51 protein-coding genes and 1 pseudogene (1 of these 52 only partly in view) are annotated in these 57,348 nt (G+C 71.6%); 24 read left to right on the top strand and 28 right to left on the bottom strand.

All coding sequences use genetic code 11. From position 1 onward, the window contains the following. On the top strand, positions 1–654 hold the 3' portion of the coding sequence (gene serC / locus LADH09A_RS14025; protein ID WP_238645489.1) for a phosphoserine transaminase. The gene continues 474 nt to the left of window position 1, outside the view; only the last 654 of its 1,128 coding nucleotides appear in the window; the start codon falls outside the window, past its left edge; it ends in the stop codon at positions 652–654. A gap of 185 nt (positions 655–839) precedes the next feature. Then, complete coding sequence (gene sepH, locus LADH09A_RS14020) at positions 840–1,919, top strand: septation protein SepH (protein ID WP_238645488.1); 1,080 nt, start codon at positions 840–842, stop codon at positions 1,917–1,919. Positions 1,920–1,973: 54 nt separating this feature from the next. On the opposite strand, the gene LADH09A_RS14015 is transcribed toward sepH, so the two are convergent. Beyond that, a complete protein-coding gene (locus LADH09A_RS14015) occupies positions 1,974–2,798 on the bottom strand; it encodes an alpha/beta fold hydrolase (protein WP_238645486.1) in 825 nt (274 codons plus the stop codon). Positions 2,799–2,874: 76 nt separating this feature from the next. Continuing rightward, the gene (locus tag LADH09A_RS14010; protein ID WP_238645484.1) at positions 2,875–3,540 is read right to left on the bottom strand and encodes a DUF4097 family beta strand repeat-containing protein; all 666 of its coding nucleotides are present in this window, start codon (positions 3,538–3,540) and stop codon (positions 2,875–2,877) included. A 237-nt stretch (positions 3,541–3,777) separates the two neighbouring features. On the opposite strand from LADH09A_RS14010, the pseudogene LADH09A_RS14005 reads away from it, so the two are divergent. Further along, positions 3,778–4,494 (top strand): annotated as a pseudogene (locus LADH09A_RS14005) (helix-turn-helix domain-containing protein); the annotation flags it as partial. A 59-nt stretch (positions 4,495–4,553) separates the two neighbouring features. Here LADH09A_RS14005 and thpR read toward each other — a convergent pair. The 5 genes from thpR to LADH09A_RS13980 all read right to left on the bottom strand — a co-directional run bounded on the left by thpR (position 4,554) and on the right by LADH09A_RS13980 (position 9,211). Next, positions 4,554–5,135 (bottom strand): RNA 2',3'-cyclic phosphodiesterase, encoded by a 582-nt coding sequence (thpR, locus tag LADH09A_RS14000; RefSeq protein WP_238645479.1) that lies wholly within the window; start codon positions 5,133–5,135, stop codon positions 4,554–4,556. A gap of 7 nt (positions 5,136–5,142) precedes the next feature. After that, on the bottom strand, positions 5,143–5,652 hold the full coding sequence (locus LADH09A_RS13995; protein ID WP_238645477.1) for a hypothetical protein: 510 nt from the start codon (positions 5,650–5,652) through the stop codon (positions 5,143–5,145). Between the two features lie 158 nt (positions 5,653–5,810). Continuing rightward, a complete protein-coding gene (locus tag LADH09A_RS13990) occupies positions 5,811–7,094 on the bottom strand; it encodes an MFS transporter (protein ID WP_238645475.1) in 1,284 nt (427 codons plus the stop codon). Positions 7,095–7,167: 73 nt separating this feature from the next. Beyond that, a complete protein-coding gene (locus LADH09A_RS13985) occupies positions 7,168–7,617 on the bottom strand; it encodes a MarR family winged helix-turn-helix transcriptional regulator (RefSeq protein ID WP_238645473.1) in 450 nt (149 codons plus the stop codon). A 115-nt stretch (positions 7,618–7,732) separates the two neighbouring features. Beyond that, positions 7,733–9,211, bottom strand: coding sequence for an NCS2 family permease (locus LADH09A_RS13980; protein WP_238645615.1), 1,479 nt, complete (start codon positions 9,209–9,211; stop codon positions 7,733–7,735). 88 nt (positions 9,212–9,299) lie between these two features. On the opposite strand from LADH09A_RS13980, the gene LADH09A_RS13975 reads away from it, so the two are divergent. Next, positions 9,300–9,545: a DUF2530 domain-containing protein gene (locus LADH09A_RS13975; RefSeq protein ID WP_179781856.1), complete on the top strand. Its 246-nt coding sequence runs from the start codon at positions 9,300–9,302 to the stop codon at positions 9,543–9,545. Positions 9,546–9,581: 36 nt separating this feature from the next. Here LADH09A_RS13975 and LADH09A_RS13970 read toward each other — a convergent pair whose 3' ends face one another. Beyond that, a complete protein-coding gene (locus tag LADH09A_RS13970; protein WP_238645471.1) occupies positions 9,582–10,511 on the bottom strand; it encodes a DUF3027 domain-containing protein in 930 nt (309 codons plus the stop codon). Between LADH09A_RS13970 and LADH09A_RS13965 the strand changes: the two genes are divergently transcribed. Next, entirely contained in the window at positions 10,510–12,111 is a 1,602-nt protein-coding gene (locus LADH09A_RS13965) for an MFS transporter (RefSeq protein ID WP_238645470.1), read from the top strand. The genes LADH09A_RS13970 and LADH09A_RS13965 overlap by 2 nt on opposite strands. After that, positions 12,108–12,758 (top strand): futalosine hydrolase, encoded by a 651-nt coding sequence (locus LADH09A_RS13960; RefSeq protein ID WP_238645469.1) that lies wholly within the window; start codon positions 12,108–12,110, stop codon positions 12,756–12,758. Before LADH09A_RS13965 ends, LADH09A_RS13960 begins: the two co-directional genes overlap by 4 nt. A gap of 1 nt (position 12,759) precedes the next feature. Here LADH09A_RS13960 and LADH09A_RS13955 read toward each other — a convergent pair whose 3' ends face one another. Continuing rightward, entirely contained in the window at positions 12,760–13,548 is a 789-nt protein-coding gene (locus LADH09A_RS13955) for a helix-turn-helix domain-containing protein (RefSeq protein ID WP_238645468.1), read from the bottom strand. Between the two features lie 869 nt (positions 13,549–14,417). Here LADH09A_RS13955 and LADH09A_RS13950 point away from each other — a divergent pair. Continuing rightward, on the top strand, positions 14,418–15,266 hold the full coding sequence (locus LADH09A_RS13950) for a 1,4-dihydroxy-6-naphtoate synthase (RefSeq protein ID WP_179781851.1): 849 nt from the start codon (positions 14,418–14,420) through the stop codon (positions 15,264–15,266). Here LADH09A_RS13950 and LADH09A_RS13945 read toward each other — a convergent pair. Continuing rightward, positions 15,227–15,613 (bottom strand): cold-shock protein, encoded by a 387-nt coding sequence (locus tag LADH09A_RS13945; protein WP_088951221.1) that lies wholly within the window; start codon positions 15,611–15,613, stop codon positions 15,227–15,229. The two genes, LADH09A_RS13950 and LADH09A_RS13945, sit on opposite strands and share 40 nt — an antisense overlap. A gap of 27 nt (positions 15,614–15,640) precedes the next feature. Next, complete coding sequence (locus tag LADH09A_RS13940; RefSeq protein WP_238645467.1) at positions 15,641–16,264, bottom strand: HAD family hydrolase; 624 nt, start codon at positions 16,262–16,264, stop codon at positions 15,641–15,643. Between the two features lie 84 nt (positions 16,265–16,348). Here LADH09A_RS13940 and LADH09A_RS13935 point away from each other — a divergent pair, with 84 nt between their 5' ends. Further along, positions 16,349–18,835, top strand: coding sequence for a helicase-associated domain-containing protein (locus LADH09A_RS13935; RefSeq protein ID WP_238645466.1), 2,487 nt, complete (start codon positions 16,349–16,351; stop codon positions 18,833–18,835). A 76-nt stretch (positions 18,836–18,911) separates the two neighbouring features. On the opposite strand, the gene LADH09A_RS13930 is transcribed toward LADH09A_RS13935, so the two are convergent. Further along, the gene (locus LADH09A_RS13930) at positions 18,912–19,148 is read right to left on the bottom strand and encodes a hypothetical protein (RefSeq protein WP_238645464.1); all 237 of its coding nucleotides are present in this window, start codon (positions 19,146–19,148) and stop codon (positions 18,912–18,914) included. A gap of 97 nt (positions 19,149–19,245) precedes the next feature. After that, positions 19,246–20,133: a L,D-transpeptidase family protein gene (locus tag LADH09A_RS13925; RefSeq protein WP_238645463.1), complete on the bottom strand. Its 888-nt coding sequence runs from the start codon at positions 20,131–20,133 to the stop codon at positions 19,246–19,248. 173 nt (positions 20,134–20,306) lie between these two features. On the opposite strand from LADH09A_RS13925, the gene LADH09A_RS13920 reads away from it, so the two are divergent. Further along, positions 20,307–21,986, top strand: coding sequence for a DNA repair helicase XPB (locus LADH09A_RS13920; protein WP_238645462.1), 1,680 nt, complete (start codon positions 20,307–20,309; stop codon positions 21,984–21,986). A gap of 139 nt (positions 21,987–22,125) precedes the next feature. Here LADH09A_RS13920 and LADH09A_RS13915 read toward each other — a convergent pair whose 3' ends face one another. The 3 genes from LADH09A_RS13915 to LADH09A_RS13905 all read right to left on the bottom strand — a co-directional run bounded on the left by LADH09A_RS13915 (position 22,126) and on the right by LADH09A_RS13905 (position 29,177). Next, complete coding sequence (locus tag LADH09A_RS13915; RefSeq protein WP_238645461.1) at positions 22,126–22,851, bottom strand: hypothetical protein; 726 nt, start codon at positions 22,849–22,851, stop codon at positions 22,126–22,128. A 343-nt stretch (positions 22,852–23,194) separates the two neighbouring features. Further along, positions 23,195–28,180, bottom strand: coding sequence for a carbohydrate-binding protein (locus tag LADH09A_RS13910; protein ID WP_238645623.1), 4,986 nt, complete (start codon positions 28,178–28,180; stop codon positions 23,195–23,197). Between the two features lie 244 nt (positions 28,181–28,424). Continuing rightward, on the bottom strand, positions 28,425–29,177 hold the full coding sequence (locus tag LADH09A_RS13905) for a TIGR03089 family protein (protein ID WP_238645458.1): 753 nt from the start codon (positions 29,175–29,177) through the stop codon (positions 28,425–28,427). Positions 29,178–29,317: 140 nt separating this feature from the next. Here LADH09A_RS13905 and LADH09A_RS13900 point away from each other — a divergent pair, with 140 nt between their 5' ends. Both LADH09A_RS13900 and LADH09A_RS13895 read left to right on the top strand, forming a co-directional pair. Next, positions 29,318–30,418, top strand: a complete 1,101-nt coding sequence (locus LADH09A_RS13900; RefSeq protein WP_238645456.1) for a hypothetical protein — start codon at positions 29,318–29,320, stop codon at positions 30,416–30,418. A 54-nt stretch (positions 30,419–30,472) separates the two neighbouring features. After that, positions 30,473–32,779, top strand: coding sequence for an esterase-like activity of phytase family protein (locus tag LADH09A_RS13895; protein ID WP_238645455.1), 2,307 nt, complete (start codon positions 30,473–30,475; stop codon positions 32,777–32,779). 318 nt (positions 32,780–33,097) lie between these two features. On the opposite strand, the gene ligD (LADH09A_RS13890) is transcribed toward LADH09A_RS13895, so the two are convergent. Together ligD (LADH09A_RS13890) and ligD (LADH09A_RS13885) are read right to left on the bottom strand one after the other, a co-directional pair. After that, entirely contained in the window at positions 33,098–34,009 is a 912-nt protein-coding gene (gene ligD / locus LADH09A_RS13890; protein WP_238645454.1) for a non-homologous end-joining DNA ligase, read from the bottom strand. Then, on the bottom strand, positions 33,999–34,940 hold the full coding sequence (gene ligD, locus LADH09A_RS13885) for a non-homologous end-joining DNA ligase (RefSeq protein ID WP_238645453.1): 942 nt from the start codon (positions 34,938–34,940) through the stop codon (positions 33,999–34,001). Before ligD (LADH09A_RS13885) ends, ligD (LADH09A_RS13890) begins: the two co-directional genes overlap by 11 nt. A gap of 85 nt (positions 34,941–35,025) precedes the next feature. Here ligD (LADH09A_RS13885) and ku point away from each other — a divergent pair, with 85 nt between their 5' ends. The 6 genes from ku to LADH09A_RS13855 all read left to right on the top strand — a co-directional run bounded on the left by ku (position 35,026) and on the right by LADH09A_RS13855 (position 40,380). Next, positions 35,026–36,054: a non-homologous end joining protein Ku gene (ku, locus tag LADH09A_RS13880; protein WP_238645452.1), complete on the top strand. Its 1,029-nt coding sequence runs from the start codon at positions 35,026–35,028 to the stop codon at positions 36,052–36,054. A 73-nt stretch (positions 36,055–36,127) separates the two neighbouring features. Then, complete coding sequence (locus LADH09A_RS13875) at positions 36,128–36,766, top strand: DUF4241 domain-containing protein (RefSeq protein ID WP_238645451.1); 639 nt, start codon at positions 36,128–36,130, stop codon at positions 36,764–36,766. Between the two features lie 111 nt (positions 36,767–36,877). After that, the gene (locus LADH09A_RS13870; protein ID WP_238645449.1) at positions 36,878–37,600 is read left to right on the top strand and encodes an FKBP-type peptidyl-prolyl cis-trans isomerase; all 723 of its coding nucleotides are present in this window, start codon (positions 36,878–36,880) and stop codon (positions 37,598–37,600) included. 185 nt (positions 37,601–37,785) lie between these two features. Then, positions 37,786–38,613, top strand: a complete 828-nt coding sequence (locus tag LADH09A_RS13865) for an SCO6745 family protein (protein WP_238645614.1) — start codon at positions 37,786–37,788, stop codon at positions 38,611–38,613. A gap of 32 nt (positions 38,614–38,645) precedes the next feature. Next, entirely contained in the window at positions 38,646–39,299 is a 654-nt protein-coding gene (locus tag LADH09A_RS13860) for an HAD family hydrolase (protein ID WP_238645447.1), read from the top strand. Positions 39,300–39,369: 70 nt separating this feature from the next. Next, positions 39,370–40,380 carry an NADPH:quinone reductase gene (locus LADH09A_RS13855; protein ID WP_238645446.1) on the top strand — a complete coding sequence of 337 codons (1,011 nt, stop codon included), beginning with the start codon at positions 39,370–39,372 and terminating at the stop codon, positions 40,378–40,380. 188 nt (positions 40,381–40,568) lie between these two features. On the opposite strand, the gene LADH09A_RS13850 is transcribed toward LADH09A_RS13855, so the two are convergent. Next, a complete protein-coding gene (locus tag LADH09A_RS13850) occupies positions 40,569–42,218 on the bottom strand; it encodes a fatty acid--CoA ligase (protein ID WP_238645444.1) in 1,650 nt (549 codons plus the stop codon). Between the two features lie 56 nt (positions 42,219–42,274). Between LADH09A_RS13850 and LADH09A_RS13845 the strand changes: the two genes are divergently transcribed. Further along, the gene (locus tag LADH09A_RS13845; protein ID WP_238645443.1) at positions 42,275–42,766 is read left to right on the top strand and encodes an NUDIX domain-containing protein; all 492 of its coding nucleotides are present in this window, start codon (positions 42,275–42,277) and stop codon (positions 42,764–42,766) included. Between the two features lie 34 nt (positions 42,767–42,800). Here LADH09A_RS13845 and LADH09A_RS13840 read toward each other — a convergent pair whose 3' ends face one another. Further along, complete coding sequence (locus LADH09A_RS13840; protein ID WP_238645442.1) at positions 42,801–43,835, bottom strand: aldo/keto reductase; 1,035 nt, start codon at positions 43,833–43,835, stop codon at positions 42,801–42,803. Positions 43,836–43,962: 127 nt separating this feature from the next. On the opposite strand from LADH09A_RS13840, the gene LADH09A_RS13835 reads away from it, so the two are divergent. Then, the gene (locus tag LADH09A_RS13835) at positions 43,963–44,595 is read left to right on the top strand and encodes a TetR/AcrR family transcriptional regulator (RefSeq protein WP_238645441.1); all 633 of its coding nucleotides are present in this window, start codon (positions 43,963–43,965) and stop codon (positions 44,593–44,595) included. 42 nt (positions 44,596–44,637) lie between these two features. Here the strand turns inward: LADH09A_RS13835 and LADH09A_RS13830 are convergent, their stop codons facing one another. Together LADH09A_RS13830 and LADH09A_RS13825 are read right to left on the bottom strand one after the other, a co-directional pair. After that, positions 44,638–46,314, bottom strand: coding sequence for an MDR family MFS transporter (locus tag LADH09A_RS13830; protein WP_238645440.1), 1,677 nt, complete (start codon positions 46,312–46,314; stop codon positions 44,638–44,640). A 173-nt stretch (positions 46,315–46,487) separates the two neighbouring features. After that, on the bottom strand, positions 46,488–47,030 hold the full coding sequence (locus tag LADH09A_RS13825; RefSeq protein WP_238645439.1) for a type 1 glutamine amidotransferase domain-containing protein: 543 nt from the start codon (positions 47,028–47,030) through the stop codon (positions 46,488–46,490). A 155-nt stretch (positions 47,031–47,185) separates the two neighbouring features. Here LADH09A_RS13825 and rfaE2 point away from each other — a divergent pair, with 155 nt between their 5' ends. After that, entirely contained in the window at positions 47,186–49,075 is a 1,890-nt protein-coding gene (gene rfaE2 / locus LADH09A_RS13820) for a D-glycero-beta-D-manno-heptose 1-phosphate adenylyltransferase (RefSeq protein ID WP_238645436.1), read from the top strand. Beyond that, on the top strand, positions 49,072–49,950 hold the full coding sequence (locus LADH09A_RS13815) for a glycosyltransferase family 2 protein (RefSeq protein WP_238645435.1): 879 nt from the start codon (positions 49,072–49,074) through the stop codon (positions 49,948–49,950). The genes rfaE2 and LADH09A_RS13815 overlap by 4 nt, the downstream gene beginning before the upstream one ends. A 1-nt stretch (position 49,951) precedes the next feature. Here LADH09A_RS13815 and LADH09A_RS13810 read toward each other — a convergent pair whose 3' ends face one another. Genes LADH09A_RS13810 through LADH09A_RS13800 form a run of 3 tightly spaced genes read right to left on the bottom strand, consistent with a single transcriptional unit; the run spans position 49,952 to position 52,121 of the window. Further along, positions 49,952–51,058, bottom strand: coding sequence for a glycosyltransferase family 9 protein (locus LADH09A_RS13810; RefSeq protein WP_238645434.1), 1,107 nt, complete (start codon positions 51,056–51,058; stop codon positions 49,952–49,954). An 8-nt stretch (positions 51,059–51,066) separates the two neighbouring features. Next, positions 51,067–51,618, bottom strand: a complete 552-nt coding sequence (locus LADH09A_RS13805; RefSeq protein ID WP_238645433.1) for an Hsp20/alpha crystallin family protein — start codon at positions 51,616–51,618, stop codon at positions 51,067–51,069. Then, positions 51,618–52,121: a DUF2231 domain-containing protein gene (locus LADH09A_RS13800; protein ID WP_238645430.1), complete on the bottom strand. Its 504-nt coding sequence runs from the start codon at positions 52,119–52,121 to the stop codon at positions 51,618–51,620. The genes LADH09A_RS13805 and LADH09A_RS13800 overlap by 1 nt, the downstream gene beginning before the upstream one ends. A 166-nt stretch (positions 52,122–52,287) precedes the next feature. Here LADH09A_RS13800 and LADH09A_RS13795 point away from each other — a divergent pair, with 166 nt between their 5' ends. Beyond that, positions 52,288–52,905 carry a pyridoxamine 5'-phosphate oxidase family protein gene (locus LADH09A_RS13795; RefSeq protein ID WP_238645428.1) on the top strand — a complete coding sequence of 206 codons (618 nt, stop codon included), beginning with the start codon at positions 52,288–52,290 and terminating at the stop codon, positions 52,903–52,905. A gap of 32 nt (positions 52,906–52,937) precedes the next feature. Here the strand turns inward: LADH09A_RS13795 and LADH09A_RS13790 are convergent, their stop codons facing one another. Both LADH09A_RS13790 and LADH09A_RS13785 read right to left on the bottom strand, forming a co-directional pair. Continuing rightward, entirely contained in the window at positions 52,938–53,492 is a 555-nt protein-coding gene (locus LADH09A_RS13790; protein WP_238645426.1) for a DUF4240 domain-containing protein, read from the bottom strand. A gap of 51 nt (positions 53,493–53,543) precedes the next feature. After that, complete coding sequence (locus LADH09A_RS13785; protein ID WP_238645424.1) at positions 53,544–53,948, bottom strand: VOC family protein; 405 nt, start codon at positions 53,946–53,948, stop codon at positions 53,544–53,546. Between the two features lie 70 nt (positions 53,949–54,018). On the opposite strand from LADH09A_RS13785, the gene LADH09A_RS13780 reads away from it, so the two are divergent. Together LADH09A_RS13780 and LADH09A_RS13775 are read left to right on the top strand one after the other, a co-directional pair. Further along, positions 54,019–54,684, top strand: coding sequence for a class I SAM-dependent DNA methyltransferase (locus LADH09A_RS13780; protein ID WP_238645423.1), 666 nt, complete (start codon positions 54,019–54,021; stop codon positions 54,682–54,684). A gap of 49 nt (positions 54,685–54,733) precedes the next feature. Beyond that, positions 54,734–55,591 (top strand): patatin-like phospholipase family protein, encoded by an 858-nt coding sequence (locus LADH09A_RS13775; RefSeq protein WP_238645417.1) that lies wholly within the window; start codon positions 54,734–54,736, stop codon positions 55,589–55,591. 465 nt (positions 55,592–56,056) lie between these two features. Here LADH09A_RS13775 and LADH09A_RS13770 read toward each other — a convergent pair. Continuing rightward, positions 56,057–57,348: hypothetical protein (locus LADH09A_RS13770; protein WP_372492266.1), on the bottom strand; the 1,292-nt coding region annotated here is incomplete at its 5' end.

The raw sequence follows: 57,348 nt of genomic DNA, 5'->3' as shown, positions 1-57,348 counted from the left end.
CCGATCAGCCGGGTGGCCGGCGCGGACGAGGGCGCGTTGCTGCTGGTCGACGCGACCTCCGGCGCGGGTGGCCTGGAGGTCAACGTCGGCGAGACCGACGTCTACTACTTCGCCCCGCAGAAGTGCTTCGGCTCCGACGGCGGCCTCTGGCTGGCCCTGATGTCACCGGCCGCACTGGACCGGGCCGCCGAGATCAAGGCGTCCGGGCGCTACATCCCCGCCTTCCTCGACCTGGTCACCGCGATCGACAACTCGCGGCTGGAGCAGACCTACAACACTCCGGCGCTGGCCACCATCTTCCTGGCCGCCGAGCAGACCGACTGGATGAACGCGCAGGGTGGCCTGGCCTGGGCGGCCAAGCGCACCGCCGAGAGCGCCGCCACGGTGTACGGCTGGGCGGAGCGTTCCAGCGTGGCCTCCCCGTTCGTCGGCGACCCGGCACTGCGCTCCAACGTGGTCGCCACGATCGACTTTGCCGACGAGGTGGACGCGACCGCGATCGCGAAGGCGCTGCGCGCCAACGGCATCGTGGACACCGAGCCGTACCGCAAGCTCGGCCGCAACCAGCTCCGGGTGGCGCTGTTCCCGGCCGTCGAGCCGTCCGACGTCGAGGCGCTGACCGCGTCCATCGACTACGTGGTCGAGCGACTCTGACCTTCGTCACGGTCGGTGTCGGTGGAGGCCTCCACCGACACCGACCGTGATCATTGCCGCAGCTCAGTCACGACATGCGGGGTGTCGCTTCCCCCACCCCGAGACAGATGCGCGTACGGTGGTCCGAGACGCCTGGGTGGCCGACTCGTGGCGTGCGGCCAGCGAAGCGGGACGGAGGCAACGCTATGCGCCCAGTACGCTTCGTCGCCCTCTCCGAGGACGGCCATGCTCTGGTTCTCGCCGACGAGGTCGGGCGGTTGCTCGCCCTGCCGATCGACGAACGGATCTCCGGCGCCCTGCACGCGGAGCCCAGTTCGCCGCCGCTCGCGGCGGCGCCGACCGCAGCCGACCCGATTCCGTCACTGTCCCCTCGGGACATCCAGGCCCGCATCCGCTCCGGTGAGTCCGCCGAGGATGTCGCCCGGATCGCCGGCGTGCCGGTCGACCGGGTGTTGCGCTATGCCGGCCCGGTCCTCCAGGAGCGGGCGATGCTCGCGCAGCACGCCCGCCGCACCCGTCTCAAGGGAGCGGAGAAGCCCACCCCGCTCGCCGAGGTGGTCAACGGTCGACTGAGCCAGCACGGCATCGACACCGAGAAGATCTCCTGGGACGCGTACCGGCGTGACGACGGCACCTGGCGGATCATCGCCACCTGGCCGTCCGGCAAGGCCACCGCGCAGGCCATCTGGGATCTCGACAAGACCCGGCAGTCGGTCGCACCGCACGACGACATGGCGCAGTACCTGTGCGCCGAGCGGCCCACGCCGATCCTCGGTCAGGAGCCCGCACCGGAGCGGGGCGGGCATGGCCTGCCCGGTCCGTCGCGCGGTGAGCCGAGCCGCGGTGGGCACGGGTTGCCGGCGGCGTCCGAGCACCCGCGCCCCGGCCGGGATCCGATCCGCGCCGGCCGGGATGCGCTGCTCGCCTCACTGGACCGCCCGCTCGGCGCCTCGTCGGGTCGTGGTCTGGAGCCGCGTACCCCGGCTGCTCTCGCCGGCTCGGACGCGCCCCGGCAGCGGCCGGTCGGCGGCGGTGCCGCCGCGTTGCTCGGCGGCGGCCAGGGGTCGGCCTTCGACGACGACTCGGACGCGCCCAAGGAGGTGCCGGCCGTGCCGTCGCTGGCGGTGCTGCGGCCTCGCCGGACGGGCGCTGCGGCGGCCGCCGGCGGCGAGTCGACCGATGCGAACGGCAAGCCGCGCAAGCGGCTGCCGAGCTGGGACGACGTGCTCTTCGGCAGCGGCCCGGCCGCACGCGAGTCCTCCTGACGCTTCGCGTTGGCGGGTGGCGGTTCGCCACCCGTCAACGCGAGCGCTCGGACCTCACCGAATGTCTCCAGCGCCTCCGTGATGAGAGGCGGCAACCTCCCGTACGGCCTCGGCGACGGTGCGGAAGTCCTTCTTGAGGATGGCACCGTGGTTGCTGGTGACCTTCGCGGCGATCTGGATGTGTGGGTTTCGGGCGGTCACCGCGTCGAGGCTGGCGCGGATCTTCTCCTGCTCGTCACCACGGCTGCCGAGCGACGTCCCCGAGGCGACCACGTACCGCACCGGCACCGTGATGGTGTCCAGCACGGGGCCCAGCTCGCGCTCGCGGGAGAGTCTGCCGAGCTCGATGTTGCTGTCCGCCATCTGTTCGGCGTTCATCCGAGGGGTCAGGCCCGTCGGGCGCAGCAGCGGCATGAAGAGGTTCATCCGTCGGAACATCGTGCGGATCCGTTGCGCCATGGCCTCGTCGAGCCAGTCGTGCGGGAACGCGCCGTCGACCAGGACCGCGCCCAGGGCACGCTTCGGGTTACGGCTGGCCCAGTGTGCCCCGACAACCGCTCCGTACGACCAGCCGACCACGAGCGCGCGGTCCACGCCCCGGGCGGCGAGGACGGCATCGACATCGCGGACGGCCGCCTCGAAGGAGTAGTCCGCTGACCGCTTCGACTTCCTGCCGCGAGCCCGCTCGTCGTAGGTGATGTGCCGCCACCCGGTGCCGAGTTCGGCGATGACCCGCCGCCAGTACCCCTGGGTGGCGAACTGGCCGTTGAGGTAGACGACGGGGACACCGGGACCGCCGGTGTCGGTGACGGCCAGGGCCGTGTCGTCGACCGGCACCATGCCGGTCCACGACGAGGTGGTCGGGGAAGTGCTGTTCATCGTCATCTCTTCACTCCTGGTCGCGTCGGGTTTCGGTCGTGTCCACGGCCGGCTGGTCGAGGCCGGCACCTACGGCTCAGAGGCTGCGGGCGGTGATGTCGCCGTGGGAGGTGGTGGCGCGGATGTCGAGTGCGGCCGTGCCGTCGTTCCTGAGGGCGTTGCTGACCCGGCCGTGGCCGGTGCCGGCGTCCAGCGCGGCCGACACGCCGGCGGCGGCACCGACCGAGATGTCGCCGGACTGAGTCGTCAGCACGACGGTGCCGCGCACGGCTTCGGCGATCCGGATGTCGCCCCTCGCGGTGCTGATCTCCGCGGGGCCGGTGAGCCGGCCGACCTCCACGTCGCCGTCGATCGCGGTGAGGCGCACGCTCGCCGCCTCGTCGATCTTGATCTGGCGGTACGCGCCGTCGAAGGTGACGTCGCCGAGGCGTCCAACGCCACGCAGCTCGGCGCTGGCGGCCTTGGCGTCGACGCGGGAGTTGGCGGGCAACCGGACGGTGACCTGCACGGATCCGGAGGAGCCGACGAGCGGGTTGCTGTCGGTCGCGGCCGTGATCCGCAGGACGCCGTCGGCGTACGCGATGGTGGTCTGCTCGGCGGCCCTGGTGTCGCGGCTCCTGGCGGGGTCGGTCGGCAGCACCTCGACCGTCGTGTCGGCGCGGTCCGCGGCGATGAGCTGGATGCGCCCGGCGGGGATGTCGAGGATGGCGGAGATCGGGGCGGGGGTGTCGAACGTCTTCATCATGGTCTCCCGTGTTCATGCACTCTTTCTGATAACGGAAACGCTACGTTGCTTTCGATGTACCGGCAATGCCCCTGTTGCACTACCGATCCGTTTTCCCAGCTAAAACCCCTTAAACTGTTGCAACGGCCATTGGGATAACGCAACAGCCCTCACCGCGCGAGTTGCAATGGGTCAGAAGTGAACGCTATGGTGGAGGCGTCACGGGCCACCACGGGGATCACCAGGGAGATCGCGATGCCGGGAGGCAGACTCACGCAGCAGGAGCGCCAGCAGATCGCGCTGGGGCTGGTCGACGACCTCCCCTACGCGGAGATCGCCCGACGTCTCGACCGTCCCACCTCCACCATCACCCGCGAGGTGATGCGCAATGGCGGGCCCCTGGCCTACCGCGCCGACCTGGCCCACCGCGCCACCGAACGCCGCGCCCACCGACGCAGGCCGGCCTCCTCCCGCACGGCGGCGTCAGTCCTCCAGCCGCACGGACGCGACGCCGAGGCCGTGGCCGAATACGAGGAGACGTTCACCACCGTCCTCATGGCGTCGGGCCTGGGCAAGATGGCGGCCCGCGTGTTGACCTGCCTGTTCACCACCGACGCGGGCCGCCTCACCGCGTCCGAGCTCGCTCAGCACCTCCAGGTCAGCCCGGCGTCCATCTCCAAGGCGATCACCTTCCTGGAGGGTCAGAGCCTGGTCCGCCGCGAACGCGACGAACGCCGCCGTGACCGCTACGTCGTCGATGACGAGCTCTTCTACCAGGCCACGATCGCCAGCGCCCGAGCCAACGACCAGCTCGTCGAGACCGCACGGCAGGGCGTCGCCCTCCTCGGCCCGCACACCCCGGCCGCCGCCCGCCTGGAGAACATCGCCCGGTTCCTCGACTTCATCAGCGAGAGCGTCATCCGCGCCGCCGAACAGGCCCGCGAAGTCCTCCACAGCAGACCCGAGGCGGCCACTGCCCAGCCCAGTCCGGGCCAGGACCAGGCGGGGATCGCCGGCACGTCGGCGCTGGGTCAGAGCGGCCAGGCGGCGAGCCGTTCGTAGCGCCATCGTCGGGCGTCGAGGTGGCTGCGCATCAGCAGCAGCTCGCTCGCCGGCCACTGCGGGCCCTGGTAGTCGTCCAGGGTGGCCAGGTCGGCCTCGATGGCGGCCAGGTCCATCCGGTCGCCCGGTCGGGCCACGGTCAGGTGCGGGCGGAACGGCCTGGCGTCGCACGGCAGCCCGGCCTGCCCCAACCGGGCCCGGATCAGCCCGGCGAGCACATGCAGTGCCTCGACCTCGCCTCGCAGGCCCACCCAGAGCACCGTGGACCGGCCCTGACCGAACCGGCCACCGCCGCCGAGGCTGAGCCGGGGCAGGGCAGCACGGCCGTCACGGAACCCCTCGACGGCCAGCCCGAGCGCGCTCTCCACCTCGACCAGCCGGGCCGTCTCGACGTCGCCGAGGAAGGCCAGGGTGACGTGCAGATGTGCCGGATCGGCGAGCCGGACGGCGGTGCCGGCGGCGGCCGCCGCGCCGACCCGTAGCCGGGCGACCCGCGCGCCGAGGTGGTCGACCGACTCGGGGGGCGGGTAGACCGCGACGAAGAGCCGCAACCGTCGCTCAGCGATGCCGTTGCCGGTGCCCGGCTCTGGCCGCCGGCAGGGTCATCCCGGCGGCGTGCAGCACGCCCTCCACCCGGACCCGTTCGATCTCCTGGTCGACACCTTCCAACTCGCCAAGGTGCTCGGTGATGCCGAGGGCCCGACAGGCGAGGCGAAGCCGGTCGTCGTACGCCTGGATCAGCGCGCCGTGCCAGACCATCGACCGGCCGGTGCCGCCGATCCGCTGCCCGCCGAGACGGCGCAGGTCGGCGGCGAGCTGCTCCAAGGGCCGACGGTCGGTGCGGTCGAACTCGCTGAGATCGATGTCCCGGGTCAGCGCGTCGGCCTCGATGGCCCGGTCGAGGCGCGCGATCATCCGTTTCTCCCGCTGGCGCTCACGCCACTCGGACCAGCCGCAGACCACCCGGTCGACGATCTCGTCGTAGCAGAAGAGCAGGGCGAGTGCCGCCGGAAGACTGGCCACGGCGAGGAACGCCAGGGCCAGCATCAGCGCGCGTCCGACTCCCACGTATCGACGCTAAGCCCCATCGTGCCGCCCCGCCAGCGGTTTGCCCGCATCCGCGTATCCGCTCAAGACGGCGTGCGCGGCACGGAGCCCGGTTCCGGCGGTGTCGGGAAGGGCCCGTGTCATGCGAAGTCCGATGACCAGGGGCCCTTCCGGACAGCTCAGCAGTCGGTGGACGTGACGTAGAAGCGGGGCATCGGCAGCACCCGGAAGCGCAACCGGGCACCGGAGTGGCGCAACTGCCAGGTGAGGGCGACCAGCGCGGCGGCCAGTGAGATCAGGCCGCCCATCCAGATGCTGGCACCGGCACCGAAGTGCTCCGCGACCCAACCGATCAGCGGCGCACCGACCGGGTTGGTGCCCAGGAACACCAGCACCCACAGCGCCATCACCCGACCCCGGAAGGCCGCGTCGACGCCCAACTGGATCCGCTGGTTGGCGGCCTGGGCGAAGAAGACCATGCAGAACCCGGTCGGCACGAGCAGTGCCACGACCAGCCAGTACGTCGAGGCGAGACCGACCAGGGTGCCGAAGCTGGCGCAGGCGATGGCCGCGCCGAGCACCAGCCAGACCGACGGCCGGCTCCGCCGACCGGTGCCGCTGAGCGCGCCGCCGAGCGCGCCGACGGCCAGCGCCGTGCTGAACAGGCCGAAGGAGGCGGCGCCGGTGTGGAACACCGTCTTCGCCAGCGCGGCGAGGGTGAGCTGGAAGTTGAACAGCGACATGCCGATCACCGACATCATCGCCATCGGCATCAGCAGGTCGGGGCGGTGCCACACGTACCGCAGCCCGTCGACGACCCGCGCGGACGCCCGCTCGTCGCGCGGCAGCAGGGCGTCGCGGTGCAGGTCGGCCGTACGCATCCGAACCACGTTGACCAGGGGCGCGACGGAGCTGAGGGCGGTGAAGAGGAAGACCGGGCCCACGTCGAAGGCGGCGATCGCCAGGCCGGCGACGGCCGGGCCGACGATCCGCGCCGAGTTGAACACCGCGGCGTTCAGCGACAACGCGTTGGGCAGCAGCGGCGTGCCGACGAGTTCGGACACGAACGCCTGACGGACCGGAGTCTCCACGGCGTTGGCCGTGCCGAGCAGCGCGGCGAAGGCGAAGACGTGCCAGAGCTGCACCAGGTCGGTGAGGACGAGCACGGCCATGCCGAGCGCCAGCACACTCCAGAAGGCGTTGGCGACGAAGAGCAGCACCCGCTTGTCGTACCGGTCGGCGAGCCGGCCGGAGAGCAGGGTGAGCAGGAGCACCGGGGTGAACTGACAGGCGGTGACCACGCCGAGCGCGGTGGCCGAGTTGTCGGAGAGCTCGAGGACGAGCCAGTCCTGGGCGATGAACATCATCCAGACGCCGATCAACTTGATCAGCTGCCCGGATGCGAAAAGGCGGTAGTTACGGACCTGTAGGGACTGGAACATCGTGCTCAACTTGGCCTGCACTCTTCGTGCGCCTCCTTAAGGACGTACGCGTCATCGACAGGTGACGGCACGGACCCGGTGGCGCGGGCGCGGCTCAGGCGCGAGCGAGCTGCTGAAGAATCTGGGCGGCCCTCTGCAGGGTCTCCCGATCGTCCTCGTCGAGTGCGGCCAGCCGGTGGGCCAGCCACTCGTCGCGGGCCCGCTCGAACTGGTCGAGCACGGCCTGCCCTCCTTCGGTCGCCGCGAGGATGACCTGCCGGCCGTCGGTCGGGTGGGGTGTCCGCCGCACGAGGCCGCGGTCCTCCAACTTTCCGACGATCTTGGTCATCGTCGGTGGCTGCACCCGTTCCACGTCGGCCAGTTCCCTGGGCGTCAGCGCGCCGGCCAGCCGCAGGCTGGTGAGCGCGGAAACCTGGGTGACCGTGAGGTCGCCGACCGGTCGGGCCTGGCGGACCCGCCGGTTGAGTCGGGTGATCGCATCACGCAACTGGGGAGCCAGTTGCGCCGGTGGCACGCGTTCCGCCGTCACCGTCCGCTCCGTCACGTTAGTTAGCTTAACTAATGAGCCTGGCTAACGACATCTGTTATGACCAGGCTCACGAGGACGTCAGTGCTGTTCCGGGCGGGGAATCCCGTTCGGTTCCCCGCCCGGACGTGCGTCAGAGCACCAGGGACTCGATCGGCCCGCGCAGGAAGTACAGCACGAACAGCACGGCCACCCCGTACAGCAACGGGTGGACCTCACGGGCCTTACCGCGAGCCAGCTTGACCACCACGAAGGTGATCAGACCCGCGCCGATCCCGTTCGAGATCGAGTAGGTGAACGGCATCAGCACGATCGTGAGGAACGCCGGGATCGCGATCTCGTAGTCGGACCAGTCGATCGTCCGCACCGCGGTCATCATCAGGAAACCGACCACCACCAGGGCCGTCGAGGCCGCCTCGAACGGCACGATGACCACCAGCGGCGCCAGGAACATCGCCAGCAGGAAGAGCACGCCCGTGACCAGGCTGGCCACGCCGGTCCGGGCACCCTCCCCGACACCGGCGGCACTCTCGATGTACGACGTGTTGCTGGAGGTGCTCGCCGCACCACCGGCCGCCGCGGCGATCGAGTCGACCAGCAGGATCTCCTTGGCCCGCGGCGGGGTGCCCTGCTCGTCGAGCAGGCCGCCCTCCTGGCCGACCGCGACCATCGTGCCCATGGTGTCGAAGAAGTCCGTGATCAGCAGCGTGAAGACGAACATCAGCACGACCAGCCAACCGGCCCGGCCCCACGAGTCGAGCACGTTGAACTTGCCGAGCAGCGACAGGTCCGGCAGGTCCACCACCGTCTTCGGCAGCTCCGGCACGTTCAGCGACCACCCCTTCGGGTTGGGCTGACCGTTGACGAACGACGGGCCGATGTTGCCGATCGCCTCCACGATCACCGCCAGCACGGTCGAGGCGAGGATGCCGATCAGGATCGCGCCGCGTACCCGGCGGACCACCAGCACCAGGGTGATCAGCAGACCCACCACGAAGACCAGCATCGGCCAGCTCACCAGCTTGCCACCGATGCCCAGACCGACCGGGACGGTGGTGTTGGCGGCGTCCGGGATCCGTCGGACGAAGCCGGCGTCCACCAGGCCGATGATGGTCAGGAACAGACCGATGCCGACCCCGATCGCGGTCTTCATCTGGGTCGGCACCGCGCGGAACACCGCGGTCCGCAGACCGGTCAGCACCAACACAGCGATGATCACACCCTCGATCACCACCAGGCCCATCGCGTCGGCCCAGGTCATCTCGGGGGCGATCTCGTACGCCACCAGCGCGTTGACACCCAGACCGGCGGCGAGTGCCAGCGGGAACCGGCCCACCACACCCATCAGGATCGTCATCAGCCCGGCGACCAGCGCGGTCGCGGCAGCCAGCGCGGGAATCGGGAGGGTCTTGCCGTCCCCGTCGACGGCACCACCCAGGATCAGCGGGTTGAGCACCACGATGTACGCCATCGTGAAGAAGGTCGCCAGGCCACCGCGTACCTCGCGGCTCATCGTCGAGCCGCGGGCGGAGATCTCGAAGAACCGGTCGAATCCGTTACGCGGGTGAGCGGGGTCGGGAGGGGTGCCGTTCTCGGGCGGCGCTACTGCCATCAGGTCCTCGCAGGTGATCTTCCGGTTGTCGCGCGCATCGTCCCAGATCACCGACGGGCAGGGGAAGTAGGTCGCGTACGCTTGCCGAATGCCGAACGAGCAGCCACCGCGGCCCGCACCACTGGACCCGCCGATGGTGCCGTTCGCCCTCGCCGGGCTGGCCGCCTGGGCGGTCGCCGGGCTGGTCCTGCTGATCTTCTTCCGGGGTTGGCTGACCGACCACGGTCACCAGAACTGGCTCTGGACCTGCCTCGCCGGGTTCCTGTGGGGCTTCCCGGGCCTCGCCGTGATGATGCGGCACGACGCCAACCGACGGCGCCGCCGCGCGCGCTGACCCGACCACCGCACCGGGTCACCCCGGTGCGAACGATCAGGAGTGCCCGTACGGCTCCGCCGGCTCGGCCGCTTCCACCGAGCCCGGGGCGCGGCTGACCGACATGGCCTCCACCGCGCTGTCGTCGTACACCGTGGGTAGCTCTTCGACCGCGGTCTCGGCCGCCTCGATCAGCGTCTCGGAGTGGGCACCGCAACCGTGGTCGGCGCTCACCACCCGGCCGTCGTCGGGGGCGTAGAAGTTGCCGCACGCCCCGAATGCCTGCCGCATCGCACCGGCCAGCGGCAGGTAGAAGCCGCAGGTGCCACAACGGGCGGCAGCCGGCGCGGCGGCGGAGATGGGCGCGGCGGGGCCGTGGTCGCCGTCATACCAGCGCTGCGCCGCCTCCATGCGCCCCTCGAGGGAGAGCACGCGCGCCCGACCGAGGCCCAGCTCCCATGCCGTCTCCTCGACCGCCGGGTCGTCGGAGAGCAGGTAGCCGGGGACCAGGCGGTCGTCGTCCGGTGAGGTCGGCAGCAGATCGCCCGGGCCCAGGTCGCCCGGCTTGAGCCGCTCCTGCCAGGGCAGCCAGCCGGGCGCGAGCAGCGCGTCGGAGCCCGGCAGCAACACCGTCTCGCAGATGGTCACGGTCTTGCTGCGCGACACCCGGGTGACGGTGACCGCCCACCGCCAACCGCGGTAGCCGGCGAGGAGGCACTCGAAGTAGTGGGTGACCAGCCGTTCACCCTCGGCCACCACCTGCAGGTGATCGCCGACATCGTCGGCGTCGACCTCGGTGATGCCAGCGCGGGCCACCTCGACGGCGGCGGCGCAGACCTGGTCGAGACGGGCGGCGCGGGTGGAGACAGGCCTGGTCACCCAACCATTGTTCCCTATGCGCCCCGCGGGGGTGACAGGGACTCCCGGGGAACCTTTCCCCGCAGTGGTGCGGCGTACCCGGATCAGATGGGCGAGGATGGTGCACATGCCGTCGTACTCCCGCTCCGGGCGATCCGTCCTCGGGCGGACCGTCGGCACCGGCATTCGCGCCGTTCGTCTGCTGTTGCGTGGTTCGCTGGGCAGCGGCCGCTGGGTGACCCGTCGGGCCGGCAGCGCCCGGGCCCGGGGCGCCGGTGGCGAGGTCGGCATGGTCCGACTGTTCGACCTGCATGCGCTCTCCTGCGCCGGTGACACCCTGATCGCCATCGGCCTGGCCGGCACGATCTTCTTCAACGTGCCACTCGGCGAGGCCCGCAGCAAGGTCGCCCTCTACCTGCTGGTGACCATGGTGCCGTTCGCCATGCTCGCCCCCGTGGTGGGCCCGCTGCTGGACCACTTCCGCCACGGCCGGCGGTACGCGCTGGCCGCGACGATGCTGGGCCGCGCCTTCCTGGCCTGGTTGATCTCCGACTACATCCACGGCTTCGGGCTCTATCCGGCCGCGTTCGGGGTGCTCGCGCTGTCCCGGGCGTACGGCGTGGCCCGGTCCGCGGCCGTGCCCCGGTTGTTGCCGGAAGGGCTCGGCCTGTCCCAGGTTGGCGCCCGGGCCAGCGTCTACGGCACGGTCGCGGGTGCGCTGGTCGCGCCGATCGGGTTGGCCGCGTTCTGGTTCGGGCCACAGTGGCCGCTTCGCGTCGCGTCCGTGATCTTCCTGGTCGGCATGGTGATCTCCCTGCGCCTGCCGCCGAAGGCCGATTCGGAACCACCGGAGCGGGTCCCCCGGCCCCTGCGCGCCCTGGGCCGCCGCCGTGGTGACCGGCCGCTGGGCCGAGGTCGCCCCGCCGGCCGCCTGGTGATCGCGTCGCTGATCGGTGCCGCGACGCTACGAGCGGTGTACGGCTTCCTGCTGCTCTTCCTCGCCTTCGCGATCAAGAAGGGCGACCTGACCACCGTCGCGTTCGGTCGGGATCTGGGCGCCGAGTGGGCGCTGGGGCTGGTCGGCGGGGCGCTCGCGGTCGGCACCTTCCTGGCCACCGCCATCGGCACCCGGTTGCGTATCCACCGACCGACCGCCATCCAGTCCAGCAGCATGATCATCGTTGCCGGGGTGGCGGTGCTCGCCGTCATCCAGTTCTCGCTGGTGATGGTCGCCCTGCTCTGCCTGGTCGCCGCGCTGGTCAGCGGGATATCCAAGCTGGCCGTGGACGCCTCGATCCAGGAGCGCATCCCGGAACGGCTGCGCGCGAGTTCCTTCGCCCATTCGGAGACGGTGCTGATGCTCGCCTTCGTCGCCGGTGGAGGGCTGGGGCTTGTGCCGTTCAACGGTCGGATGGGCATCGCGGTGGCCGCCGGGGTGGGCGTTCTGGCCGCGATCCGGGGTGTGCTGGTCGCCGCCCGGCTGCGCGGCGAGAAGCTGGCCGGCCGACCGATCGGCGACGACGAGCTGACCGAGGACGAGCCGGCCGACGAGCCCGAGGCCGCCGCGCCCACCTCGCCGGCGCCGGCCCAGGCCAGCTCTCCGCAGTACGACGATCCCGGCCTCGCCCCTCCGGGCTACCACATCTACCGCCCGTCCTCAGCGGTCGGCGGCCCGGGTGGCGGGTCGGACGACGAGACCCGCCGCGAGTCCCCGGGCTCAGTCTCGTGACCGGCCTGCTGGTGGTGACCGCGGTGCCAGCCGAGGCGGAAGCGGTCCGCGCCGGTCTGACCGACCCCACCGTGACCGTCGCCCCGGTCGGCGTGGGCCCGGCCGTCGCCGGTGCCGCCACCGCCCGACTGCTGGCGCTGGCCGAGGCCGCTGGTCGCCCGTACCGTGCGGTGGTCAGCGCCGGGGTGGCCGGCGGCTTCACCGGGCGGGCCGAGGTCGGCGACACGGTGCTCGGCACCGCCAGCATCGCCGCCGACCTGGGTGCCGAATCACCGGACGGCTTCATCCCCGTCGACGAGCTGGGCATGTCGGCCGCGATGCTTGGTGTCGGCGGCGTGGTGCCCGCCGACCCGAGCCTGCTGGCGGCACTGCGGGCCGCCCTCCCGGCGGCGACGACCGGGCCGGTGCTCACCCTCAGCACGGTCACCGGCACCGCCGCCAGCACCGAAGAGCTGCGCCGGAGGCATCCGGAGGCGGTCGCCGAGGCCATGGAGGGGTACGGGGTGGCGGTCGCCGCCGCCCAGGCCGGTGTGCCCTTCGCCGAGCTGCGCACCATCTCGAACCCGATCGGCCCCCGCGACCGGGATGCCTGGCGGCTGCGCGAGGCCCTCACCGCCCTGACCGCGGCGGCCCCCGCGCTGCGCTGAACTACGGCCGGGGAGGGCGGACTTCGAGCGTGAGCGCCGACGGTCGACCGGCCTGTAGCTCAAACCCGCAGGCCAGCAGGAACTCGACGTTGCCACCGTCGGCTATCGCGTGGACCGTCCGGATGTCAGCGACTGCCATCTCCCTGGCCAGCAGGTCGATCAGTTGACGTGCGATGCCCAGGGTCCGCAGGCCGGGGGCGACGACAACACCCTCCAACACCAGTTCACGCTGGTCGCCCCAATCCTCGCCGCGGAGGAGGTCCAGGCTTCGCTCATGGGCCCTCAACTCACCGACCGGCCCCGCCCCGGGCAGCTCGGCGAGAAAGTGCCACGACGTGACCGGCAGCCCTTCGAACGCGCGCCGGAACCGCACCTGGGCCCGCGCCTGGGCCCGCAACCGCCGCCTGTCACGTCGCGCCCGATCCAGGTCGTAGGTCAGCTCCGGAACGCGTACCGGCCACAACCGCTGCGGCAGGGTGTAGGAGTGCACCCACCAGGCACCCGGCCAGTCCTTCAGGGTCAGGACTCGACGGACGTCGAGATGCGCTGGATATCGGCGGCCGGCCTCGTCCCGCAACTCGTCCCACAGTTCGTCGTCACGCGCCTGTGGTGACTCGTCAACCGATCCGGCGGTGAGGGCGTTGGAGACTGTGAGAGCGAGCTCACCACCCGCCGCCCGGACCAGCCGCTCCACCGTGCGAAATGCCGGCCCGGCACCTTGCCCCGCCTCGATCCGAGCCAACGTGCTCTTCGGGACCCCGGACTGTGCGGCCAGCTCGCGCTGGCTCATGTCGGCACGTCGACGAAGATCTCGCAAGGTTGCCCCCACATCTATCGCATCCTTGTCGGCAGCCACCCGTCCATGGTTTTCCGCTCAGCTCGCGCCGTCAACAGCCCTCGACCACCTGTGGATAACCCTGTGGATAGTGTCTCCGTCGCTGTGTACATCCCTTCGTCAGCGCCTGTAGAGCTGCCCCGTTTGTGGGGCAAGAGGGTGCGCCTTCCGAGCACGGCAGGTCCGCAGCCTCCTGCGGACGGCCAGGCTCACCTGGCGGACAGCGGGCCCAGCCGGCGCGGACGGCCGGAGTGGCCTGAACCGTCCTGCTCCGGCTCCGGCTCCTGCTCCGGCTCCGGCTCGGCTGCTGCTCGGCTCCTGCTCCTGCTCGGCTCCTGCTCGGCTCCTGCTCCTGCTACTGCTCGGCTCCTGCTCGGCTCCTGCTCCGGCTCCGGCTCGGCTGCTGCTCGGCTCCTGCTCCTGCTCGGCTCCTGCTCGGCTCCTGCTCCTGCTACTGCTCGGCTCCTGCTCGGCTCCTGCTCCTGCTACTGCTCGGCTCCTGCTCCTGCTCCTGCTCGGCTCCTGCTCCGGCTCCTGCTCCGGCTCGGCTCCTGCTCCTGCTCGGCTGCTGCTCGGCTCCTGCTCGGCGAGCGGGCCGACTGTTCGACGGACATCACCGCTGACGTCGCGCCCCACAGACGGGGCAGCTCTACAGGGAGCAGAGGTAACCACTGAGCCCGCAGGGCGCTGGCGGGCAGGCGGCGGCCGGGGCAGGCGGCGGCCGGGGCAGACGGAGACTCGGAGACGGCCGGCGAGTGCCCCGCAGATCACAGGCGCCCGACCGCGGCGACCGAGTGGCGCAGCGCGGGGCTAACGTGAGGGACGTGGCGCTCTCTCTGGCGATCTCGCCCTGCCCCAACGACACGTTCGTCTTCCACGCGCTCGTGCACGGGCGGGTGCCCGGCGCACCGCCGGTCGAGGTGACGTACGCCGACGTGGACGTCACCAACACGGCGGCCGAGCGCGGCGCCTTCGACCTGGTGAAGGTGAGCTTCGCGGCGCTGCCCTGGCTGCTCGACGACTACCACCTGCTGCCCTGCGGTGGCGCCCTCGGTCGCGGCTGCGGCCCGCTGGTGCTCACCCGGGGCGACCGCGACGGCGGGCCGGACCGCACCGACCTGACCGGCGCCACGGTGGCGGTGCCGGGTGACCGGACCACCGCGTACCTGCTGTTCCGGCTCTGGTCGGCCGGACGACCACCGGCCCGGATCGAGGTGGTCCCGTTCCACGAGATCATGCCGGGCGTCGCGGCTGGCCGCTACGACGCCGGGCTGGTCATCCACGAGGCCCGGTTCACCTACCACCGGCACGGCCTCAGCGCGCTGGTCGACCTCGGTGAGTGGTGGGAGGCCGACACCGGCCTACCCATTCCGCTGGGCGCCATCCTCGCCCGCCGCGGCGCGGTGGACCCGGAGGCCGCGGCCGGCTGGGTCCGCGAGTCCGTCCGGCAGGCCTGGGCGGATCCTGCGGCCAGCCGGGAGTACGTGCTGGCGCACGCCCAGGAGATGGAACTCGACGTGGTGGACCGGCACATCGGCCTCTACGTCAACGAGTTCACCGCGGACCTGGGCGAGGCCGGTTTCGCCGCGGTGGCGGCACTGCTCGACCGCGCCGCCACCGCCGGGCTGGTGCCTCAGACCTCCAGCTCGTTCGCCACCGCGTGGACCAGCTGAGCGATCTTCTGCGCGGTCTTCTTGTCCGGGTACCGGCCCCGACGCAGGTCGGGCTGGACCTTCGCCTCCAGCAGCTTGATCATGTCCTCGACGAGGCCGTGCAGTTCCTCGGCCGGTCGACGGCGCAACTCGGCCATCGACGGCGGCGCGTCCAGCAGTTTGACTCCCATGGCCTGTGCGCCCCGGCGGCTGTCCACCACGCTGAAGTCGACCCGCTGGCCACCCTTGAGGTCGGTGACACCCGCCGGCAACGCCGCCTTGGACAGGAACACGTCGCCGCCCTCGTCACTCGTGACGAAGCCGTATCCCTTGGCCGTGTCGTACCACTTCACTCGACCCGTAGGCACCTGAAAACCCCTGCTTCACTTGAGCCGCTACTGCTCCAAGGCTAGCTGGATCATGTCGTCGAGCGCCGCCGGGAATTCGCTGAGGTCGTTCAAGACGACTTCCGCGCCCGCCGCGCGTAGCTCGTCCGGAGAGCACGGGCCGGTCGCCACGCCGATCCCCGGCACCCCGGCCACCCCCGCTGCCACCATGTCCGCCACGTGGTCGCCCACGTAGTGGGTCGCGTCGTGCTCCCGCAGGGCGGTCGCCTTCTGCTCGGCGAAGAGGTCACCGGCAAGCTCGTCGATGGCGAGACCGAGGTGGTCCATGTGCAGCCGGGCCAGCCGGCCCATCTTGGCTGTGACGACCAGCACACGGCCGCCGCGGGCCCGGATGGCGTCGATGGCCTCCCGCGCACCGGGCAGCGGCACCGTCGGCGTGATCGCGTACGCCGGGTACAGCTCGCGGTACACGCGGACGGCCGACTCGACCTCCTCCGGCGGGAACCAGTGCGCCAGCTCGGTGCGCAGCGGCGGCCCGAGCCGGGACACCGCCAGGTCGGCGTCCACCGGCACGCCCGTCCGCGCGGTCAGCGCCCGAAAGGTCGCGGCGATGCCGGGACGGGAGTCGACCAGGGTCATGTCGAGATCGAATCCGACGGTCAGTGCGGGCATGACGAGAAACGTACCCGGCGACACCTGCCCAGCCGAACGTCCGAGGGGCGCGGAAGCCCGGTGCCGGGCTAGCGTGGAAAGACGATGACCACCTCACTCGCCGACCACCTGCGGTCGCTGCCCGACGAGTCACTGGCCGCGCTCCTCCAGCTGCGGCCGGACCTCGTCGTGCCCGTGCCAGCCGACGTCTCAGCCCTGGCCATCCGGGCCCAGTCCCGGGTCTCGGTGGCTCGTGCGCTGGACGGGCTGGACCAGTTCACCCTCCAGATCCTCGACGCCGCCCGCCTCACCCGGAACCCGGACGACGGCACCACGGCCACCGACACCGTGCTCGCCATGGCGACCGCAGGGCCACAACCACCGGCCCCGACCGCCGTCCGGGCCGCCGTGGGCCGGCTGCGCGCGCTCTTCCTGCTGTACGGCCCGGAGCACGCACTACAGGTGGTGCCCGCCGTCGACGAAGTCGCCCCGTACCCCGCCGGGCTCGGTCGACCGGCCGCGGAGCTGGACCCGCGCACGGCCTCGCTCTGCGCGGACCCGGCGAAGCTGCGGCGGACGCTGCTCGCCGCCCCGCCCTCGGCCCGGGCGATCCTGGACCGGTTGGCGGCCGGCCCGCCGGTGGGCAGCGTGCCCCCGGGCGCGTTGCAGGCACCGCCGCTGGGCGCGGAGGACCCGGTGCTCTCCGACCCCACCAACGGTGGCGGCCCGGCCGGTTCCCCGGTGCGGTGGCTCGTCGACAACCGGCTGCTGGTCCCCGTGACGACCGGCTCGTCCACGGCCGCCGGCACGGTGGAGCTGCCCCGCGAGGTCGGTCTGCTGCTGCGCCGGGACAGCGGCCCCCTCGGGCCCCTGCGCACCAGCCCACCGCGGGTGGCCGCCGCGCCACGCGAGCCGAAGGCGGTCGACTCGGCCGGCGCCGGGCAGGCGATGGAGGTGGTCCGGCACACCGAAGGGCTGCTGGAACAACTCGCCGACGAGCCCGCGCCGGTGCTGCGCTCCGGTGGCATCGGCGTACGGGACCTGCGGCGGCTGGCGCGTACCGCCGGGCTGGACGAGCCGATGACCGCGCTGCTGCTGGAGGTGGCGTACGCGGCGGGGCTGGCCGGCGAGCTGGAGATGCCGGGGGCGACCACCAGTCGGTACGGGGCGGATCAGCAGGTGCTGCCGACCGGCGGGTACGAGGTGTGGCGAGCCGCCTCGCTGGCCCAACGGTGGGAGCAGTTGGCCCGAGCCTGGCTGACCATGACCCGGCAGGTGGGGTTGGTCGGCCGACGGGACGACCGGGACCGCCCGATCACCGCGCTCTCCGCGGAGGCCGAACGGGCAGGTGTGCCGGCCACCCGCCGGGCAGTGCTCGGCGTCCTCGCCGACCTGGAACCGGCGACCGCGCCCTCGCCCGAGGAGGTGCAGGACCTGCTCGACTGGCGGGCTCCGCGCCGCAGCCGCGGCCGGGACGCCGCCCACCGGGAGGTGCTGGCCGAGGCCGCGCAGTTGGGCGTCACGGGGCTGGGGGCGCTCACCTCGTACGGTCGGCTGCTGCTGGGTGACCTGACGTCGACCGACGAGCGGAACGGCGACGACCCGCTGGGCGTGCACGCGGACATCGAGAGCGGTGACCCGTCCGGTGCCGCCCGGGCGTTGGACGCACTGCTGCCCGCCCCGGTCGACCACTTCCTGGTGCAGGCCGACCTGACCGTGGTGGTGCCCGGCCCGCCCGAGCCGGCGCTCGGCGTCGAGTTGGAGGCGATGACCGAGCTTGAGTCGGCCGGTGGGGCCAGCGTGCACCGGGTCACCACGGCCAGCGTCCGGCGAGCGCTCGATTCGGGCTACACGGCCGACGACCTGCACGACGTGTTCCGCCGACGGTCACGCACCCCGATCCCGCAGGGGCTCACCTACCTGGTGGACGACGTGGCCCGTAAGCACGGCGGGCTGCGGGTCGGTCTGGCCGGGGCGTACCTGCGCAGCGACGACGAGACGCTGATCAGCGAGGTGCTGGCCGACCGGCGGCTGGAGTCGCTGGCACTGCGCCGGCTCGCGCCGACGGTGCTGTGTACGCAGTACCAGGTCGGTCGGTTGCTGGGCGCGCTGCGCGACGCCGGGTACGCCCCGGTGCAGGAGGACGGCACGGGCAGCACGGTGCTGACCCGGCCGCGAATCCGGCGGGCCCCGCCCCGGGTCTCGGTGACCACCCGGACCCTCGATCCGTTGGCCGCCCCGAAGCTGCCCATGCCCCGGCTGCTCGGGGTGGTGGAGCACATCCGGCGGGGTGACGCGGCGGCGCGGGCCGCCCGACGGGCACCGGCGGTGGTGCGCGGCGGCGCGGCGGGGCTGGGCGGCGGCCCGGTGCCGGCGCACACGCACAGCGAAGCCCTGGCGGTGCTCCAGCAGGCGGTACGGGACAAGGCGCTGGTCTGGGTCGGTTACGTCGACGCACACGGGGCAACCGCGTCCCGCCTGGTCAAGCCGGTCTCGATCGGCGCTGGCTATCTGCGCGCCGAGGACGAACGGACCGAGATGCTGCACACGTTCGCGCTGCACCGGGTCACCGCGGCGGTGCTGGCGGACTGACCGGCTCGGGTCGGCTCGGACCGGCTCGGGTCGGAGCAACCGACGGTGCCGACGGCGCCGACGCCGGCGCTGTCGGTCAGCGGCGGCTGCGGCGGAAGGTGCCGACCACCGAGATGATCAGGAGCAGCGCGAAACCGGCGCCGGCGGACTCCCCGATCGAGTCGACGAAGCCCTGCCGCAGCACCAGCCAGCCGAAGAGGAACCACCCGACGAGGAGCGTCGCCGCGACGGCGTACGCGATGACGGTCGCGCGCGACACCTCGTCGGGTGGTGCTTGCTCATGCTCCGCGATCACGTCACGGTCGACCGTCATGCCAAGCCTCCCCGCCCGGTCCGGCCCTGGACTCCCAGCGTGACACTCGTTGGACCGGTCGGACAGGGGGTTGTCCCCCGCAAACGCTGCGTGTCGCTCAGGTGCCGGAGCGGCGGCCGATCAGCACCACCCGGGTGCCGACCTTCCCCAGCTCCCACATCCGGACCGCGTCGGCGTGCAGGAGGTTGACGCAGCCGTGCGAGCCGATCGACTTGTCGTGCAGGTAGGTGGTGGTTTCGTGGAAGCCCATCCCCTGGGTGAAGTGCTGCCAGTAGGGCAGCCACACCTCGTACGGGTCGGACCACTCCTTGGGATTGCGGAAGTTGACGGTGAACGTGCCGGCCGGGGTGCGGTAGCCGGACATGCCGGTGCGGGTCACCGTCGGCTCCATGATCACCTTGCCGCCGCGCATCGCCCAGACGGTCTGCCGGGTCAGGTCCACGCAGAACGTGGTGCCCGCGCCGGCCCTGCAAGCGGCAGGGTCGGTGGTGGCGAGGCGTTGGGCCACGTCGAACGTGGTCGGGCCGGCGCGACCCTCGACGGGGCGAATGCCGTACCTCTTCTGGAACTTCTTGATCGCCGCGCAGTCGGCGGCGGACTGCCGGCCGTCCACGGTCACCGCCCCGAACCCGCCCAACCGGGCCAGGTGGGTCTCCACCTCGCGCTGGTGCTGGCCCTGCGGGCAGCCGGCGACGGTCGGCGTGCCGCTGCTGGGGGTCGACTTCGGCGTGGTGCTGCGGGTGGGTTTCGGCGTCGGGGACCGGGTTGCCTTCGGCGTCGGGCTGGGCGCGGCCGGCGTGGGCCGGCCGCGCTGGTCGGGGCCGGACGTGTCGCTCGCCCCCGTTGCCTGGCCCGCTGCACCGGCTGGGGCGGCTCCCCCGCCACCACTCCCACCGGACTGCGGATCGAACGTGCACGCACCAGCACCGACCAGCACGACCACCAGCAGGGCGACCAGCCGGGAGGTGCTCTGGACAGGCTTCATGGCAGCTCCCCCTGACAGTCGTCCCTTTGCTAGACGTTCGTCAGTGCCGTCCCGGTTGCACCTGGTGAGCATCTTTCTTCCGACAGCCGGCACCGTGCAACACTGGATGGTCGGCCAGCAGCGGGTATGCGACCCGCCCGGGCCGGACGGCCAACCGAGGAGAGGACGCTCGCGTGAGCGGTGGACCACTGATCGTGCAGTCGGACAAGACCCTGCTGCTGGAGATCGACCACCCCGACGCGCAGGCGTGCCGGATGGCGATCGCACCGTTCGCCGAGTTGGAGCGCTCGCCGGAGCATGTGCACACCTACCGGCTGACCCCGCTGGGCCTGTGGAACGCCCGGGCCGCGGGGCACGACGCGGAGGGTGTGGTCGACTCTCTGATCAAATACTCGCGTTACCCGGTCCCGCACGCGCTGCTGGTCGACGTGGCCGACACGATGGACCGCTACGGCCGACTTCAGCTCGCCAACGACCCGGCGTACGGGCTCGTGCTGCGTGCCCTGGACCGGCTGGTGCTGATCGAGGTCGCCAAGAGCAAGAAGCTCGCCGGGATGCTCGGCGACAAGATCGACGACGACACCATCCGGGTGCACCCGTCCGAGCGTGGCCGGCTCAAGCAGGCACTGCTCAAGCTGGGCTGGCCCGCGGAGGACCTGGCCGGCTACGTCGACGGTGAGGCGCACCCGATCGAGCTGGCCGAGGCCGGCAAGGACGGGCGCAAGCCGTGGACCCTGCGGTCGTACCAGCGGGAGGCCGTCGAGGCGTTCTGGGCCGGCGGGTCGGGTGTGGTGGTGCTGCCCTGCGGCGCCGGCAAGACCCTGGTCGGCGCGGCGGCGATGGCCGAGGCGAAGGCGACCACGCTGATCCTGGTCACCAACACGGTCGCCGGCCGGCAGTGGAAGCGGGAGCTGATCGCCCGCACGTCGCTGACCGAGGAGGAGATCGGGGAATACTCCGGCGAGCGCAAGGAGATCCGCCCGGTCACCATCGCCACGTACCAGGTGCTCACCTCGCGGCGCGGCGGCGCGTTCACCCACCTGGACCTGTTCGGGGCCCGCGACTGGGGCCTGGTCGTCTACGACGAGGTGCACCTGCTGCCCGCGCCGATCTTCCGGTTCACCGCGGACCTCCAGGCCCGCCGCCGGCTGGGCCTCACCGCGACTCTGGTACGCGAGGACGGCCGCGAGGGTGACGTGTTCAGCCTGATCGGCCCGAAGCGGTACGACGCGCCGTGGAAGGACATCGAGTCTCAGGGCTGGATCGCCCCGGCCGAGTGCACCGAGGTCCGGGTGACCCTGACCGACGCGGAGCGCATGTCGTACGCGACGGCGGAGGCCGAGGAGCGGTACCGGATGGCGGCGACCGCGCGCACGAAGCTGCCGGTGGTCAAGGCGCTGGTCGACCGGCACCCGGACGACCAGGTGTTGGTGATCGGCGCGTACATCGACCAGCTGCACCAGCTCGGCGAATATCTCGACGCGCCGATCATCCAGGGCTCGACCACGAACAAGGAGCGGGAGCGGTTGTTCGACGCGTTCCGCACAGGTGAGATCCGCACGCTGGTGATCTCCAAGGTCGGCAACTTCTCGATCGACCTGCCCGAGGCGGCGGTGGCGATCCAGGTGTCGGGCACGTTCGGGTCGCGCCAGGAGGAGGCGCAGCGGCTGGGTCGGGTGCTCCGGCCGAAGGCCGACGGCCGGCAGGCGCACTTCTACACGGTGGTGTCCCGGGACACGATCGACACGGAGTACGCGGCACACCGGCAGCGCTTCCTCGCCGAGCAGGGGTACGCGTACACGATCGTCGACGCCGACGACGTCCTCGGCCCGAAGCTCCCGACGGTCGACTGACCCACGCGGCGTGCTCGGAAGCCGACGACAGCCACCGCGCCGGTCGGGATGTCCGACCTGCTGTTGGCCCTGGTCTACCTGGGGCCGGACGGGCAGGTCTCCTGGGCGCAACGGCTCCAGGGCTGAGAGGAGCCCGGCGTCAGGACGTGGGGGGTGGGCAGCGGTCGGGGAGGGTGACCTCGCCGGGGCGGTGGTCGAAGCTGTCCATCGTGAACCACTCGTCCAGCTCCGGGTCGAAGATGTTCTGCAGGCCGAACTGCAACACCTGCCACCAGCGGCTCGGGTCGTGCTGGTCGACGTAGATGTCGCCGAGCGCGATCGGGAACCGGAAGAACTCCCCCGGTACGGCGGACCCTCCGACGACGCCGACCCGCCAGTGGTCCACGTGTCGGTCCTTGTCGCCCTGGAGGATCTCCGGCCCCACGTAGCGGGCTGTCTTCAGCTTGTCGTTGAAGATCTGGCGGTTGAAGAACCCCGGAATCTTGCTGCACGCGCGGGGCGGGAACAGCGGGATGTTCGGCCACTTGTAGGTGAGCGTGTAGAGCGTGTTCTCGTAGATCAGGTTCGTGAACCAGATGGGGTGCTCCGGGCCGCCGGCGATCATCTGGCTGTTGCCGTTGCGGCCCTGCCAGCTGAACGGCACGTCGATGCCGAGGTCCCGCACGATGTACCGGCCGGTGCCCTGGAAGTCGGCGGGGAGCAGCGGTGGGCGCGGTTCCGTCGGAGCGGGTACCACCGCGTCGCCGTCGGCCTGGGCAGCGCGGGGCAGCGGGGCCGCCGCCGGACCGGGTGCGACCACCCCGAGGGCGAACAGGGCGCCGGCCACCGCCGAGACAACGGTCCGACGGGTACGCCTCGACACCATGTCCCCTCCGGAAACGTGCACAGTGGCCGGCGCTCCGACCGCGCGTGCCTTCGGCGAAGCGTAGGAACACCTGGGACAGAAGGGCAGGCGGAACCAATGACCTCAACCGGACGAGTGACGCCTCGGAATGGCCTTGATCGACTCGGTTTCCTGAAAGGCGCGGTGTCCGGGGCGCTTTGATGCCCCGGTCTTCTGCAACCCGAGTCGATCAGGGCTGGAACCCGAGTCGATCAAGGCGGGAGACGGACTCGATCAAGGCGGAAAGGTCGGTCGAGGCGCGGGGCCGGAAAACGCACCGGCCCGGGACCGTCAGCGGTCCCGGGCCGGCATCACGCGATCCTGCTTACCTGATCAGCTTCCAGGGCCCGACCTTGTCACCCGGTTCCTGACCGCGGGTCCACCACTTCGCCTCGTACACGTGACCCTTGAACGACACCCGGTCGCCGGCGTTGTACACCTTGGTGAGGGTCCAGGCCGCCGGGCTGTTGTCCGGCGGCGTCGGTGCGATCTCCTCCCAGGAGCCGTTGCGGTCGCCCGGCTTCTGGTTGCGCGTGTACCACTGGGCCCGCCACTTTCGGCCGTCGTACATGGCGAACTCGCCGGAGTTGAAGATCCGGGACGCGGTCCAGACCGCCGTACCGTCCTCGGTCATGGCGATCTCCTGCCACGCGCCGTTGGGGTCGGCGCCCGGCTTCTGGTTCTTCGTGTACCAGGAGGCCCGGAAGACCCTGCCCTGGTAGGTGGCCCGGTCGCCGTCGTTGTAGACCGTCGACGGGTTCCACTCGGCTGGCAGGTTCACCGTCAGGGTGGCGGTGGCCTGCACCGGCGTGAGGAGGTCGCTGCCCGGGTACGACGCGCTCAGCGTGTGCTGGCCGCCCGCGAGGCCCACCGGGAGGGTGAACGTCGCGACGCCGTTGGTCAGGGTGGCCGAACCGCGGACGGTCGTACCCTCACGCAACTCCACCGCGCCGGTGACCGGCGTGCTGCCGGCCGTGACCTTGACGGTCACCGTCGCCGCGGTGCCCCAGTTGGTCGGGGCGGCGGTGACGGTCATCGTCGGGACCTGCTTGGCGGTACGGAACACGGCGGGCCGGGCCACCGCCTCGCCGCCATCGGCGCTGCGGGCGGAGACGATCCAGCCGTACGAGGTGCCCGGCAGGAGCTTGCCCCAGGTCGTCGTGGCCACGCCGTTCGAGGTCACCTCGTCGGCGCCGATCGTGCCGGACGGCACGTACGCGGCCAGCGAGTCGGTGCTGAACGACGTCTTGCGGGTGGTGAGGTCCACCGGCAGCGTCAGGTTGTCCTCCGAGCCGTTGTAGCGCGGCTTGGTCTGGCTGCCGTCCTGGCGGATGTCGTACTCGGTCGCCCCGAAGTTCTTCAGAAACGGCGAGTACGTGTCGATGTGCATCTCGGCCCGGTCCACGTCGAACTGCAACAGGCGCAGGAAGCTCGCGCCGAACTGCAACCGGTCGGTGGCCTTGTGGTCCGGCGTGCCGTCGCCGTTGACGTCAACGGTGCCGTCGGCGGCGACCTGCTTCGGCCACAGCTCACCGGCGGTGACCGTGTAGAACTGGTAGTCCGCCAACAGCTCGACGACGTCGTGGCTGACGGTGACGCCGATCTTCGACTTCAGGTTGGTGCCGACGCCGTGCTCGTGACCGGCGAGGACCAGGAAGACGTTCGCGTTGGTCTCCACGACCTGCTTGAAGAGCGGTGAGCCGTCCGGTGCGGAGAAGTCCGCCCCGCGGCCGTCGGGGTTGGCCGACGGCTTCAGGTAGTCGTGGGAGAGCAGGATCCCGTTGCGGTCCTTGTACCGCTTGAAGATCGAGTCAGCCCACTTGGCCTCGGCCGGCGTCACGCCGTACGACAGGCCGACCGCGACGAAGTCCAGGCCCCCGGCGGAGAAGAGCAGGTAGTTGTTCTGGTTGTCCCTGCCCGGCGTGGTCGAGCCGTCGGCGTTGGTCGCCTCGTCCCAGGCGTGGTATTCGGTGCCCTTAGGCCAGGACTTCGCCGTCCCGTAGTACCGGTCGGCGCTGAAGGTCCGGCTGAACCGGGACGTCGGGCCCGTCTCGGCACCGAGCTGGTCGTCGTGGTTACCCGCGATGACCTGGTTGACGACACCGTTGTCGTCGAGGATCTTCTGGAAGCCGGAGGCGGCGGCCAGTTCCTTCTCGACCTGCTCGTGCAGACCGGGCCGCTTCAGTGAGCCGTCCGGGTTGGTGGCCAGCGGGTCGTAGTAGTCGTTCTCGATGACGTCACCGGTGTGCGCGGCGTACGCGATCTTGCGGCTGGACGCGTTGTCGGCGATCCACTGCATCTGGTCGCGGTACGCGGCCGACCAGATCGCCTGCTCCTCGGCGGTCTCGACGTCCGACGGCTCGGCCTTGCCGTCCCAGTCGTCGTACGTGCCACCGGCCGCACCCTCGGTGATGTACTGGGTGTCGGTGAAGTGGGCCAGGGAGAAGTCGTACGAGGCTGGGTCCTCGAAGCGGTCCTTGTCGTTCTGGGCCGTCGAGTCGTGCGGGGACAGGTCGTCGGCGAACGGGTCCTCGCCGGTGACCAGCACGTGCACGACGCCGCCGTCCCGGTAGCCGGCCTCGACCTGGGCGGTCAGGACGGTCTCGTGTCCGGCCTGTCCACGCGAGCTGGTCAGCACGACCCACCGGTCGGTGGCCGGGTTCCACGCCCGCAGCGCCACGATCCGCGCCGGGTCGATGGTGCCCGACCAGCGCAGCGTCGGCTCCTGCGTGGTCGCCGCGAGTGGCAGGTCGTACCGCTGGAAGACCACCCCGCGGCTGGACGGGGTGTCGATCGTGGAGCCGTCGAGCGGGCGCAGCGAGGTGACGTCCACGTTCTTGTCGTGCTGGACGTCGAGCGTGGTCGGCACGTCGGCCGCCTCGCCCTGGTAGCCGCCGGTCGGCAGGACCACGTCGGCCCTGGTGAAGGTGGCGGTCAGCCCGACACCCTCCGCGCCGGGGATCCGGGCGGACAACTCGGCCGAGAGCGGGTCGGTTTGCTTGACGGTCGAGTTCAGCTCGGTCGGGACGTCCGGGATGCTGGCGCTGCTGAACCGCACCTCCCGGGTGGCGGTGTTGCCGAGCGCGTCGGTCGCCGTCGCCGTGATGGTGTGTTCCCCGGCCGGCAGGCCGTGGCCGATCTGGTCACCCTGCTTGACGGCCGCGCCGTCGAGGGTGATGACCGGTGTGCCGACCACTCCGATGGCGTCCTTGATCCGGACGTCGAGCGCGACGGTCGAGGTCAGCCGCTGCCCGGCCGCCGGGACGCTGCTCTCGATCTCCGGGGCCGTGTTGTCGGTGGTGAAGCGCCGCGTCGAGGTCTTGTCCCCGACGACCGCCTTGATGGTGTGGGCGCCGTCCGCGATCGACGTCGTGTCGACGTCCGCGCGCTTGCCCAACGCCGGCAGCGCCGACCCGTCCGGCGCGGTGACGTCGAACAGGACCATCTTGGTCAGCACCGCGTTGTAGCTGCTGCCGCAGGTGCCGTCACCGAGGTACGTGGTCACCTGCGAGCCGGCCGGGTAGGTCCCCGAGCCGATGGTGACCGTCGTCTGCGCGATCGAGCGGGTCAGTTGCGTGGCCTTCGCGCCGGCCGGCAGCAACTGGAAGTCGCGCAACGTGAAGTCGTCGAAGTTGTCGCAACCGCCCGGCTTGGCGCTGCCGTGGTCGTTGCCGGCCACGAACTCGACGGCGTTGACGCCCGGCACCAGCCACTCGTTCGGGAACGTGAGGTCGGCGACCTCTTTCTCCCACATGCCGATCTCCAGCGGGATGCCGTTGATCAGGACTCTGTTGTCGTACCCGTTGTCGCTGCCGTTGCCACCGACGAACACCTTCAGGTGGGCGTCACCCCCGCTGCCGAGGGTGTCGACGGTGCGCGTCGTCGGCGCGCCGTCGATGGTGAAGTGGAACTCGGCGTCCTTGTTGGCCGCGCAGGTGCCGTCGCCCAGCGCCAGCGAGGCGGCGTTCGTCTCCGCCTTCGTCACGGTCGTGCCGCTGGTGGTGACGAGGTACGTGGTGCCGGCCGTCACCGTGCCCGCCGTGCTCAGCGTGAGGCTCGTCGCCTCCCGGGTGAGCCTGAAGTCGTCGTGGTTGGCGCACGTCGCGCCGCTCACCGTGCCGTTGTAGTCACCGGTTCGGATCTCGACGACGTTGTCACCGAGATGCAGGAACCGGTTCGGGAACGCCAGCTTGGCGTCCTCCGCGCCGGTGGCGCCGTAGTCGCCGCCCAGATCGACCCGGTGGCCGTTGACCAGTGCGTAGTTCTGGTAGCGGGCCTCGACCGAGTTGCCGGCCTCGACGGTGAGACCGAGGGTGGCGGTGCCGGCGGCCAGCGTCTCCGCGTTCTCCGCGGGCTTGTCGTCGATGGCCAGCGACTCGACGCGGTCCTTGCCGCCGGTCGGCAGGGCGGCGATCACCGGGCGGGTGCCACGTACCCGGGCACCGTCACCGGGGGTGACAACCGCCGCGCCGGCCGGGGCGTTGTTGACGTCGACCGTCACGGAGGTCTTCGCGCCGGACTGGGTGGTCGCGCTGACGGTGTGCGTACCGTTGGCGAGCCTGGTGGTGTCCAGGTCGGTACGCAGGCCCGACGTGCTGCCCGGCTCGCCGGAGATGACGAAGGTCAGATCCTGGTTGAGCAGCTTCGCCGAGGTGCCGCAGGTGCCGTCGCCGAAGCTGTAGCTGAACAGGTTCTGCTCGCCGTCGGCCACCACGCCCAGCAGGCTGAGGCTGATGCTGCTCATCGCGTAGTCGTCGTAGTTGGGGCAGCGTCCGCCCTCACCGTTCGGCAACTCCTCGTAGCCGACGGCGGTCTTGGTGGTCGAGTCGACCCAGTTCGCCCCGGCGTGGACGGCGACGGTGTTCGCCCCGACGCGCAGCCAGTCACCGGGGAAGTCGAGGGTGCCGACCTGCCCACCCGGGATGTCCGGGAGGTAGACCCGGTCGGCCTCGGCCGTGTGGCCGTTGACGGTGACGTAGTTGCGGTAACGGGCCTCGGTGCCGTTGCCACCCATCTCGAAGGCGAAGTGGGCGGTGCCGGCGGTCCGGTCGGCGTCGATCGTGTCGCCGTCGACCGCGAGGGTGGTCACGGAGTCGTTCTCGGTGACCGGCTCGACGACGACGGGCAGCTCACCCTCGACGTTCTGCCCGTTGCTCAGGTTGATCAGCGGTGCGCTACCGCTGGTCGGGGCGGCCTGCGCCCCGGCGATCGGAGGGCTGAGGGCGGTCGCCGGTCCGGCGATGAGGACGAGCGCCACCGCGGACAGGAGTCCGCGTGTTCGCGCCCTACGCGCACGTGGTTCGTGCGTCATGGTGGGGTTTCTCCTTAGTCGACAGGTCACGGTGGACCCACCGACGCGAGAGAACCCGCCACGACACCACGGGGCCGACGAGCGGTTGGGAAATACCAGCGCCGCCGTCCGCAGGTGTTGTGGCACGCCGGCGGGCGCAGCCGTTCGATGACCCTGCCGGCTCTGGGCGAACTCGCCGGCCAAGCCTGGTGAGAGGCGGACGCTGTAGGGGTGAACAGTTAGTTGATCAACTGTGCCCGAATTCTCAGAGGACGCGGGTGACCTGTTCGGCGGCGACGATCGCGTCCCGTCGCGCCGGGTCGAGGTTGGCGCTGATCACCACTGACGCGCCAGCGGAGAGCGGCGCGAGCAACCACTTCAGCGGCTGCTCGGTCTCGGCGGCGTCGACCAGCAGTCGGTCGCCCGCCCGCAGGTCCAGCGCCGTGGCGACCTCTTGGGCGAGCGCACCCCACTGGCCGTAGGTGGTGCCGTCCGCGCTGGCCGCGTCCGACGGGTGGATCGCGGCGTGGTCGGGCGTCGCCTCGGCGTAGCGGAGCACCTCCGCGGACCAGTCCAGCCAGCCCAGCGGCACATCAGCGAGTCGCCCGGGGCCGGTGCCGACGAGGTAGCGGTGCGTGGCGTCCGGCACGTCCTCCAGCCAGTCGTCCTGCCGCTCGGGAGTCACGAAGACCGCGTCGAACGGCCGGTCGCCGCCGGGCTCCAGCACCGGCAGGCCCGCCGTGGCGCGCGGCCGGAACGACACCGCCAGGCCCGAGGCCCATGCGCCCAACAACACCGCGGCGGTACGCCAGTGCGGAGGCAACAACACCGCTACGCGGCTGCCCGGGCCGAGCCGGCAGCCGTCCCTCAGCAGGCTCGCGCTGCGCGCCGCCCAGGCACCGACCTGGTGTGCGGTCAGGTCGACCCGCTCGCCGGTCGCCTCGTCGCGGTAGCTGAGCAGCGGGCGCTCGACATCGGCGGACCGGGCCACCAGGTCGGCCGTGATGGTTGGCTGCATCTCCACGCTCCCCGGGTGCGACGTCGACCCACCCTACTCAACGACTTTGGTCGCGACGGTCGTCGGCCGATGGCCGTATCGGGTGACCGGTTGGCCCGCGCACGGTGGAGGTGACCCCCGAGAGCCGCCGAGGAGCGCCCATGCCGACCGAGCCCGGCCCCGCCACGACCGACCACCCCGCCGACCGCCCCGCCACCGCTGATCCCCCTGCCGCCGCTGGTCCCCCTGCCGCCGCTGCTCGCCTTCCGCTGCGGCGGCGGCTGCTGCCGGTGATCGCGTTGCTGCTGCTCGCGCCGTGGGCAGCCGAGTGCTCGTGGGGTGGCTTCGCCATCGACGACTTCCTTCCGGTGCTGATCTTCCTCGGCCCGATGTACGGCGGGGCGGCGATCCTGATCCGGGAGACCGCCCGGCACCTCGGCGCGGGTTGGCCGACGATCGTGCTGCTGGCCGCCGCGTTCGGCATACTCCAGGCCGGTCTGGTCGACCAGTCGCTGTTCAACCCCGACTACCTGGACGACACCCAGTACGCCGACACCCGCGCCGCCGCGGAGGCCACGCTGGTGCCCGGGTTGGAGTTCAGCCTCCGGCAGGCCTACGACTTCGTGGGCAACCACATCGTGCTGACCATCTGCGCGCCGATCGTGCTCATCGAGTCGTTCCTCGGGGCGGACCGCCGGCTACGGCCGTGGCTGGGCCGCCCCGGGCTCGTCGTGATCGGCGTGGTCTACCTGCTCGGCAGTCTGCTGATCTTCTCGGACAGCAGCGGCCGGAAGGACTTCCTGGCCAGCCCGCTCCAGCTGGCCTTCGCCACGGTGATGGTCCTCGCCCTCGTCACGACCGCCCTGCTGCCCCGGTGGCGTCGCCCCCGGCTTCGACGCGTCCACCGGGCACCGCGCCCGCTCTGGGTGGGTCTGGCGGTCGCCGTCATCCCTCTCGGCGCCAACCTGGCACCCGGCTGGGTGGGGGTGGCCGTCGCGCTGACGCTGGCCGCCGGCACCGGAGGCCTGGTCGCGTACTGGTCGGCGCGCAACGGCTGGGAGCAGCGGCACGTGCTCGCCGCCGGCTCGGCGGGCCTGGTCATGGCCGCCGCGTTCGCGTACCTGGTGCCGCCGTACTCCCCGGCGAGCCCGGCGGCGGCCCTGGCCGGCGACATCGCGGTCACCGTCGTCACGGTCACCCTGGTCGCGGGTGCCTGGTGGCGGCTGCGTGCTTCGCCCGCTGTTCACGTCACCGCAAGCTGATGCTCCCCGACAGGTGTCAGCCTCCGTGCGGGTACGACCTAACGGAGGAAGTCCTTGACACTCAGAAGAGCACTCACCGCGCTCACCGCAGCCGGTGTCGCCGCCGCCAGCCTGACCGGGGCCACCCCCGTGTCGGCCGGCGCACACCAGCACCCAGGCAGGTCGCTCGCCTTCGACCGGGTCGCCACGTACCCGGTGTTCCAGAACCGCCCGGCCGGTGAGGACCCGGCGACCGCGACGGTCGCCGAGATCGCGGCGGTCAGCGAGGACGGCCGCACCCTGATCCACACCGACGCGCTGGCTCGGCGCATCGGTTTCCTGGACATCTCCCGTGCCGATCGCCCGCGCGGCCTCGGCACGCTCTCCCTGGCACAGCTCGGCGACGCCGAGGACGAGCCCACCTCGGTTGCCGTGGTCGGTGGGTACGTGCTGGTGGTGGTGAACACCAGCAGCAGCTACACCGAACCATCCGGTCGGCTCGACGTGATCGACCTCGCCAGCCGAAGGCGGGTGGCCACCTACGACCTCGGTGGCCAGCCCGACTCGATCGCGATCAGCAAGGACAAGCGGTACGCCGCGATCGCGATGGAGAACGAGCGCGACGAGGAGGCCACCCCGCCCGGCGGCGAGGAGGGTGACCTGCCCCAGGCGCCCGCCGGCTTCGTGCAGATCGTCGACCTGACCGGGAAGTCCCCGGCCGGTTGGCGGCTGCGGCCGGTCGCGCTGACCGGTGCCGACGGGAGCGCCCTGCCCGCGCTGGTCCGGGCCGGCCTCGCCGCGCCGACCGACCCGGAGCCCGAGTATGTCTCGATCAACAGCCGTAACCAGCTCGCCGTGACGCTTCAGGAGAACAACGGCGTCGCCCTCGTCGACCTGCCCACCGGCCGGATCACGACGGTGTTCAGCGCGGGCACCGCCACGATCAGCGGGATCGACACCAAGAAGGACGGTGTCATCGACCTGACCGGCAGCGTCACCGACGTACCGCGTGAACCGGACGCGGTGGCCTGGGTGGACGACCGCTACCTCGCCACGGCCAACGAGGGCGACTGGCACGGCGGCACGCGGGGCTGGTCCGTCTTCGACAGCCGGAGCGGCCGGGTCGCCTGGGACGCCGGTAACACCTTCGAGCGGCTCGCCGTCACGTACGGGCTGCACAACGAGGACCGGGCCGCCAAGAAGGGCACCGAGCCGGAGGGCGTCGCCGTCGCCGAGTACAACGGCGTGCGGTACGCGTTCGTCGGCTCGGAGCGCAGCAACTTCGTCGCCGTCTACGACCTGGGCAACCCCACCAGGCCCGTCTTCCGGCAGATCCTGCCGACGACCAACGGACCGGAGGGGCTGCTGCCGATCCCGTCGCGCGGGTTGCTCGCGGTCTCCAGCGAGGAGGACGACGCGTCGGTCAACGTTCGGGCCTCGGTGTCGCTCTTCCAGCTCGGCAAGGGCACGCCCGACTTCCCGAGCATCGTCTCCGACACCGATCGGGCCGGCACCCCGATCGGTTGGGGCGCCCTCGGCGCGTTGAGCGCCGTCCCCGGCAAGCGGGACCAGCTCTACAGCGTCACCGACGCCGCGTACAGCCAGACCCGAATCCTCACCGTCGACGCGAAGCGGACGCCAGCCGTGATCACCGGCGCGCTGCCGGTGCGGGACGCGGCCGGCGCACCGGTCGGGTACGACGCGGAGGGCATCTTCGGCCGCCCGCAGGGTGGCTTCTGGCTCGCCGTCGAGGGCGCCAAGGGCGCGGAGAACAAGCTGGTCCGGCTCGACGCCGCCGGGGTGACCCGGCAGACGGTCACGCTGCCCGCCGAGGTCGCCGCCGGTCTCGGCAAGCAGGGCCTGGAGGGCGTCACCGCGACGACCGACCGGCAGGGCCGGGAGATCGTCTGGGTGGCCGTGCAGCGGGAGCTGAGCACCGACCCGGCCGGAATCGTCCGGCTCGGCCGCTACGACGTCACCGCGGGCACCTGGAGCTGGTTCGGCTACCAGTTGGGCAGCACCACCGTGCCCGGTGACTGGATGGGCCTCTCGGAGATCACCGTGGTCGGTGACCGGCTCGCGGTCATCGAGCGGGACAAGTTGAACGGCCCGGCCGCCGTGTTCAAGCGGATCTACACGGTGGCGCTGCCGGGCGCACCGGCGACCGGTTCGCTGACCGTGCTGCCGAAGACGCTCGCCGTCGACGTGCTGCCCGCGCTGCGCGCCACCAACGGGTGGACGCAGGAGAAGCTGGAGGGTCTGACCGTGGCCGGCAACGGCGAGGTGTACGCGGTCACCGACAACGACGGGGTCCAGGACGCCACCGGCGAGACGGTGCTCCTGCGCCTCGGCTCCAGCCGCAAGGTCTTCGGCCGCAACTGACCCACCGCCAGTTCCCCTCCGGCCGGCGTCCACCCTCGTGGTGGGCGCCGGCCGATCACATCAAGTGACCCCCCGATACGCGCCACCGCACCCACCCCAGAGCCTTTGCTCTGCATACCTATATGCGACGGGCACGCTGCGCGAGGAGGGTTCCCACCCCTCGGCTGCGCGGCCGCCATGAAGTCCCAGCTCAACGCGGTGTTGCAGATAGGTATGCAGAGCAAAGGCGTTAGGTGGCCCAGGCGGGACGCTGCGGTCCGTGACGCTCTGTTGCTGGTGCCGCCCATGGGCCATCTGGGCACCCGTCGTCACCCAGCGTCAGCCCGGCAGCTCCGGGCCACCGTCGAGCAGGGGTGCGAGCAGGTCGTCGTACTCCTCGACCCGGGCCAGGACCTCGGCGGCGGTGAACTGGCGGACGGCCGGCTTGCGGCCGCGGGCGCCGGCCTCGACCTCGTCCCAGGTCAGCGGCGTCGACACCGACGGCACCGACTGGGCCCGCAGCGAGTACGGCGCGACGGTGGTCTTCGCCGCGTTGTTCTGGCTCCAGTCGATGAAGACCTTGCCGGGGCGCAGGTTCTTCGCCATCTTCGACACGATCAGCTTCGGGTGGGCCTTCTCCAACTCCTGGGCGATGCGTCGGGCGTAGTCGGAGACGAGATCCGACGACTGGGTGCCGGCGATCGGGCAGCAGAGCTGCATGCCCTTCTTGCCGGAGGTCTTCGGGTACGACTCGATCCCGTCTTCCGCGAGCCGGTCGCGCATCAGCACCGCCACCGGGCAACACTCGGCGAGCCCGGCCGGCGGCCCCGGGTCCAGGTCGACCACCATCATGTCCGGGTGCTCGCCGACCTTCCACTGCGGCGTGTGCAGCTCCAACGCGGCCAGGTTGGCCAGCCACACCAGGGTGGGCAGGTCGTCGGCGACCACGTAGTCGATGGTCTCCCGGCCCTTGGTCGACCCGGGGGCGGGCAGATTCTCCACGCGCACCCAGTCCGGGGTCGCAGCCGGAGTGTTCTTCTCGAAGAACGACTTGTCGTCCACCCCGTTGGGAAAGCGGATCCGGGTGACCGGCCGGTCCCGCAGGTGCGGCAGCAGCACCGGGGAGATCCGGGTGTAGTAGTCGATCACCTCACCCTTGGTGAAGCCGGCCGCCGGGTAGAGCACCTTGTCCAGGTTGGACAACTCCAGCGGGCGACCCTCGACGTCCACCCGTAGCCGCTCAGCTGGCATCGTCGACCTCCTCCGGGGGCTTGTCCGGGCGCAGCCGCAGCACCCGGGGGAAGCGCAGTCGGCCGTCGGGGGTGCGCTGGCCGTACTTCACCTCCACCACCACCCGTGGTTCTACCCAGATGGCTCCTCGGGCATCCTCGCGCGGCACACCCGGCGCGAACGGTGACGCGCCGGACCGCAACGGCTCCAGCTCGGCGAGGAGCTGCCGTTCGATGGCGACACCGATCCCACCGCCGACCCGACCGCGGTAGATCAGCCGGCCGTCCGGGCCGGGCACCCCGACCAGCAGCCCGCCGATCCGGCGCGCACCCGGTCGCCAGCCGCCGATGACGAAGTCGCCGGTCACCTCCAGCTTGACCTTCACCCAGTCCGGTGAGCGCACGCCCGGGCGGTAGACGGCACCGGTCCGCTTGGCCATCACGCCCTCCAGGCCGTGCTCGCCGGCCGCCTCGTAGGTGGCCGGCCCGTCGGCGAACGTGGGGGGCACCGCCCACCGGGCACCGCCGAGCGCGAGGGCTTCCAGTGCCTCCCGGCGGCGCTCGTACGGCCAGCCGGTCAGGTCGTCGCCGTGCCACCTGAGCAGGTCGAAGATCATGTACGTCACCGGCATGACCGCCGCCAACCGGGCCGCCTTGTTCCGGTCCCGCACGTGCATCCGCTCGGCCAGCGCGGTGAACGACGGTTGCCCGCTCTCACCGAGCAGCACCACCTCGCCGTCGAGCAGCGCGTCGCCGACCTGCTCGGGCAGGGTGGCCAGTTCCGGGTACGCGGCGGTGATCTCCACGCCGGAACGGGCATACAGGTGCTGACCACCGCCGGAGATGTCGGCGAGCGCGCGGACCCCGTCCCACTTGAACTCGTACGCCCAGCCGTCACCGGCCGGGAGCGGCCCGGTCATCGCGAGCATCGGCTTGAGCGGCGCGCCAGGCACGACCCGACTGTAGTAGCAGGCCGAACAGCTCGCGTCCGGTTCTTCGGGATGCGAGCATGGTCGATACCGGGGAAGGGAGCGCAGGATGCGTGCCATCTGGAAGGGAGCCGTGTCGTTCGGGCTCGTCTCGATCGGGGTGAAGCTCTATTCCGCGACCGAGGAGAAGGACATTCGGTTCCACCAGGTGCACCGCGAGGATGGCGGCCGGATCCGCTACAAGCGCACCTGCTCGGTCTGCGGCGAGGAGGTCACCTACGACGACATCGCCAAGGGCTACGACATCGGCGGCGGGGAGATGGTGATCCTCACCGACGAGGACTTCGCCGAACTGCCGTTGACCAGCTCCCGCGCCATCGACGTGCTGGAGTTCGTCCCGGCCGAGCAGGTCGACCCGATCCTCTACAACAAGGCGTACTTCCTGGAGCCGGAGGGCGCGGCGACCAAGCCGTACGTGCTGCTGCGCGACGCGCTGATTGACTCGGAGCGGGTGGCCATCGTCAAGGTGGCGCTGCGTCAGCGCGAGCAGCTCGCCACGCTGCGGGTCCGTGAGGGTGTGCTGCTGCTCAACACCATGCTCTGGCCGGACGAGATCCGTACCCCGGATTTCGGCTTCCTCGACGAGGACCTCAAGGTGCGCCCGCCGGAGCTGGCGATGGCCAGCTCCCTGATCGACTCGATGACCGGTGAGTTCGAGCCGGACGTCTTCACCGACGACTACCGGGCGGCGTTGCAGGAGGTCATCGACGCCAAGGTGGAGGGTCGGGAGGTCGTCCAGCCGGAAGAGGTCGAGGAGGCGCCGGCCGCCGCGGTGGACCTGATGGCCGCGCTGAAGGCGTCCGTGGAACGGGCCAAGGCCGCCCGCGGTGAGGAACCCGCGCGTGGCGGTGGCGGCGGCGGTGAGCCGACGCCCATCTCGTCGGCCCGGTCGGCGCAGAAGGCGGCCGAGAAGAAGGCGGCCAAGGCGCCGGCGAAGAAGACCACCGCGAAGAAGACAGCCGAGAAGAAGGCGGCCGAGCCGGCGAAGAAGACCGCCGCCAAGAAGACCACCGCGAAGAAGGCGGAGCCGGCGAAGAAGACCACCGCGCGCAAGGCCGCACCCCGCAAGAGCGCCTGACCGTACGGCAGCGACGGCGGTGTCCGCCGGGTTGGGTACGCTCCGCCGGCCGCTGGCCACCGGAGGAGCCCCCATGCCGTACACCCCTGATCTGGACCGGTTGCTGACACCCGGCGCCCGTTTCACCGACGAGCACGGCGGATATCAGATCGAGGTTCACCCGGTGGGCGACGTGGTGTTGCCGACCGGCCAGGTGGTCGGGTGTGACCCGCTGGTCTGCCCGGAGGCCGAGCCGTTCACGGTGACCGTGCCGCCCGGCCGGCATCCCGCCCGCGCCTGGGTGGCGGTGGTGCTGCGGGAGGACGCTGAGGTGGACCGGCGGGTGGCAGCCCTGGAGCTGGTCGTCTCGGACCAGCCGACCACCCGTTGGGAACTGGCCGTCGCGGGCGACCAGGACGTCGCGACGCTCGGCGCGGACGACTATTTCGGGTACGGGGTCGACGCCGGCGCGGGCACCCTCGCCGACCCGACGGCGCTGGCCGTCCTGGAGGACTGGGACGAGGACCAGGTCGAGGAGGTCTTCATCCCGGCCGAGCTGCCCGCGTCGCCGGTCCCGGGGCTGATCACCGCCGTTCTGGACGAGGCCACCGGTGCCAACGTCGTCACCGTGGCCACCGGTTGGGGAGACGGTTGCTACGGCACCTGGATCGGTCGCGCCGCCGACGGTCGGGTGACCTCGTTCGTGACCGACTTCATGGTCGTCCCGGAATAACCGCCCGCGACAGCCCCGCATCTGCCTCGCTGGGCGATCCGAGGCGTCCGCGGCGGGCACGGTGGGCCGCGATGCGGGTACCGTGTGCGTCGGCTTTCCCCCCGGCACTGCGTGCCGGCCACACCTTCGCAGCAGGGAGTCGACGACGTGAGCGAGCGGACGCAGCAGAACCGGTCGGCGGGCCAGGACCAGAGCCCGGCGACCAAGTCGGGCCGCCGGCTGGCGGCCCAGCTGGCGGCGAAGAAGGCTGCCGACGCGAAGCGACGTCGTCAGGCGTGGGCGGGCGGCCTCGCCGGCGTCGCGGTGATGGCGCTGCTGATCGGCGGTTTCGTGTGGATCGACGCGAAACGGAGCGACGACAAGCCCGCCAACCAGGCCGGCGCGACCCCGTCCGCCTCCGCCCCGGCCCCCGATGCCGCCGGCGCACCCCCCGCCCCGCAGTTGCCCGAGGGCTCCGACCCGGCGCTGGGCAGCAAGCCGACGGTGGCAAAGGGCACGGGTGACCTCAAGAAGCTTGCCGTCACCCCGCTGATCAAGGGCAAGGGCGCCGCCGTGCAGAAGGGGCAGACGATCACCACCAACTACGTGGGGGTGTTCTTCAAGGACGGCAAGGAGTTCGACTCCTCCTGGAGCAGCGGGCAGCCGGCCACCTTCCCGATCGGCGTCGGCCAGGTCATCCCCGGCTGGGACCAGGGCCTGGTCGGCGTGACCGTGGGCAGTCGGGTGCAGCTCGACATTCCGGGCGAGCTGGCGTACGGCAACGACGAGGCTGCCGCCGGTGGACGCCCGACCGGCCCGCTGCGCTTCGTGGTGGACGTGCTCGCCGCCCAGTGACCTGCCCGGATCGCCCCGGTTGTCCCCGGGGCGCGATGGAGTTGTTCACATGGGGCTTCCGACCCGTTACCCAACGGCAGTAGGTTCGGCGTCACCCCGGGCGGTTCTCCGCCCGGGGTGAGCATCCGGGACCCACGGAGGTACATGTGACGGCGCTGGACGAGGCTGGACGCACGGCCCGCCTGATGTGGGCGCACTTCGAGCCGGTGCACGCGGTCACCTATCTCCACCCCCGGGCCCGAGCCGCGTACGAGGCGGTCGGGCTGCGCGGCTACTGGCGGGGTTACTTCGCCGGTCGGGCCGCGCCGTTGGGCGCCACCGAGGCGGCCCCGGTGATCGCCGCCTTCTTCAACTTCGCGCCGCCCATGGTCGCCCGGGCGCTGCCGGCGGTGTGGCGGCTGGCCACCCCGCAGGAGGCGCTGCGCGCCCGGCTGACCGGCGCGGTGCAGGCGCTGGCGGAGCTGACCTACGAGCTGCCGGAGTCGCACCTGGCGGAGGCCGCCGACCTGCTGGAGCGGGCCGCCTCGGCGGCGCAGACCGCCGGCCGGGTGCTCGGCGCGGTCAATGCCGCGCTGCCGGTCGGGGAGTACCCGCTGGCCCGGCTCTGGCAGGCCGCCACCACGCTGCGGGAGCACCGTGGCGACGGGCACGTGGCGGCGCTGGTGGCCGCCGGGCTGGACCCGGTGGAGGCGCTGACCTGGCGGGTTGCCGTGGACGGTTCGCAGCCGCAGTACCTGCTGGGCCGGGGCTGGTCCGAGGAGCAGTGGCACGACGCCCGCGACCGGCTGACGCAGCGGGGCTGGCTGGCCGGGGACGGCACGGTCACCGAGCACAGCCGGGCCGAGTTCCAGGCGATCGAGGAGGCCACCGACCGGGCCGCCGCGCACCCGTGGCAGGCGCTCAGCCAGGGCGACACGGACCGGCTCCGGGAGCTGCTGGAACCCATCGCCCGGTCCTGCCACACCCTGGTCCCGGCGGAGAGCCCGATCGGGCTGCCCGCGCTGCCCGGCTGACCGGGCTCCGGCCCGTCGGGCAGGATGGGACCGTGGCGGATGCGGTGGTTTTCGACCTGGACGGCGTGATCGTGGATTCCGAGCCGGTGTGGGAGGAGGTCCGCCGGGCGTACGTGGCGGCGCACGGCGGGACGTGGCAGCCGGACACGCAACGTCGCCTGATGGGGATGAGCACCGGCGAGTGGGCCCACTACCTCAGTGGCGAGTTGGGCGTCGACCGTACGGCCGAGCAGGTCGCCAGCGAGGTCGTCGAGGAGATGACCCGACGCTACCGGGACCACGTACCCCTCATCGACGGCGCCGACCAGGTCGTCCGCCGGCTCGCCGCGCGCTGGCCGCTGGGGCTGGCCAGCTCGTCGCCGACCCGGCTGATCGAGGCCGCGCTGGCCGCGACCGCCCTGACCGACGCGTTCGGCGCGACCCTCTCCACCGAGCAGACCGAGCGGGGCAAGCCCGCCCCGGACGTGTACCTGAGCGTCGCGCAGCGTCTCGGCGTCGACCCGGCCCGCTGCGTCGCGGTGGAGGACTCGTCCAACGGGGTGCGATCGGCAGCGGCGGCGGGTATGCGGGTGGTGGCGGTGCCGCACGGTTCGTACCCGCTCGATCCGGACGCCGCCCGGCTGGCCGTGGTGACGCTGGACGCGATCGGTGAGCTGACCCCGGAGCTGGTCGACGACCTGGGTTGATCGAGGCTGAGCGGGGTACCGCAGCCGACGGTGCCCGGCGCGGATGCCGTGCATGGTGAGGAGATCACGGATGAAGGCCATCGTGTACGAGCGCACCGGCGACCCTTCGGTGCTGGAGCTGGTCGACCGGCCGGTGCCGGAGCCCGCCGCGGGCGAGGTTCTGGTGCGGATGGCGGTCGCCGGGGTGAATCCGACGGACTGGAAGTCCCGCCGCACCTCCGCGCCGAACGGGTGGCAGATTCCCGGGCAGGACGGCGCGGGGGTGGTGGAGGCGGTCGGCGCGGGTGTCGACCCTGACCTGATCGGTGAGCGCGTCTGGATCTGGGAGGCGGCCTGGCAGCGGCCGTGGGGCACGTCGGCGGAGTACACGCTGGTCCCGGTCCGGCAGGCGGTCCGCCTCGGTGACGCCCCGTTCGAGCTGGGAGCCGCGCTGGGCATCCCGTTCCTCACCGCGCACCGCTGTCTGACCGCTGGCGAGTTCATGCCGGACACGCTGCGCGCCGGTGCGCTGGCGGACCACACCGTGCTGGTGCAGGGCGGGGCCGGCGCGGTGGGCAACGCCGCGATCCAGCTCGCCCGTTGGGCCGACGCCACGGTGATCGCCACGGTGAGCAGCGCGGAGAAGGCGCAGCTCGCGGCGGCGGCCGGCGCCTCCTACGTCATCAACTACCGGGAACAGGACGTGGTCGAGGAGGTCCACAAGATCGTCCCCGACGGGGTCCACACGATCGTCGAGGTCTCCCCCGCCCGCAACGCCTCGGTCGACGTGCAGGTGCTGCGGCACGGTGGCGCGGTCTGCATGTACGCCGACAACGGCGGGGACGAGGTGAGCATCCCGATCCGGGCGATGATGGCGCCGAATGCTCGGTGGCAGTTCGTGTTGGTCTACACGGAGCCGAAGGCGGCCAAGGCGCAGGGCGTGAAGGATGTGGCGGCGGCGGCCAGCCAGGGTGGAATCCGGGTCGGTGCGGACGCCGGCCTGCCGTTGCACTCCTACCCTCTGGCCGATACGGCGGCAGCGCACCAGGCGGTGGAGGACTCGACGGTGGGCAAGGTGCTCATCACCACCAGCGACGCCTGATCGGGTCGCTGACCACCCGATTTCCCCGTCATCAGGACAGAGGCGAACAAGTTTCGCAACAATGACGGTGCGGGTAACCCCGCGTGGAACGGGCGGCCCCGGCGCGGTGCGAACGCCGGGGCCGCCCCCTGGGGAGGGATCTTCAGGAGTTGCCCCTGCCCCAACAGGCGACAGTGCCGGGGAAAACGTTACGGGGCTGTCAGCTCCCGGACAGTCAGCTCGCCCCCGGCGTACTGCGAACGGACGACCTTCTTGTCGAACTTGCCCACGCTGGTCTTCGGCACCGCGTCGATGAACGCCCAGCGCTCCGGCAGCTGCCAACGCGCCACCGAGCCGGCCAGGAAGTCCCGCAGCTCCTCGGCGGTCACCGAGGCGCCCTCGCGGACCACCACGGTGGCCAGCGGCCGCTCGTCCCAGCGCTCGTCCGGCACACCCACCACACACGCCTCCAACACCGCCGGGTGGCCCATCAGCGCGTTTTCCAGCTCCACCGAGGAAATCCACTCACCGCCGGACTTGATCACGTCCTTGGCGCGGTCGGTCAGCGTGATGTAGCCGTCCGGCGAGAGGGTGCCGACGTCGCCGGTGCGCAGCCATCCGTCGCGGAACTTCTCCTCGTCCGGGGCGTCGTCACCGACGTACCTCGCGGTCACCCACGGCCCACGGACCTCCAGCTCGCCCACGGCCCTGCCATCGGCGGGCAACGGCTCGGCCGACGGGCCGACGATCCGCGCCTGCACACCCGCCGGCACCCGTCCCTGGGTGTAGCGGTAGCGCCACGCCTGCTCCCCCGTCGCACCGGCGGGCGGACGCGAGACCGACCCCAGCGGGGACATCTCGGTCATCCCCCAGGCGTGGATGACGTCGATCCCGTGCCGCTCGTCGAACGCGTGCATCAGCGCCGGCGGGCAGGCGGAGCCACCGACGATCACCTCGGTGAGCGAGGACGTGTCAACGTCGTGGCTGTCCAGGTAGGCGAGCAGATCGGTCCAGATGGTCGGCACCGCCCCGGCCAGGGTGGGCCGCTCGGCGGCGATCATCTCGGCGATCGGCGCGGCCTGGAGGAACCGGTCCGGCATGATCAGCGACGCGCCGGAGAGGAAGGCCGCGTACGGCAGGCCCCAGGACATGGCGTGGAACATCGGCACGATGGCCAGCTCCCGGTCGGTCGGCCCGAGACCGAAACCCTCCGGCATACAGACCTGCAACGAGTGCAGGTAGATGGACCGGTGCGAGTAGGCCACGCCCTTCGGGTTGCCGGTGGTGCCCGAGGTGTAGCAGAGGGCCGCGGCGTCGCGCTCGTCCACCTCGGGCCAGTCGTACACCTCGGGTCGGTCGGCCAGCAGCGCGTCCCAGTGGTGCACGGTGATCCCGTCCCCGGCCGCCGCGACCAGCGGCGCCGGGTCGCCGCCACCGACCACCACCACGTGCCGCACCGTGCCCAGCTCACCGATCACCCGGGCCAGCAGCGGGATGAGCGTGCTGTCGACCAGCACCACCCGGTCCTCGGCGTGGTTGGCGATGTAGACGACCTGGTCGGGAAAGAGCCGGATGTTGAGCGTGTGCAGCACCGCGCCCATGCTCGGCACCGCGAAGTAGGCGACCAGATGCTCGTTGTTGTTCCACATGAAGGTGGCGACCCGCTCGTCGCCGGTCACCCCGCACTCGTCGCGCAGCGCGTGAGCCAGCCGGGCGGCGGTGCGACCCACCTCGGCGTACGTCATTCGGCGGGGCTCGGCGCCGGTCCAGGTCACCACCTCGGCCGTGCCGTGTACGCCTGCGCCGTGGTCGAGGATCCGGGAGACCTGAAGGGGGGCGTCCATCATCGTGCTACGCATGGGTAACAAGCTAGTGTCGGCGGTCACACGTTGGGAACCCCCGTAAGTTGTCGCAGGTGAGCATCTCCTGGGCCGACTCATACGTAGGGCAGTTGCGCGCGATCGCCGGGGACCGGACGCTGATGTTCGTCGGCGCACGTGCCGTGGTCAGCGACAACGCCGGGCGGATCCTGCTGATCCAGCGTTCGGACAACGGCCAGTGGGCCATGCCGGCGGGCGCGATGGAGCTGGGCGAGTCGATCGCCGACTGCGCGGTCCGGGAGGTCCGCGAGGAAACCGGACTGCGCGCGCTGCGGGTGTGCGCGTTCGCCCTGTACACCGGCCCGGACCGGACGAGCACCAACATGTACGGGCACACGTACCAGGTCTTCACGACGGCGTTCAAGGTGGAGGAGTGGGACGGGCAGCTCGCCCGGGTCACCGACGAGACCACCGATGCCGGCTTCTTTCCCCGGGACCGGTTCCCCGCCCCACTCTCCACCTCGGTCACCGAGACGCTGGCCGACCTGGACGTCTTCGAGCAGACCAACCGGCTCATCCTCAAGTAGGGCGGCCCCGGGATCACCGACCCGGGGCCGTGCCTCACTGCGGGTGGCGGAGCCCGGCGAAGAATCCCTCCTGGATCCAGTTCGGGTACGCGACCGGCAGCTTGGTGGCCTCGTCCAGCTCGGAGAGATCCTGCTCGGTCAGCGTGAGGTCCGAGGCGGCGATGTTGTCCACCAACTGCTCGTGCTTGCGCGCACCGACGATCACGCTGGTCACGGCCGGACGGGACAGCAGCCAGGCGACCGCCACCCGGGCCGGGCTCACCTCGTGCCGCTCGGCGACACCCTTGAGCACGTCGACCACGGTGAAGGCGTGCTCCGGGTCGAACGGCGTGAAGCTGGCGTAACCGGGCTGGGCGCTGCGCGCGCCGCTGTCGGCGACGGCGCCGTCCCGGCTGATCTTGCCGGAGAGGAAACCACCGGCGAGCGGGCTCCACACGGTCAGGCCGACGCCCGCGTCGAGCGCCATCGGCACCACGTCGCGCTCCACGTCGCGGCCCAGCAGGGAGTAGTACTCCTGCACCGAGACGAAGCCGGCGAGCTTCTCCCGGGCGGAGATGCCCAGCGCCTTGGACATCTGCCAGGCGGCGAGGTTGGCGGCACCGATGTAGCGGACCTTGCCCTGTCGGACCGCGTCGTCGAGCGCGCGCAGCATCTCTTCCATCGGAGTGACGTGGTCGAAGTTGTGGATCTGGTAGAGGTCGATGTGATCGGTGCCCAGTCGGCGCAGGCTGTCCTCCAGGTTCTGCATGATGTGCAGCCGGGAGGTGCCCACGTCGTTCGGGCCGGGGCCGGTCCGGGAGTGCACCTTGGTGGCCAGCACGACGTCGCGGCGTCGCTTGCCGAGCGCCTTGCCGAGCAGCTCCTCGCTCTCGCCGTCGCTGTAGCCGTCGGCGGTGTCGACGAAGTTGACCCCCGCGTCGAGCGCGGTGTCCACCATCCGCTGCACCTCGGGCAGCGCCAGCCCGCCGAGGGTGCCCCAGAGCGGGTGTCCGGCGCCACCGAAGGTCATCGCGCCGAGCGAAATTTCCGAGACGTACACCCCGGTGGTGCCCAACAGTCGGTACTTCACGTGTCGCTCCTCGTGGTGCGGGGTCGGAGGGCCGCGGTCAGGCGCTCCCTGGTCACAGTGTCGGACAGTGTGTCCGGCAACGAGCGTACGTCGCCCACCCCGCAGCCGCCCACCTAGGATTTCGGCTATGCCCTCGATCACCCGCCGCCGCCCACGAAACCCCGATGGGCGGGCCGCCGTCGAAGCGCGGGTGCTGGCGGCCACCGAGCGACTCCTTCAGGAGGGGATCCGCTTCACCGACCTCGGCGTGCAGCGGATCGCCGCCGAGGCCGGGGTGGCGCGGTCGACCTTCTACACCCACTTCCGGGACAAGAGCGAACTTCTCATGCGTCTCGCCGGCACCATGCGGGAGAGCTCCTTCGGCCGCACCGGTGAGTGGAACCCCGGCGGGCCGGGCGATCCGCTCGCGACGCTCACCGAGATCTTCGCCGACGTGATCCGGATATACCGGACATACGCCCCGGTGCTGGCGGCGGTCAGCGAGGTCGCCGCATACGACGAGGTGGTCCGGGAGTACTGGGCGGCAGGCCTGGAACGGTTCGTGGAGCGCACCGTGCAGGCCCTGCGCGTCGAGCAGGAGGCCGGGCGTACGCCTGCGAGCGTCGACGCGGTGACCGCGAGCCGGCTGATCGTGATCGGCGGCGACCGCTTCCTCGCCGATCACGTCAGCGCCACCTCGGCCGACCCCGACACCGACGCGTCGGCGGCGAGAGAGTTGGCCGCGACCTGGTGGTACGGCGTCTACCGCCGTCCCGCCTGACCCCGGAGCCGCCCGACCGACCCGGACGACCCCCCACCGCGCTCAGATCATCGTCTGGGACTTGGCCTCCATGTCGGCGGCGGCCTCTTCCTTGGACTCGCGGGTCAGCGGCTTGCCGCCCGGCGCCGGGGCCTTACCGCCGAGCGGGTCGGCGCCACCGGTCGCGCCCTGCGGGCCGGCGCCCCGCAGTTGCGTGTTGGGCAGCGTCAGGGTGACCACCACCGCCACGATGGCGATCAGACCGGCGGTCAGGAAGACCATGTCCAGCGCGTCGACGAAGGCACCCTGGATGGCCGCGCGGACCGGCCCCGGCAGGGCCAGGATGGTCGCCGGGTCGTTGATCGAGATGTTGGTGCCGCCACTCGCCGCCACGGCGGCCTGCTCCTGCGGCGGTAGCTGTGCGATCGCACCGGGCAGCCGGTCGGCGAGCCCGCTGGCCAGCCGGGACGACAGCACCGTGCCGAGGATCGCCACCCCGAACGAACCGCCCAGCGACCGGAAGAAGGTCGCCGACGAGGTGCCGGCACCGAGGTCGCGTACGGAGACGGCGTTCTGCACCGCCAGGATCAGCGACTGCATACACAGACCCAGCCCGACGCCGATCACCACCATGAACCCGAACGCCACCCAGAGGGAGGTGGTCACCTCCAGCCGGGTGAACAGGAACATGCCGACCAGCAGGGTCACCGAGCCGGCCACCGGAAACCACTTGTACCGGCCGATCCGGGTCATCGCCCGCCCGGTCAGGATCGAGGTGATGATGATGCCGGCCATCATCGGCAGCATCAGCAGACCGCTGCGGGTCGGCGAGGCGCCCTTGACGATCTGCAGGTACAGCGGGATGAAAATGATCGAACCGAACATCACCAGACCGATGACCAGCAGCGCCGAGTTGGCCAGCGCGAAGGTGGCGCTCCGGAACAGCCGCAGCGGCAGGATCGGCTCGGCGACCCGGGCCTCCTGGAGGACGAAGAGCACCCCCAGCACCGCACCGACGACGAAGAGCCCGATGATCACGCTGGAGCCCCAGGCGTACTCGTTGCCGCCCCAGCTCAGCGCGAGCAGCAGCGAACTCACCCCGGCGACCAGCAGGCCGGCGCCGAGCCAGTCGATCGAGTGGTCCCGGCGTTCGAACGGGATCAACCGCATCACGTGGTAACAGACCACGATGGCCAGGATCGCCAGCGGCACGTTGATGTAGAAGATCCACCGCCAGTCGGTCTCGGCGAAGTAACCACCGACCAGCGGCCCGGCGACCGACGAGATCCCGAAGACGGCACCGAACAGACCCTGGTAACGACCGCGCTCCCGTGGCGACACCACGTCCGAGATGATGGTGAACGCGAGCGTGAGCAGACCACCGGCACCGAGGCCCTGGATGCCCCGGGTGATGATCAGCTGGGTCATGTTCTGGGACAGCCCGGCCAGCAGCGACCCGACCAGGAACGTGCCGATCGAGAAGAGGAAGACCGGTCTGCGCCCGTACAGGTCGGCCATCTTGCCGTAGAGCGGCGTGGACGCGGTCGAGGCGAGCAGGTACGCGGTGACCACCCACGAGTAGTGGTTGATCCCGCCCAGCTCGCCGACGATGGTCGGCAGGGCCGTGCCCACGATTGTCTGGTCGAGCGCGGCCAACAGCATCCCGGTCATCAGACCGAACATGAGCAGCCGAATCTGCTGACGATTCAGCACCGGCGCGCCGGAGGCTTCGGTGGTCATGTGGCCTTCTATCCCGGACAGCGCGGAACATGCGCCCAACTACGAAAAACCCACCCCACCCGGCCCCACCCGGGCCCCTCCACAAAGTTGATCAAGAGGTTTGCGTCATCTCGCACGGCGTTTCGTGACGCAAACCTCTTGATCACCGGGGCAAAGGGCTGGGCCGGCGGGGGTCAGGCGGTGGCGAAGGTTTTGGTGATCTCTGCGCAGAAGGCTGGGAGGTCGTCGGGTTTTCTGCTGCTGGTGAGGTTGCCGTCGGTTACGCACTCCTCGTCGACCCAGTTCGCACCCGCGTTGGTCAGGTCGGTACGCAGAGTGGGCCAGGAGGTGATCCGTCGGCCCCGCACCACGTCCGCCTCGACGAGCGTCCACGGGCCGTGGCAGATCACCCCGACGGGCTTACCCGCGTCGAAGAACGCCTTCACGAACCGCACCGCGTCCGGGTCGCCGCGCAGGAAGTCCGGGTTCGCCACCCCACCGGGCAGCACCAGAGCGTCGTAGCCGGCGGCGTCCGCCTTGTCCGCTGTCACGTCCACGTCGTACGTCTTCGACTGGTCCAGATGGTTGAAGGACTGGATGGAGCCGGGCTTGAGCGAGACCAGCTCGACCGTCGCGCCGGCGTTCTCGACCGCCTCGCGCGGCTGGACGTACTCGACCTCCTCGACGCCGTCGGCGGCCAGGAAGGCGATCCGCTTGCCCTGCAGTTGCGCTGCCATCTCGGTACATCTCCTTTCCGGGGTTACCTCAATTCCCTTCCCGCCTCCGCACGTCCGAAACGGCCCAGCCGGGCGGTAAGGGCACGGTGGTGACATGACCGCAGGTCAGGCGCGGGTCAGGTTTGGCCCGGAGGGCGGTGGGGACCCGGGGAGGCATGGCAGGAGCAGCAGCGGAACAGCGCCGGCTCGCCACCGTCGTGGAGAGCTGGCTCGGGCGCCCAGTCCTGATCGTCGGTGACGCCATGTTGGACGAATGGCGGTTCGCCGACTCCGACCGGCTCTGCCGAGAGGCACCAGCGCCGGTCCTGACCCTGCGCAGGCGGATCTCCGCCGCCGGTGGCGCCGCGAACACCGCGGTCAACGTCGCCGCCCTGGGCGGCCGGGCGGTGCTGGTGGCACCGGTCGGCGCCGACGTGGCCGGCGACGAACTGCACGACTGTCTGGACCGCGCCGGCGTCTGGGACCGCACGGTCAACCAGCCGGGCCGGCCCACCCCGGTGAAGAGGCGGATGCTCGCCGGCAACCAGATCCTTCTGCGGGAGGACTCCGGCGACCCGGACGACGCCCTCGACCCGGAGGGCGTGACCCGGCTGCTCACCGCCCTGAACTGCGCCACCGAGGAGCTGCGCGCCGCCGCCGGTGGGGAGGCGCCGACCCTGGTGGTGTGCGACTACGGCCTGGGTGCGCTGCCCGCGCCGGTCCGCGCGTGGCTGGTCGAGCAACGCGAGCGGTACGCCACGGTCGCGCTGGACGCCCACGACCTCGCCGACTGGCGGGGGCTCGCGCCGACCGTCGTCACCCCCAGCTTCGCCGAGGCGACCCGACTGCTGGCCCGAGCGGGCGGCGCGAGCCGGACGACGGCCGGGACCGGTCTGCACCTGGAACACCCCGACGGTGACCCGGCCGACGGACCGTCCGAACTGACCGTGGGCGCCGCGCCGGGTGGGGTACGCGCCGACGACAGCGCCGACGAGCCGGCCCTGGAGCCGACGTCGACCACTACGTCGCCGCGCTCGACCAGCACGGCCGCCACCCCGGCCGATCGTCCCGGGCCGGTCGGTGAGCCCGTCCCGGGTGAGGGTCGGGTGGCCCTCACCGGCGACGGGCTCAGCGTCACCGGCACCGGCGTCACCGTGAACACCCAGGCCGGAGTGGGCGTCGACCGGGCCGTCCTGGCCGAGTCGCGGCTGGCCGAGTTGCGCGCGCACACCGGCGCCGACGTGGTCGCGGTGACCCTGGACACCGAGGGCGCGGTGGTCGGCGGCGCCGACGGGGCGCCGCGACGCAGCCACAGCACACCGGTCCCGGCGAGCCACGCCGTGGGCGCCGGCGACGCATACCTGGCGGCGATGACGTTGGCCCTGGCCGCCGACGCGCCGCTGCCCACCGCCGCCCAGCTCGCCCAACTGGCGGCCACCATCACCGTCTCCGACACCGGCACCTGCGTGTGCCGGCGGGAGGACCTGCTCGACGCGCTCGACCAGCCGACCGAGACCACCGGCCACGCCGCGCTGGTCGACACCGACGAGCTGGACGCAATCGTCGCCGAGTACCGCGAGGCGGGACGGTCGGTGGTGTTCACCAACGGCTGCTTCGACGTGCTGCACCGAGGGCACGTGCGCTACCTGGAGCAGGCCCGCGCGTTGGGCGACCTGCTCATCGTGGCGGTCAACTCCGACGGCAGCGTCCGCCGGCTGAAGGGCGCCGACCGTCCGGTCAACCCGGTCGAGGACCGGGCTGCCCTGCTCGCCGCACTCGCCTGTGTGGACCACGTCGTCGTCTTCGAGGAGGACTCGCCGGCCGCGCTGATCGAGGCGGTCCGACCGGACGTGTACGTCAAGGGCGGGGACTACCCACCGGAGCTGGTCCCGGAGGCGCCGCTGGTGCGCCGGCTGGGCGGCCAGGTGCGCACCCTGGGGTACGTGCCGGACCGGTCCACCTCCGCGATCATCGAGCGGATCCGGTCACACAGCCAGGACCCCTCGGCGTACGCCGTCGACCGGGAGCCCGACCCGTCGCTGAGCACCCGCACCCAGGCGTCGTGAACCGCCCCCTCGTCCTCGGCACAGCGGAGGAGTTCCGCACCGACCGGCTGCTCGACGTGCTGATCCCGACCCGGAACCGGCCGGCCGAGCTGGCGGTCACCCTGGGCGGGCTCGCCGCCCAGGACGGGGTACCCGGTTTCGGGGTGGTGGTCAGCGACCAGTCCGACGGGGACCCGGCGTACGCGCATCCCGCGGCGGCCACCATGGTCCGGGCGCTGCGTCACCGGGGTCACCCGGTGCTGCTGACCCGTCGGCTGCCCCGACGGGGGTTGGCCGAACACCGGGCGTACCTGCTCGCCGCCTCGGCCGCCCGCTACGTCCTCAGCCTCGACGACGACATCTGGTTGGAACCGGGGGCGGTGCACCGGCTGGTGGCGGCGATCCGCGAGCTGGGCTGCGGGTTTGTGGGCAACGGCGTGCACGGGCTCTCGTACACCGACGACGTGCGGCCGGAGTCGCACGGGCACTACGAGGAGTGGATCGGCCCCCCGACACCGGAGCGGATCCGTCCGGACACCCCGGAGTGGAACCGCGCCCGGATCCACTCGGCGGCCAACCTGCTGCACATCACCGAGAACCTCGCGCTGCCGCCGGGGGCGTGGCGGGCGTACAAGGTCTCCTGGATCGGCGGGTGCGTGCTCTACGACCGGGCCAAGCTCGTCGACGCCGGTGGCTTCGACTTCTGGCGTCGGGTGCAGGAGAAGCACCAGGGCGAGGACGTGGCCGCGCAGCTCGCCGTGTTGTCCCGTTACGGCGGGGCGGGCATCCTGCCCAGCGGCGCGTACCACCTGGAGTCCCCCACCACGGTCACGGACCGGGACGTGGAGGCGTGGGAGGTCGTCCTGGCCGACGAGGACAGCCCTCAGCCGGCCTGAGCTACGGGGTGAGCAGTTCCCGGGCGGCTTCCAGCACCTCGACCGCCGGAACGTCCGCGACGAAGGAATCCTGGTGCGGGCACTCGCCGTCACCGGGCCGGTGGGGGTAGATGCCCGGAGTGCAGTCCACCCCGCAGACCGGGCAGTGCACCATCCAGGAGCAGATCGGCCGGTGCCGGCCGCGCAACGGGTTCGCCGTGTTGATCAGGTTGCCGACCCAGAAGATGCCCACCGTGGGCGCGCCCACCGCGGCGGCCACGTGCAGCGGGCCGGTGTCGTTGGAGACGACCAACGCGCAGTCGGCGTAGCAACCCAGCAGCCCGCCGAGGCTGAGCGTGCCCACCTGCGGCCGCACCGGCACCCCGGCCGCCGCGACGACACGGTCCACCACCTCCTGCTCGGACGGCGTGCCGGTGACCAGCACCTCGTAGCCGTCGCCGTGCAGCTCACGGGCCACCTCGGCGAAGCGCTCGGCGGGCCAGCGCCGGCGGGTGTCGCTGGCTCCCGGGTGCAGCGCCACCCGGGGTCGGTGCGCCGGGCCGAGCACCCGGGCCGCCTCGGCCCGGTCGGCATCGGTCACCGTCAGCGTCGGCACGACGGTGGTCGCCGGTGCTCCCACCAGCGCCACCACCTCCAGGTAACGGATCACCTCGTGCTGGTAGTAGACGTAGCGCAGCCACCGGTCCAGCGGCGGCGCGTCCTCGGCGCGCAGGCCGACCGTCAGCCGGGCGCCGAGGCGACTCATCATCGGGTTGGAGTTCGCTCCGCCACCGTGGATCTGCACCGCCAGGTCGAAACCCTCACCCACAGCAGCGGCCAGGAAGTCGTCCATCGACGACTCCGCCTCGCCCGGGTCGGGCGCACGGATGCCGGGTGCCGGCGGCACCACCAGCACCCGGTCCACCGGGCCGGGCCGGTCGCGCCAGAGCTTCGCGTGCCACGGCGCGCCGAGCAGCACGATCTCCGCCGACGGGTACGCGGCACGCAACGCGTCCAGCGCCGGCAGCACGAACACGAAGTCGCCCAGTGCGTTGGCGCGCAGCACGGCGATCCGCCGCACGTCGGGAAGGCGCTCGGCGGCGGGGCCGAGCAGAGCCGGGGTGACCACGCAGGCCGCTACGGCCGGTCGATCTCGCCCACGGTGTCCGGGCGGTGCAACTCCCGGTCCGCGGCAGGATCGGCCGGCATCGGCGTACCAGTGGACAGGTCGCCGGAGCGCGGCCCGGTGCGACCGACGGTGATGGTGCGCGGCGCGGGCCGCGTCGCCCGGGGCAACCGGACCCGGAGCAGGCCATGGTCCATGACCGCGTCGATGGCCTCCGGGTCGACCCGCGACGGCAGGTTGATGCGGTATTCGAAGCCGCGCGTCTCGAAACCGCCGGGGATGCCCTGATCGGCGTTGACCTCCGCCTCGGAGCGGGCCCGTACGCACAATTCGAGGTCGTCCAACTCGACCGCCACCTCCTCCGGTGCCACCCCGGGCAGCCGGACGACGACCTCCCAGCCGTCGGCGGTCTCGGTCAACTCGACGTCGGAAGCGCCGGCCCGCCCGCCGACCAGGCGACTCAACTCGGAGCGCAGCGACTGCAGCTCACCCATCGGGTCCCAGCCCTGCTGCCGCCCGCCCCGCCAACCCCGGCCGAAGCCGCCGGACTGCTGCTCGCTCATCACACATCTCCGATCCGCTGAGCGGCCGCGGGCGGCCGTAGGGAGCTGGGCGCGTCCAGGCCGGCGTCGCGGTCGACGCCCACACCGAGCCGGTCGACCAGCTCACCGCCCAGCCAGGCGCTGATGCCGAGGATCGCCAGCGCGACCACCTCGATGGCGACCAGCGCGCCGCCGGCCGCCCGGGAGTCCGCGTTGAGCCGGACCGCCCACACGGCGGCGAAGAGCAGAATCACCGCGACGTTGGCCCCCGCGTGCAGCAGACCCACCCGCTTGGCGCGGGTGCCGGTCGGGATGGCCAGCAGGTCGAACGAACCGGCGGCCGCCGCGAGCAGGCCGCCGATCAGGCCGACCGTGATGTTCCAGTACGCGACCTCGGCGAGGAAGTCGGGGCCTCCGACGGTGTCCACCACGTCGAACAGCACCGCCGTCGCCAACAGCGCGACCGGGAACATGACCAGCATCGGGTGGACTGGGTGACCCAGCACCTTGAGTCGGCTCTCCATCTCCCGGCCTCCACTGGTCGGCGTCCTGCGAACGGTCTCGAGCGGCGGGCGCGTCGGATGAGGCCCTACCCCCGGCCACCGGGCACAAACCTCGCGCTGGTCACGGCGGCCTAGGCTGACACATGGTGGTGCCCGCCAACGGGTCAACGCCTGAGGGAGGATCAACGTGACGGTGGAGATCACCTCGCACGAGGAGTTGCGCGACCTGCTCGGCGTGCCGACCGCGCGGGCCGCCCAGAAGGAACGGACCCGCCTGCACGAGCGGGACCGCGACTGGCTCGCCGCCTCGCCCTTCTGCCTGGTGGCCACGGCCGGCGCGGACGGCAGTTGCGACGTGTCTCCCAAGGGCGACCCGGCCGGGTTCGCCTTGGTGCTGGACGACACGACCATCGCGCTGCCCGAGCGGCCGGGCAACAAGCGGGCCGACGGCTACCGAAACATCCTCGACAACCCGCACGTCGGGCTGCTCTTCCTGATCCCGGGGCGCACCGACACCCTGCGGATCAACGGGCGTGCCCGCCTGGTGAGCGACGCGCCCTGGTTCGAGGACATGGTGGTCAAGGGGCACCGGCCGGTGCTCGCCGTGGTGGTCGAGATCGAGCAGATCTTCTACCACTGCGCGAAGGCCTTCCTGCGGTCCGCGTTGTGGCAGCCGGAGACCTGGCAGCCCGACGCGTTGCCGTCGCGGGCACGCCTGATCAAGGAGGTCGAGGCACCGGTCGAGAGCCTGGAAGACCTGGAACGGCACTACGGCCCGGAGTACGCCACGAAGATCTACGTCTGACGTCGACCGGGCCACTGTCGACGGTGCCGCCCTCAGGCCGACCAGCCGGCGGGATTGCCGAACGACTCGCGGGAGATGCCGGAGCCGGTCTCCGGCCAGGAACCGAACCGCTCGTTGTGCAGGTGGGCGAAGAAGTAGCACATCTCCTCGCAGTCGGCGTCCAGCAGAGCCATGGCCGGGTCGGCGCGGACCGCCTCGTAGTACGCCCGGCCGAGAGCGACGATGAAGCCGCGGCAGTAGAGGAAGCCGTCGTCCGACCCGTCGGTCACCTCGTGGATGTCCTCCCGGTCGATGTCGTGCAGCTTGCGCTCCACCACCCGGTCGAGGTCGGTCAGCTCCGGCCCGGTCAGCTCGGCACTCAGGTGACCGAGGCGGTCCAGGAACGGGGCCAGCCAGTCGCCGATCGCGAAGGACGGGCCGTCGGCCTCGTCGCCGTCATCGTCGGCGGGGTCGCGCTCGACGAGGGCCTGCCGCAGAGCCAGGGGCTCCGGGCCCAACTCGGCCCACGCCGACTCGATGAGTGCCCACAGTCGGGCCTCGTCGGCGGAGGTGGGCATCGTTCCAGGGGCATCGGTGGTCACGGTCACCGCCGGACCGTATCGACCACCACCGACACTTCCGGTCGTGCGCGGACAGGCTCACTCCTGCGCGGTCGACACCATCCACAGGTGACCGTCGGGGTCGGCGAAGACAGCCGCGTACCCCCAGGGTTGGGTTTCCGGCTCGGTGACCACCTCGCCGCCGGCGGCGCGCGCCCGCTCGACGATCGCGTCCGCGTCGGCGGGCGAGGTGACGCCGAGGCTGAGCACGCACTCGCTCTGCCCCCGCGCAGCGACCTCGTGCCGGCCGATCACCCAGCCGAAGCCTCCGGTCGGGACCAGCATCAGCCGCAGACCGTCGTTGACCACGAACTGCAACGGCTCCGGGAGACCGTCGTCGGCCAACTCGCCGACGGCGTCGAGGCCGAGACCGTCGCGGTAGAAGCGGTACGAGGTGGCACGGTCGGCGATGGGCAGGCTGACGGTCATCGGTACGAAGGTCATGGGCGGACGCCTCCAGAGGACGGCTGACGACGGAGGCCAGTCAGTGTGCCGCTGAAATAGCGTTGTCGCCATGAACATCGACGGATGGTTGGCAGACACCCGCACCTCCTACGACACGGTCGCGGTCAGTTACGCGCACCTGGTGGGCGGGCTGCTGGCCGAGGCGCCGCACGAACGGGCGGCTCTGGCGCTGTTCGCCGATCTCGTGAACGGCGGCGGTGGTGGCCCGGTCGCGGACGTGGGCTGCGGGACGGGGCGCATCACCGCCCACCTGCGCACGCTCGGCGTCGATGCCTTCGGGATCGACCTCTCGCCCGGGATGATCGCCGTGGCCCGCCGCGATCATCCCGGTCTGAGGTTCGAGGTGGGCTCGATGACGGACCTCGACCTGGCCGACGGGTCGGTCGCCGGCCTGATCGCCTGGTACTCGCTCATCCACATCCCCGACGACCAGCTCGACGCGGTGCTCGGGCACTTCCACCGGGTGCTGCGTCCCGGTGGTCCGCTGCTGCTCGGCTTCCACGTGGGCGACGAGACGACGCTCAAGACGGAGGGCTACGGCGGCCACCCGATGAAGGTGCACGTCCATCGTCGCCAGCCGGCCCAGGTGGCGGCCCGGCTGCACGGCAGTGGATTCCGGGTCGAGTCGCAGACGACTCTCACCTCGCCGGAGAGCAGGCTCGGCGGCATCGTCCTCGGACGACGATCGTTGTCGCCCCTCCACCACCCCTGCTAGCCTGCAACTGCGAACACCGTTAGCAGTATGTGGCCGAACGGGGAGACTCATGACGGACGACGCGCGACCCGTCTGGGTGCTCGGTGGCGGCGGAGTGACGGGCATCGCCTGGGAGGTCGGCGTCCTCGCCGGACTCGCGGACGAGGGTGTGACCGTGGCCCCGGAGGCAGTGCTCATCGGCACGAGTTCCGGCGCTGTCGTGGGTGCCCAGATCACCAGTGGAATGTCGCTGGGCGAGCTCTACGATCGCCAACGCCAGGGCGTGGCCCACGAGACCTCGAACGCACTGGGCTTCCTCGACCTCCTGCGCCTCGCGCGGGCGCAGTTGTTCGCCCGGTCCCCTGAGCAGGCCGCCCGCCGCCTCGGTCGCCTCGCCCTCGCCACACCCATCCCCGACCCGTCGCAGCACCGCCGGACAGCGGAAGCCCGCCTGCCAGGGCACACCTGGAAAGACGCCGACCTGCGCATCGTCGTCGTGGATGCGGAGTCGGGCGACAGACGCGCCTTCACCCGGCACGACGGCGTCTCCCTCGTGGACGCCGTCGCGGCGAGCTGCGCCATGCCCCTCTCCACCGCACCGGTGACCATCGACGGTCACCGGTACATGGACGGGGGCATGCGGTCGACCCTCAACCTCGACCTCGCCCCCGGAATCGGCCCGGTGGTCGCCCTCGCGCCCAGCACCGCGGCCATCGGCCCGTGGGCGCGCATCGCGAAGCAGCGGGCCACGCTGGGCCAGAGCCGCCGGGTGGAGGTGCTCCTGCGGGATCCAGCGTCGAGGCGAGCGCAGGGAACGAACGTGATGGACAACTGCGTCGTGCCCGCGCTGGTCGCCGCCGCCCGCGAGCAGGGTCGGCGCGAGGCGTCCCGAGTGGCTGCCGCACTGGGCACGATCAGCCACTCGTAGGCTGCCCGGCTGATCCCGCGGTGGCCCGACCAACCCGGGCCGGCCAGATAGCGGCTGTCGAGAATGCTGCCACCCTGGGGCCCCGCGGACCTGTGCGCAGTGCTCCGTGCGCACGCGCGCTGAGCAGCGCACGAACCGCTCGCACCTGCCCAGGCACACGCCGACGCAGCGGAAACCGCCGACGCGGCTGGCAGAGCTGCCGGTCCTGGCGGAGGTCACATCGTCGAACGCGGTGAGCGGGTCGAGCGCGCGCGAGCGCGAAGAAAAATCCCGTTCGGCCCAGGTTGCCCGGTTACGACCGAAACCGTCCTCAAGCAACTAATCCGTCGAATACGCTGCAACTCGCCCATTAGGTAGCAATACGTCACTGGCCAGTAGCTCTGGGTGCATCCGGGGTGGCTCTCTGGAGGGGTCATGAGCAACAACCGACGGCTGCGACGAGCCTTGGAGCATGGCCGCGCCGCCTCAGGGCTGAGTTCTGCCCTGCTGGTGGTCGGGATGACGGGTGCCCCTGCGGCCGCAGCGCCATCCGTGGAGGCGAAGTCGTCCACCCAGGACGTCCACGTCGGAACGCCCGGCCCGCTCGGCCAATCCGGCGGGTGGCCGCTGTCGTGGTCGACTGTCGGCCAAGACGGGGGCAGGCCTGACGGTTCGGACTACTACCCCGGCAAAGAACCCGACCACGGCCCGCAGGGCTGGCAGGGCCCCTGGGGTGGGCACGACGAGGGCAAACGGCCGGACTGGGACCACCCGAATGGCCCCGAGGGCACTCAGGGCCCGCAGGGCGACACCGGCGCGCAGGGCGCCCGAGGCGAAGCGGGCGTCCAAGGCTTCCAAGGCGCCCAGGGCGACGCTGGCGCGCAAGGGGCTCAGGGCGACACGGGCGCGCAAGGAGCCCAAGGCGAAGCGGGCGCGACCGGTGCGCAGGGCGCCCAGGGAGACGCCGGCGCGCAGGGATTCCAAGGCGCCCAGGGCGAGGCCGGCGCTCAAGGGGCCCAAGGGGCCCAGGGCAACGCCGGCGCGCAGGGCGCCCAAGGCGACGCCGGCGCGCAAGGATTCCAAGGCGCCCAGGGCGACGCAGGCGCTCAAGGCGCTCAAGGCGCCCAGGGCAACAACGGCGCGCAGGGCGTACAAGGCGCCCAGGGCGAGGCAGGTGCCCAAGGTGCCCAAGGCGAAGCGGGCGAGGCAGGTGCCCAAGGTGCTCAAGGCGCTCAAGGCGCCCAGGGCAACAGCGGCGCACAGGGCGCCCAAGGCCTCCAAGGCGCGCAAGGCGACGCAGGCGCGCAGGGGGTTCAAGGCGCCCAGGGCGACGCGGGCGTGCAGGGTTCTCAGGGCGACGCCGGCGCGCAGGGCGCACAGGGATTCCAAGGCGCCCAGGGCGACACCGGCGCGCAAGGCCCGCAAGGCGAAGCGGGCGCGACCGGCGCGCAGGGCGCTCAGGGCGACGCGGGCGTGCAGGGTTCTCAGGGCGACGCCGGCGCGCAGGGCGCACAGGGATTCCAAGGCGCCCAGGGCGACACCGGCGCGCAAGGCCCGCAAGGCGAAGCGGGCGCGACCGGCGCGCAGGGCGCTCAGGGCGACGCGGGCGCGCAGGGCGCTCAGGGCGACACCGGCGCGCAGGGCGCACAGGGATTCCAAGGCGCCCAGGGCGAGGCTGGCGCGCAAGGTGCCCAAGGCGACACCGGCGCTCAGGGCGCTCAAGGTTTCCAGGGCGCTCAAGGCGACGCAGGTGCGCAAGGCTTCCAAGGGGCCCAAGG

Source organism: Micromonospora cabrerizensis, from assembly GCF_022230955.1.
GTDB lineage: Bacteria > Actinomycetota > Actinomycetes > Mycobacteriales > Micromonosporaceae > Micromonospora > Micromonospora cabrerizensis.
The sequence above is the reverse complement of the archived record's forward strand: the minus strand, read 5'-3'. Positions and strand labels throughout refer to the sequence as shown.

Coding starts and splice junctions, on each gene's coding strand:
- sepH (WP_238645488.1), top strand. CDS start 840: ATGCGCCCAGTACGCTTCGTCGCCCTCTCCGAGGACGGCCATGCTCTG.
- LADH09A_RS14015 (WP_238645486.1), bottom strand. CDS start 2,798: ATGAACAGCACTTCCCCGACCACCTCGTCGTGGACCGGCATGGTGCCG.
- LADH09A_RS14010 (WP_238645484.1), bottom strand. CDS start 3,540: ATGAAGACGTTCGACACCCCCGCCCCGATCTCCGCCATCCTCGACATC.
- LADH09A_RS13980 (WP_238645615.1), bottom strand. CDS start 9,211: ATGGCAGTAGCGCCGCCCGAGAACGGCACCCCTCCCGACCCCGCTCAC.
- LADH09A_RS13975 (WP_179781856.1), top strand. CDS start 9,300: ATGCCGAACGAGCAGCCACCGCGGCCCGCACCACTGGACCCGCCGATG.
- LADH09A_RS13965 (WP_238645470.1), top strand. CDS start 10,510: ATGCCGTCGTACTCCCGCTCCGGGCGATCCGTCCTCGGGCGGACCGTC.
- LADH09A_RS13970 (WP_238645471.1), bottom strand. CDS start 10,511: ATGTGCACCATCCTCGCCCATCTGATCCGGGTACGCCGCACCACTGCG.
- LADH09A_RS13955 (WP_238645468.1), bottom strand. CDS start 13,548: ATGAGCCAGCGCGAGCTGGCCGCACAGTCCGGGGTCCCGAAGAGCACG.
- LADH09A_RS13940 (WP_238645467.1), bottom strand. CDS start 16,264: ATGCCCGCACTGACCGTCGGATTCGATCTCGACATGACCCTGGTCGAC.
- LADH09A_RS13935 (WP_238645466.1), top strand. CDS start 16,349: ATGACCACCTCACTCGCCGACCACCTGCGGTCGCTGCCCGACGAGTCA.
- LADH09A_RS13930 (WP_238645464.1), bottom strand. CDS start 19,148: ATGACGGTCGACCGTGACGTGATCGCGGAGCATGAGCAAGCACCACCC.
- LADH09A_RS13925 (WP_238645463.1), bottom strand. CDS start 20,133: ATGAAGCCTGTCCAGAGCACCTCCCGGCTGGTCGCCCTGCTGGTGGTC.
- LADH09A_RS13915 (WP_238645461.1), bottom strand. CDS start 22,851: ATGGTGTCGAGGCGTACCCGTCGGACCGTTGTCTCGGCGGTGGCCGGC.
- LADH09A_RS13910 (WP_238645623.1), bottom strand. CDS start 28,180: ATGACGCACGAACCACGTGCGCGTAGGGCGCGAACACGCGGACTCCTG.
- LADH09A_RS13905 (WP_238645458.1), bottom strand. CDS start 29,177: ATGCAGCCAACCATCACGGCCGACCTGGTGGCCCGGTCCGCCGATGTC.
- LADH09A_RS13900 (WP_238645456.1), top strand. CDS start 29,318: ATGCCGACCGAGCCCGGCCCCGCCACGACCGACCACCCCGCCGACCGC.
- ligD (WP_238645454.1), bottom strand. CDS start 34,009: ATGCCAGCTGAGCGGCTACGGGTGGACGTCGAGGGTCGCCCGCTGGAG.
- ku (WP_238645452.1), top strand. CDS start 35,026: ATGCGTGCCATCTGGAAGGGAGCCGTGTCGTTCGGGCTCGTCTCGATC.
- LADH09A_RS13875 (WP_238645451.1), top strand. CDS start 36,128: ATGCCGTACACCCCTGATCTGGACCGGTTGCTGACACCCGGCGCCCGT.
- LADH09A_RS13865 (WP_238645614.1), top strand. CDS start 37,786: ATGTGGGCGCACTTCGAGCCGGTGCACGCGGTCACCTATCTCCACCCC.
- LADH09A_RS13855 (WP_238645446.1), top strand. CDS start 39,370: ATGAAGGCCATCGTGTACGAGCGCACCGGCGACCCTTCGGTGCTGGAG.
- LADH09A_RS13850 (WP_238645444.1), bottom strand. CDS start 42,218: ATGCGTAGCACGATGATGGACGCCCCCCTTCAGGTCTCCCGGATCCTC.
- LADH09A_RS13835 (WP_238645441.1), top strand. CDS start 43,963: ATGCCCTCGATCACCCGCCGCCGCCCACGAAACCCCGATGGGCGGGCC.
- LADH09A_RS13830 (WP_238645440.1), bottom strand. CDS start 46,314: ATGACCACCGAAGCCTCCGGCGCGCCGGTGCTGAATCGTCAGCAGATT.
- LADH09A_RS13825 (WP_238645439.1), bottom strand. CDS start 47,030: ATGGCAGCGCAACTGCAGGGCAAGCGGATCGCCTTCCTGGCCGCCGAC.
- rfaE2 (WP_238645436.1), top strand. CDS start 47,186: ATGGCAGGAGCAGCAGCGGAACAGCGCCGGCTCGCCACCGTCGTGGAG.
- LADH09A_RS13805 (WP_238645433.1), bottom strand. CDS start 51,618: ATGAGCGAGCAGCAGTCCGGCGGCTTCGGCCGGGGTTGGCGGGGCGGG.
- LADH09A_RS13800 (WP_238645430.1), bottom strand. CDS start 52,121: ATGGAGAGCCGACTCAAGGTGCTGGGTCACCCAGTCCACCCGATGCTG.
- LADH09A_RS13785 (WP_238645424.1), bottom strand. CDS start 53,948: ATGACCTTCGTACCGATGACCGTCAGCCTGCCCATCGCCGACCGTGCC.
- LADH09A_RS13780 (WP_238645423.1), top strand. CDS start 54,019: ATGAACATCGACGGATGGTTGGCAGACACCCGCACCTCCTACGACACG.
- LADH09A_RS13775 (WP_238645417.1), top strand. CDS start 54,734: ATGACGGACGACGCGCGACCCGTCTGGGTGCTCGGTGGCGGCGGAGTG.